This window comes from Microbacterium sp. GCS4, from assembly GCF_001262495.1.
Classification (GTDB): Bacteria; Actinomycetota; Actinomycetes; order Actinomycetales; family Microbacteriaceae; genus Microbacterium.
Genome location: NZ_LGYE01000006.1, coordinates 56773 through 114443 on the forward strand (window position 1 = coordinate 56773; position 57671 = coordinate 114443).

Consider the following 57671-nt stretch of genomic DNA (forward strand, 5'->3'; position numbering starts at 1 on the left):
TGCGGTCGCACGAGATCGGATCGGACGAGGTGATCCTCTTGCCGTAAGACGTAGCGGCGGCCGGTGCGGGAGCGGCCACCGACCCTCCGACGATCAAGCCGAGGGCCAGCACGGCGACCGCGCCGACGCGGGCTGCTGCATTCTTCATGAGCTTCTCCTCCTCCAGCGCGGGCGTCCGTCGCCGCGATTGACCTCGACGATATCCAGAGATGGCGGCGCAGCCGATGGGGAGAAATCCCCGGTCCGTCACCGCAGGCAGCGGACCAGGAAGGCGAGTGCGCGCCCGAGGCGGCGAGCCCAGCTCTCGTGGCTGTCGGCGCGCAGGTCGGGATCGATGTGCCGGGCCGGGTCGTCCGCGCCGTCGGCCGCGGTGATCATGACGCGACGTCCGAGTCCACGGCGATCCGCTCGCGCGCGATCGTGCGGCCGACCTCGCGCAGCAGCGGCACGGCGTTCGCCATGCTGCGCTCCTTCTCGGGCTCGAGCGCGCTCAGCGCGTACACCGCCGAGAAGCCCGCGCCCGCCGCCTCGTCGGCGGAGAGCGCCGAGTGCCCGCACACGGCGATCACCGGGATGCCGGTCTCCCCCGCGAGCGTCGCGACTCCCACCGGCGTCTTGCCCCCGAGGCTCTGACCGTCGAGGCTGCCCTCGCCCGTGATCACGAGGTCGGCCCCGGCGATCCGCGCGGCCAGTCCCGTGAGCCGCAGCACGACCTCGACGCCGCGCTCCCGCCGCGCACGCAAGACCGCGAGTGCCGCGTAACCGACTCCCCCGGCGGCGCCCGCCCCCGGCACCTCGATCGACGAGGTGACGCCGGCCGAGCGCTCCAGCAGATCGGCGAAGCGCGTGAGCCCCTGCTCGAGCACGATCACGTCGTCGTCGGACGCGCCCTTCTGCGGCGCGAACACGGCGGCGGCGCCGCGCTCCCCCAGCAGCGGGTTGTCGACGTCGCTCGCCAACACGAACGAGGTCTCCTCGAGTCGCGGGTCGAGCCCTGCGAGATCGACCGAGGCGAGACCGGCGAGGGCGGCACCCCCCGAAGTCGCCTCGCCGGTCTCCGTCTGCAGGGAGGCACCGAGTGCGTGCAGCATCCCGGCCCCTCCGTCGGTGCAGGCGCTGCCGCCGACGCCGAGCACGATGTCCCGGCATCCGCGATCCAGCGCCGCGAGGATCAGCTCACCCGTGCCGCGGCTCGTCGCCGTAAGCGCGGCCTTCTCGCCGCGCGGCAGCACATCGAGTCCGCTCGCGGCGGCCATCTCGACGATCGCCTCGGCACCGCGCACCGCGAACCGCGCGACCACCGGCTCACCCGTCGGTCCGGTGACCGTCGCGTCGACGGGAGAGAAACCGGCGGCGAGGGCAGCATCGATGGTGCCCTCACCGCCATCCGCCACCGGCACGGCCTCGACGACCGCATCCGGGAGGACGTCGTGGATGCCGTCGGCGAGCGCCGCGGCCACCTCCGGCCCCGTGGCGGAGCCCTTGAACTTGTCGGAGGCGATCACGATGCGCACGGCCGGACTCAATCCAGCAGCGCGTACACGGCCTCGGGGGCGTCGGCGGGCGACGTCGCGAGGTCCTCGAACTCGTTCATGGTGTCGAGGTCGGCGCCCATCGCGATGTTCGTGACCCGCTCGAGGATCACCTCGACGACGACCGGCACCTGGAACTCGGCCTTCAGGCGCTCCGCCTCCGCGAAGCCCGCGGCGAGGTCCTCCGGACGCTCGACCCGGATCGCCTTGCAGCCGAGACCCTCGGCGACCTTGACGTGGTCGACGCCGTAGCCGGTCGCCACGCTCGAGGAGTCCTCCGGGGTGTTCACGTTGTCGAACGCGAGCGACACCTCGAAATCCATCTCGAACGCCCGCTGCGACTGGCGGATGAGGCCGAGGTAGCTGTTGTTGACGACGACGTGGATGTACGGCAGCTTGTGCTGCGCACCGACCGCGAGCTCCTCGATCATGAACTGGAAGTCGTAGTCGCCGCTGAGCGCCACGACCTGCTCGTCGGGCTTGCCGCGCACCACACCGAGAGCTGCCGGGAGGGTCCAGCCGAGGGGGCCGGCCTGGCCCGCGTTGATCCACTGGCGGGGTCCGTACACGTGCAGCAGCTGCGCACCGGCGATCTGCGAGAGGCCGATCGTGGTGACGTAGGTGGTGTCGTGGCCGAAGGCCGACAGCATCTCCTGGTACACGCGGTGCGGCTTCATCGGCACCTGGTCGAAGTTCGTCTTGCGGTGCAGGCGCGCCTTGCGGTCGCGGCACTCCTGCGCCCAGCCGTTGTAGTCGGGCAGCTCGGCGACGCGGTCGCGGGCGGCGTCGAGCAGGGCGTCGATGAACGCCCCGGCATCCGACACCACGCCGTAGTCGGGCGCGAACACGCGGCCGATCTGCGTGGGCTCGATGTCGACGTGCACGAACGTGCGCCCCTTGCGGTAGGTGTCGAGACCGCCGGTGTGGCGGTTCGCCCACCGGTTGCCGATGCCGAGCACGAAGTCGCTCTCGAGGAAGCTCGCGTTGCCGTAGCGCTGCGAGGTCTGGATGCCGACGAGTCCGGCCGCGAGCGGGTGGTCGTCGCCGATCGCGCCCCAGCCCATCAGGGTCGGGAACACGGGCACGCCGAGCGTCTCGGCGAGCTCGACGAGCTTCGCGGATGCTCCGGAGTTCACGATCCCGCCGCCGGCGATGATCGCCGGGTGAGCTGCGGCCGTGAGCATGTCGAGCACCTTCTCGGCCTGCGCGCGGGTCGCTGCGGGCTTCGCGACGGGCAGCGGCTCGTACGTGTCGATGTCGAACTCGATCTCGGTGACCTGCACGTCGAACGGCAGGTCGATGAGGGCCGGTCCGGGGCGACCGGAGCGCATGATCTGGAACGCGGTCTGGAAGGCGCCGGGGATCTGACCGGCCTCCAGCACGGTCTTGGCGAACTTCGCGACCGGCTTCGCGATCGACGCGATGTCGACGGCCTGGAAGTCCTCCTTGTCGAGCTTGGCGACCGGCGCCTGCCCGGTGATGCAGAGCATCGGGATGCTGTCGGCGATCGCCGCGTACAGCCCGGTGATCATGTCGGTGCCGGCGGGGCCGGACGTGCCGATGCAGATGCCGATGCGGCCGTCGCCGGTGCGGCTGTAGCCGTCGGCCATGTGCGAGGCGCCTTCGACGTGGCGGGCGAGGGTGTGGCGGATGCCGCCGTGCTGGCGCATCGCGGAGTACAGCGGGTTGATGGCGGCCCCGGGAAGGCCGAACGCCTCGGTGGCGCCCTCCTTCTCCAGGATCAGGACGATGGCGTCCACTGCGCGCATGCGTGTCATGGGAGTGTCCTTAGGTCTGTGAGTCGGTGTGTGAAGCGGTGTGAGCCGCGTTTCGTCTCGTCGCTCCGCTCCTCGCTCAACGACCGGGAGAAGGTCGTTGAGCGAGCGGAGCGAGACGAAACGCGGTGCCGACCGGGATCAGCGGCCGGAGAGTTCGGTGGTGAGCGTGAAGAGGCCCGAGTGGTCGAGGCCGCCGTCGCCGCGGGCGACGAGGGCGTTCACGAGCTGGGCGACGGCCGCGCCGAGGGGGACGGTGACCCCCACGGATCGCGCGGCCGCGGTGACGATGCCCAGGTCCTTGTTGTGGAGGGCGAGACGGAATCCGGGCGCGAAGTCGCGGTCGAGCATCTTCTGCCCCTTCTGGTCGAGCACCTTGGAGCCGGCGAGACCGCCGCCGAGAACCTTCAGCGCCGCGTCGGTGTCGACGCCGAAGGCCTCGAGGAACGTGACGGCCTCGGCCAGCGCCTGGATGTTGACGGCGACGATGAGCTGGTTCGCGGCCTTGACGGTCTGGCCGGCACCCGCGGGGCCGACGTGCACGATGGTCTTGCCGATTGCGTTCAGCACAGGCTCGGCGGCGGCGAAGTGCTCCTCGGAGCCGCCGACCATGATCGACAGCACGCCGTCGATCGCCCCCTGCTCGCCGCCCGAGACCGGGGCGTCGACCGCGCCGAGGCCGGCCGCGACGGCCTCCTCCGCGAGCGACTTCGCGACGTCCGGACGGATGGACGAGTTGTCGATCCAGAGCGCGCCCTTCTTCGCGTTCGCGAAGACACCGCCCTCGCCGCGCACGACGTCTTCGACGTCCGGGGAGTCGGGCACCATCGTGAGGATGACGTCTGCATCCTTCACGGCGTCGGCGATGCTCTCGGCTCCGGTGCCGCCCGCTGCGACGAGCTTCTCGATCGGCTCGGGGCTGCGGTTGAACCCGGTGACCTCGTACCCCGCCGAGACGAGGTTGGTGGCCATGGGGAGGCCCATGATGCCGAGTCCGATGATGGCGATGCTGGTCATGTCATGCTCCTTCGCGGAAATGCTGTGCAGTGTCGGGGGTGCCGGGCGGCTCAGCGGCCGAGCCAGGCGAACGCCTCGGCCTGGGGCGTCTTGTACTCGAGGCCGACGGGCCCGGCGTAGCCGCCGGTGCGGGCCGCGTCGATCCAGGACGTGAGCGGCAGCTCGCCGCTGCCCGGCTCTCCGCGCCCGGGGGCGTCGGCGATCTGCACGTGCCCGAACTCGGCGGCGTGCTCGGCGATCACCGCGGCGACGTCGTCGCCGTTGACGGCCAGGTGGTAGAAGTCGGCGAGCAGGCGCACGTTGTCCACGCCGTGCTCGTCACGGACCCGGCGGATGATCGCGAGCGCGTCCTCCGCGGTCTTCAGCGGATAGGCGTCCATGCCCGAGACCGGCTCGAGCAGCACGATGCCGCCGATCTTCGCGACGGCCGCACCGGCGTACGCGAGGTTCTGCACGGCGAGGTCGTCCTGCACCTGCGGGTCGACGCCGTCGATGCGGTTGCCGTACAGGGCGTTGAAGGCCTTCGTGCCCAGGCGCTCGCCGATCGAGACGACGACGTCGACGTTGGCGCGGAACTCGTCCTCGCGGCCCACCCAGGAGACGAGGCCGCGGTCGCCGGCGGGCATGTCGCCCGCGAAGAAGTTGAGGCCGGTGAGCTGCACGCCGGCGTCCTGGATCGCGGCGACGAAGGCATCGACGTCCTCCGTCGCGGGCACGGCCTCGGAGAAGGGCCACCAGAACTCGACGCCGTCGAAGCCGGCATCCGCGACGGCCGCCGGGCGCTCCAGCAGGGGCAGCTCGGTGAGAAGGATCGAGGCGTTGACGGTGTAGCTCATGAGATCATCCTTGATTTCGAATCGTGGAAGAAGAATTCCTTGTAATGAAAAGAATAGGAGCGGGCTGACGACCTGTCAAGGACGCAGAATGGACTCATGGAGTGGTGGACGATCGTCATCGCCGTGGTCGGCGGCGTGCTGCTGCTGTGGATCGCCCTCGTGGTCGCGCTCCTGTTCGCCGCCCGGCGGACCGGCGACCGGACTCGCCTCGTCGACCTGCTGCGTCTCCTCCCCGACGTCGTGCGCCTTCTCCGGAGGCTCGTCTCCGACCGGTCCGTGCCGCGGAGCGTGCGCGTCACGCTCGTCGTCCTCCTGGCCTACCTTCTGCTGCCGATCGATCTCGTCCCGGACTTCATCCCGGTGCTGGGCTACCTCGACGATGCGATCGTCGTCGCGATCGCCCTCCGATTCGTGACCGGACGCGCCGGCGCCGATGCGCTCGATCGCCACTGGCCCGGTACGCCCGAAGGATTGCGCGCCCTCCGTTCGATCGTCGGCGTCCCCCGCACGTAGCGCACGCCGACAGACGCTCCCATCGAACGCGAAGAGGCGCCACCCACCGGGGGTGACGCCTCCTCGACCGGTCGGGACCGCTCAGGTGAGACGGATCTGCCGGTTCATGTCCTTGTACAGCAGATAGCGGAAGGGCTCGGGACCGCCGGCGTAGCAGGCCTGCGGGCAGAACGCGCGCAGCAGCATGTAGTCGCCCGCCTCGACCTCGACCCAGTCGTCGTTCAGGCGGTACACGCCCTTGCCCTGCAGCACGAACAGGCCGTGCTCCATGACGTGCGTCTCAGCGAACGGGATCGACCCGCCGGGCTGGAACGTGACGATGTTGACCTGCATGTCGTGCGCCAGGTCGCTCGCGTCCGAGAAGCGCGTGGTCGCCCACACGTCGTCGGTGTCGGGCATCGAGACGGGCTCCACCTCCTGGTCGCTCGTCACGAAGGAGGCCGGGGCGTCGACGCCCTCGAGCCACTCGTACGCCTTGCGGATCCAGTGGAAGCTCGTGACCTCGTCGCCCTCGTTCGCGAGAGACCAGACGGCGCCCGGCGCGAGGAACGCGTAGCCGCCTTCCTCCAGCACGTGCGTCTCACCCTCCAGCGTGAGGGTGAGGCGCCCGGTCGTGACGAAGACCACGCCCTCCACTCCGGCCTCCACCTCCGGCCGTGCCGCACCGCCGCCGGGGGCGATCTCGACGATCAGCTGCGAGAACGTCGTCGCCGAGCTCGGCGTCGGCCGGGCGATGATCCACGCGCGGGTGTCGGTGAACCCGGGCAGGCTGCTCGTGACGATGTCGCGCAGCACCCCCTTCGGGATGAACGTGTACGCGAGCTTCACGACCGCGCGGTCGGTCAGCAGGTCGGTCTGCGGGGGCAGTCCGCCTCTCGGGGTGTAGTACGACATCAGGCCTCCTGGGTCTGGAGTTTCGGGTGGGCGAGGCGCAGGAGGTCGCGGGGCGTCGCGCCGACGGCATCCGTCACCTCCGCCTCGGTGAGGGCGCCGCATTCGAGTCCGCGCACGACGAACCGGGCGAGCGCCCTGGCGGTCGCGGGCTCGTCCATGATCGCGGCATCCGCGCCGTGCAGATAGGCGTCCAGCCGGCGCGCGGCGGCGGCGAAGCCCTCGCGGTAGAACGCGTACGTCGCCAGGTACCGGGTCGGCAGCTGCGACGCGTGCAGATCCCAGCCCTGGTAGTAGCCCCGCTCGAGCGAACGACGCACGAGCCGGGCATGCAGCCGCCAGGCGTCGAGGGAGTGAGCGGGATCGCCGACCGGGATGACGTTGGTCGAGCCGTCGGACAGGCGCACGCCCGTCTCGGCGACCGCGACCTGCATGACCTGCTTGGCATGATCGGCCGCGGGATGCTCCATCGACTGGTACGCGGCGGAGATCTGCAGCGAGGCGCTGTAGTCGTAGGTGCCGTAGTGCAGCGCCGAGATCCGACCGGGTGCACGGTGCAGCAGCGTCGCGACGGGCACCGAGCCGTCGGCGGCGACGATCAGCTGCGGCGTCTCCATCTGCACCTCGAACCGCAGTCGGCCGGGAGCCAGCCCGAGGCGCTGCTCGAAGGTCTCGCACAGCGCCACCATGGCGTCGACCTGCGCGACCGTCGTCACCTTGGGCAGCGTCAGCACGAGCCCGTCCGGCAGCTCGCCGTGCGCCGCGAGCGTGGTCAGGAACAGGTCCAGGGTGCGGATGCCGCGACGCCGGGTCGGCGCCTCGAAGCACTTGAACCGGATGCCGATGAACGGAGGCGCCGTGCCGGTGGCGACGGCTTCGGCGACGCGCTGCGCCGCGAGCACGGCATCCGCATCCTCCTCCTCGTCGGGCCGTGCGCCGTAGCCGTCCTCGAAGTCGAGGCGCAGATCCTCGACCGGCTCAGCCGCGAGCTTCGCCTCGACGAGGGGTGCGAGGTCGGCGGCGAGATCCCCGAGCCCGACCGCCTCGGCGAGCGCGGCGACGCCACCGGCGCCGGCCGCGGCAGCCGCGGCGTCCGCACCCAGCCGGGCGGCGAGATCCGGGGTGAACCGGTCGGCCGGCACGTACAGCGTGTGCACCGGCTGGCGGCTGCCGTCGTCGCCCGGGTACGCGGTCGCGAGCAGTTCGTCGGTCGCGGCCAGGCGCTCGTCGATGTCGGCGAGGTCGCTCTCGTTCAGCGTGTTCTCGGCCGGCATCAGTCGACCAGCTCGTACGCGGGCGTGGTGAGGAAGTCGACGTACTCGTCGTCCAGGCACAGGTCGCGCACCAGGCGCGCCGCGGGCTCGTAGAACTTCGCGAACGATCCGGGGGCGACCTCGCCGCGGAGGCGTTCGACCTCCTCGGCGAGCACCGACTCGACGAGTTCCGGCGTCACCGTGCGGCCGGTGTCCGACAGCACGGTGCGGTTGCGCACCTGCTGCCACACCTGCGAGCGCGAGATCTCGGCCGTCGCGGCATCCTCCATGAGGTTGTGGATCGCCACAGCGCCGTTGCCGGACAGCCAGACCGCGGTGTACGCGATCGCGACGTAGAGGTTGGTGCGGAGCCCCGCCTCGGTCGCCGACCCCTCGGCGGAGAGGATGTCGAGCAGCTGGTCGGCCGTGACCGAGACGTCGTCGCGCAGCCGGTCGAGCTGGTTCGGCTTGTCGCCGAGGACTGCGTCGAAGACCTCCTGGCACACCGGCACGAGGTCGGGGTGCGCGACCCACGAGCCGTCGAAGCCGTCGTCGGCCTCGCGGGTCTTGTCGGCGCGCACCTTGGCGATCGCGGCCTCCGTGACCTCGGGGTCGTTGCGGTTCGGGATGAAGGCGGCCATGCCGCCCATCGCGAACGCTCCGCGCCGGTGACACGTGCTCACGAGCAGCTCGGTGTACGCGCGCATGAACGGCGCGGTCATGGCGACGCTCGCACGGTCGGGAAGGACGAAGTCCTCCCCCGCGTCGCGGAAGTACTTGATGATGCTGAACAGGTAGTCCCAGCGACCGGCGTTGAGACCGGAGGCGTGGTCGCGCAGCTCGTAGAGCATCTCGTCCATCTCGAAGGCCGCGGGGATCGTCTCGATGAGCATGGTCGCGCGGACGGTGCCGTGCGGGATGCCGAGCTCCTGCTGCGCGAACGTGAACACATCGTTCCACAGGCGGGCCTCGAGGTGGCTCTCCATCTTGGGCAGGTAGTAGAACGGGCCCTGTCCGGACTCCGCGAGCACGGCCGCGTTGTGGAAGAAGTGGAGGCCGAAGTCGACGAGCGCGCCGATCGCCGGCGCCCCGTCGATCTCGATGTGCCGCTCGGCCATGTGCCATCCGCGCGGACGCACCACGACGACCGCGAGCGGGGCGTCGTCGCGCAGACGGTACTCCTTGCCGCCGGAGGCGCTGAACGACAGCGTGCCGCGCGCCGCTCCGAACAGGTTTACCTGGGCGTCGATGACGTTGAACCAGTTCGGGGCCGCGGCGTCTTCGAGGTCGGCGAGCCAGACCTTCGCGCCGGAGTTGAGCGCGTTGATCGCCATCTTCGCCGGGGTGGCAGGACCGGTGATCTCGACGCGGCGGTCGCGAAGGGCCTCGGGCGCCTCGGCGACCTTCCAGTCGCCCGCGCGCACCTCGGCCGTGTCGGCACGGAAGTCGAGACGACCGGCAGCGGATGCCGCGGCGCGGTGCTCGACGCGGGCGGAGAGCAGCTCGTCGCGGGTGGAGCGGAAGCGCTCGTGCAGCTTCGCGAGGAAGTCGAGCGCCTCGGGCGTCAGGATATCCACGGCACGGGAGACGGTGGAGGGGGTGGTGACGATGGCGGACACGGTGGTCACTCCTTGCTGCTGGCGGTGGTCTCTGCGACGCGGACGATCGCCTCGGCGACCGCGCCGGCCACCAGAGGATCGAACACGCTGGGGATGATGAAGCTCGCGTTGAGCTCGTCCTCGCTCACCCGCGACGCGATGGCCTCGGCAGCTGCGACCAGCATAGGCGCGGTGATGTCGGAGACGCCCGCGTCGAGCAGTCCGCGGAACACACCGGGGAACGCGAGGACGTTGTTGATCTGGTTGGGGAAGTCGCTGCGCCCGGTCGCGACCACGGCCGCGTGCTGCGCCGCGACGATCGGGTCGACCTCGGGGGTCGGGTTCGCCATCGCGAAGACGATCGCCTGATCGGCCATGTTCGCGATGTCGCCGCCGTCGAGGATGTTCGGGGCGCTCACGCCGATGAAGACGTCGGCGCCGACCAGCACCTCCTTGAGCGTGCCGGTCACGCCGCGCGGGTTCGTGGTGGCGGCGAGCTCGCGGCGGTGGGCGTCGGTGTACTCGGCATCCGCGTGGATCGCGCCGTCGCGACCGCAGGCCACGATGTCGCGCGCACCCTCGGCGAGCAGGAGCTGCACGATCGCATTGCCCGCGGCGCCGACGCCCGAGACGACGATGCGGACGTCCTCGATGGTCTTGCCCACCACGCGCAGGGCGTTGTGGAGCGCGGCGAGCGTCACGATCGCGGTGCCGTGCTGGTCGTCGTGGAACACGGGGATGTCGAGCTCCTCGCGCAGCCGCGCCTCGATCTCGAAGCAGCGGGGCGCCGCGATGTCCTCGAGGTTGACGCCGCCGTAGACCGGGGCGATGGCCTTGACGATCGAGACGATCTCGTCGGTGTCGGTGGTGTCGAGGCACACGGGCCAGGCGTCGACGTCGGCGAACTGCTTGAACAGCGCGGCCTTGCCCTCCATGACCGGCAGCGCGGCCTCGGGGCCGATGTCGCCGAGGCCGAGCACGGCGGTGCCGTCGGTCACCACTGCGATCGTGTTGCGCTTGACGGTGAGCTTGCGCGCCTTGCTCTTGTCCTCGGCGATCGCGAGACACACGCGGGCCACTCCGGGGGTGTACGCGCGGGAGAGGTCGTCGCGGTTGCGGAGAGGCACGCGCGGCACGACCTCGAGCTTGCCGCCGAGATGCATCAGGAAGGTGCGGTCGCTCAGGGCGCGGACCTCGACGCCGTCCAGTGAGTCCACCGCGTCGCGGACGACGTCGGCGTGCTCGGCATCCGCGGTGTTGCAGGTGAGGTCGACGACGATCGAGGCCGGGTGCGACTCCACCACATCGAGCGCCGTGACCGCGGCGCCGGCGGCGGCGGCCGCAGCGGCCAGCTCGCTCGTGACGCGGTGGTTCGAGGGGGCGTCGATCCGCAGGGTGATCGAGTTGCCGGGTCCGGGGTTCGCCATTGTTCCTCCGTTATTTCGTATCGTGGAGTCTATTATCTACTTTATGGAAAGATAGCGCAAGCGTGCCGGACACGACGTCGCAGATTATCGACAGCGACCTCTCGCATGATGGAATGATCGCGACCGAGGAGGGTTCCCCATGGCCGAGAGCAAGACCCCGAAGAGCAGCGCCGGCGGCGTGCAGTCCGTGGAGCGGGTGTTCGAGCTCCTCGAACTCGTGACCGACGCGGGCGGCGATGTCACGCTGAGCGAGCTGGCCGCGTCGACCGACCTCCCGCTTCCCACGATCCACCGCCTGCTGCGCACTCTCGTCGCCCTCGGCTACGCGCGACAGCTGCCCAACCGCCGCTACGCCCTCGGTCCGCGGCTCATCCGCATCGGCGAAGGCGCGTCCCGGCAGTTCGGCGCCCTGGCGCGCCCCCAGCTCAAGCGCCTGGTCGACGAACTCGGCGAGAGCGCCAACATGGCCGTGCTCGACGGCGACATGGTCGTCTACGTCGCCCAGGTGCCCTCGCTGCACTCCATGCGGATGTTCACCGAGGTCGGCCGCCGCGCGCACCTTCACGACACCGGCGTCGGCAAGGCGATCCTCGCCCAGCTGCCCGACGAGACCGTGCGCGGCATCGTCAGCCGGGCAGGCATGCCGACGCCGACCGAGCACAGCATCGGCGACGTCGACGCCCTGCTCGCCGAGCTCGACGTGATCCGCGAGCGCGGCTACGCTATCGACGACCAGGAGCAGGAGATCGGCGTCCGCTGCTTCTCGATGGCGGTCCCCGGAGCCCCGACCCCGACCGCGGTGTCGGTCTCCGGTCCGGTGTCGCGTGTCGACGAGGCCTTCGGCACCCGCGCGGTGCCACTGCTGCGCACCGCGGCCGCGGCCATCCGCGACGAGCTCGACGCGTAGCCGCGGCCGCGCCGCGGCGGCATCCGTCGCCCCTCCGGCATCCCTGCTCTCTCTTGTTCTGAAGGAGATCTCACGTTCTGCAGGAGAAATCCTGAAGAACCCTCCTGCAGATCGTGAGATCTCCTGCAGACCGGATGCAGCAGATCGGATGCCGCTACTCGGCGTCCGACCCGCTCGCCCCGGCGTTCACGTCGTCGAGCCGATACTTCTCGGCGGCCTGGGCCGGGACGGACGCGTCGACCTCACCCCGCGCGGCCAGGAGCTGCAGCGCCCGAACCGTGATCGACGGTCCGTCGATCTTGAAGAAGCGCCGCGCAGCCGCACGCGTGTCCGAGAAGCCGAAGCCGTCGGCCCCGAGCGTCGCCCAGTCGTTCGGCACGAACTGCCGGATCTGATCGGGCAGGTCCTTGGCGTAGTCGCTCACCGCGACGATCGGCCCCGCGGCGTCCGCGAGCTGCGAGACCAGGAACGGCGTGCGCGTCCCGCGCCCGAGGAACTCGTCCTCCTCCGCGGCAACCGCGTCACGGCGCAACTCGGTCCAGGACGTGACCGACCACACGTCGGCGATCACACCCCAGTCGTCCCGCAGCAGCGCCTGCGCCTCCAGCGCCCACATGACCCCGATGCCCGAGGCGAGCAGATGGGTCTGCGGGGAGTCGACCGCGGCGATGCGGTGGATGCCGCCGAGGATGCCGTCGACGTCGACGCCCTCGGGCTCGGCGGGCTGCACGATCGGCTCGTTGTAGACCATGAGGTTGTAGATGTGGTCGCGGTCGGTGGAGTCCGGGCCGTACATCCGCTCGATGCCGGCGCGCACGATGTGCCCGATCTCGTAGCCGAATGCCGGGTCGTACGTCACGACCGCGGGGTTGGTCGCGGCGAGCAGGGGCGAGTGCCCGTCGGCGTGCTGCAGCCCCTCGCCCGTGAGCGTCGTGCGCCCCGCCGTGGCGGAGATGAGGAACCCGCGGGTCATCTGATCGGCCGCCGCCCAGAGGGAGTCGCCCGTGCGCTGGAAGCCGAACATCGAATAGAAGACGTACACCGGCACGAGCGGCACGCCGTGCGTGGCGTACGCGGTGCCCGCCGCCGTGAAGGCTGCGATGGACCCGGCCTCGTTGATGCCGACGTGCAGGATCTGCCCCGACTCGCTCTCCTTGTACGACAGCACGATGTCGCGGTCGACGGCCAGGTAGTTCTGCCCGTTCGGGTTGTAGATCTTCGCCGTGGGGAAGAACGCGTCCATGCCGAAGGTGCGTGCCTCGTCGGGGATGATCGGCACGATCCGCTTGCCGAACGCGGGATCGCGCATGAGGTCCTTGAGCACGCGCACGAACGCCATGGTCGTCGCCGCCTGCTGGGTGCCCGAGCCGCGCGCCGCGACCTCATAGGCCTTCGCGGCCGGCAGCTCGATCGCCTCGTGCGCGGGACGCCGCTCGGGCAGATAGCCGCCCAACGCCCGCCGGCGCTCCTGCAGGTAGCGGATCTCCTCCGAGTCCGCCCCCGGGTGGTAGTACGGCGGCAGGTACGGATCGGCCTCGAGCTGCTCGTCCGTCACGGGCACGCCGAGGTGATCGCGGAAGTCCTTGAGGTCCTGCAGCGTGAGCTTCTTCATCTGGTGGGTCGCGTTGCGCGCCTCGAAGCGCTGCCCGAGACCGTAGCCCTTGACCGTCTTCACGAGGATCACGGTGGGCTTGCCGTTGCGCGCGAGCGACTGCTGATACGCCGCGAACACCTTGCGGTAGTCGTGGCCGCCGCGCTTGAGGCCCCAGATCTCGTCGTCGGCGAGCCCGTCGACGAGCGCGCGCGTGCGCGGATCGCGGCCGAAGAAGTTCTCCCGGATGAACCCGCCGGACTCGGCCTTGTACGTCTGGAAGTCGCCGTCGACGGTCGTGTTCATGATGTCGACCAGCGCGCCGTCCTGATCCCGCTCGAGCAGGTCGTCCCACTCGCGCCCCCAGATCACCTTGATGACGTTCCATCCTGCTCCGCGGAAGAAGCCCTCGAGCTCCTGGATGATCTTGCCGTTGCCGCGCACCGGGCCGTCGAGGCGCTGCAGGTTGCAGTTGACGACGAAGGTGAGGTTGTCGAGGCCGTCGTTCGCCGCGAGCTGCAGCAGGCCGCGCGACTCGGGCTCGTCCATCTCGCCGTCGCCGAGGAAGGCCCACACGTGCTGGTCGGAGGTGTCCTTGAGCCCGCGGTCGTGCAGGTAGCGGTTGGACTGCGCCTGGTAGATCGCGTTCATGGGGCCGATGCCCATCGACACGGTCGGGAACTCCCAGAACTCCGGCATGAGACGCGGATGCGGGTACGACGACAGCGCGTGGCCCTCGCGCGACTTCTCCTGGCGGAACCCGTCGAGGTCCTCCTCGGACAGCCGCCCCTCGAGGAACGCCCGCGCGTACATGCCGGGTGAGGCGTGCCCCTGGAAGTAGATCTGGTCGCCGCCGCCCGGGTGGTCCTTGCCGCGGAAGAAGTGGTTGAAGCCGACCTCGTAGAGCGTCGCCGCTCCCGCGTACGTCGAGATGTGCCCGCCGACACCGATGCTCGGGCGCTGCGCACGGTGCACCATGACGGCCGCGTTCCACCGCATCCATGCGCGGTAGCGTCGCTCGAGCTTCTCGTCGCCCGGGTAGTCCGGTTCGTCGGCCGCGGCGATCGTGTTGACGTAGTCGGTGGTCGCGAGGGGCTCCTGACGGATGCCGGCGCGGTCGACCAGGGTGCGGACGATGTGCTCGCCGCGCTCGGACCCTCGATGCCCGATGAGGGCGTCGAGGGACTCCAGCCACTCGGACGTCTCCTCGGGGTCGAGGTCGACGGGCTGGTCGGCGAGCGAGGCTGTGGTCGCCGCGGTGGCGGCTGCACGATTGTCGATCACGGTTGTCTCTTTCTTGTTAGATGGAGGGCATCGCCGCCGACATTCGGGCGGCGACGACGAAGGGGCGGGAATGGGCGACGCGCGGATCGCTGTGGTGACGGGAGCAGGATCGGGAATCGGCCGGGCGGTGACGCGGGCACTGCTCGACGACGGATTCCTCGTCGCGCTGGCGGGGCGTCGCGAGGATGCGCTGCGGGAGGCCGCGTCCGAGCATCCGCACGCGCTCGTGGTGCCGACCGATGTGACCGTGCCCGCCGAGGTCGATGCGCTGTTCGACCGAGTCGTGGAGACGTGGGGTCGCGTGGACGTGCTGTTCAACAACGCGGGGGCCTTCGGCCCTGCGGCCTCTGCCGCGGACATCGACGTCGCGGACTGGGAGCGCACGATGGCGGTCAACGTCACGGGCGCGATGCTGTGCGCCGGCGCCGCGATGCGCGCGATGATCGCGCAGCGGCCGAGCGGCGGGCGGATCATCAACAACGGATCGATCTCGGCGCAGGTACCCCGCCCGAGCTCGGTCGCCTACGCCGTGAGCAAGCACGCCGTGACGGGCCTGACGCGCGCGATCGACCTCGACGGACGTCCCTACGGGATCACGTGCGGGCAGATCGACATCGGCAACGCCCGCACCGAGATCATGACCGACATCGGCGTCGGCTCGGGCGCACTGCAGGCGGACGGCACGCGACGGGTGGAGCCCACGTTCGACGTCGCGGATGCGGCTCAGGCCGTGCTGCTGATGGCGCGGCTGCCGGCGGAGGCGAACATCGCGAACCTCACGGTCACGGCATCGGGGATGCCGTACGGAGGGCGCGGCTGAGGGGGCGAGTCCACCGGGCATCGCAGACCTCCTCGTGACGGGCGCAGCATCGGGTGCACAGGGTTCGGGGCGGGCTCGGTGCGTCAGTGGACGAGCCCGCCCCACGGAACGGCAGGCTTCCGGGCCACCGCACCTTTAGTTCCGCATAACGGAAGAATACTTTCACTAGACGTAACCAGTCTGCGGAGCGGCGTGAGGCTTTGTCAAGCCTCACGCCGCATGCGCTACGCCTTCGTCGCCGGTTCGTCGACCACCGCGACGGCGTGCCCGTCGGCATCCACCAGTCGGCCCTGCTCGTAGCGGTCGCCCTCGCGGAGCACGCGGATCACATCCGTGCGCACGGCCCGAACCGGACTCGCCGCGAACACCGAGGGGTTCTCGGGCGTGCCCTTGCTGAAGTGGTTGAACACGAGGTTCAGGGTGATCGCCATGATCGCCGCTGAGCTGATGCCCGAGCCGAAGATGACCTGGAACCAGGTCGGGAAGGCCGAGTAGATGTCGTGGTTCACCTCGGGCAGCACACCGAACGACAGGGATGCCGCGACGATGATGAGGTTCATGTTGCCCTCGTACTTCACCTTGGCGAGAGTGCGGATGCCGGAGGCGGTCACCGTGCCGAACAGCACGAGTCCCGCACCGCCGAGCACCGCGGTCGGCACCGCCGCCACGACGCGTCCCAGCACCGGCAGCAGGCCGAGGATGATGAGGATGACGCCGCCCGCGGCCACCGCGTAGCGGCTCTTGATCTTCGTGACCGCCACCAGGCCGACGTTCTGCGCGAAGGCGCTCTGCGTGAAGGAGTTGAAGATCGGCGAGATCGCGCTCGAGACCATGTCGGCGCGCAGCCCGGCGGCGATCCGCTTGCGGTCGACCTTCGACCCCGTGATCTCGGCGACCGCGATGATGTCGGCCGTGGTCTCGGTGAGGATCACCAGCACGACGATCGTCATGGAGATGATGGCCGCGACGTCGAACACGGGCGGGCCGAAGGCGAACGGCGCGGGGAACGCGAACACCGGCCCCTCGAAGACCCGGGAGAAGTCCGCCCGGCCGATCAGGGCCGCGAACACCGTGCCGACCACCATCGCGATGAGGATCGAGAGGCGCGAGATCGTCGAGTTGCCGAGCTTGCTCAGCAGCATGATCACCAGGAGCGTGAAGCCCGCGATGCCGACGAACACCGGGTCGGCGTAGTCGGGCGCCTCCGGGTTGGACCCCGTGATCCAGCGCGCCGCCACCGGCACGAGCGAGAGTCCGATCATCGTGATCACGGTGCCGGTGACCACAGGGGGGAAGAACCGCACGATCTGCGCGAAGAACGGCGCGATCACCAGGCCGATGAGCGAGGCGACGATCACCGCGCCGAACACCGCGGGGAGGCCGCTGCCCTGATTGACGATCGCGAGCATGGTCGCGACGCCGGCGAAGGACACGCCCTGCACGAGCGGCAGCTGCGAGCCGAAGAACGGGATGCCGAGCGTCTGGAGGAGCGTCGCGAGTCCGCCCATGAACAGGCAGGCGGCGACGAGCACCCCCACCTCGGTCGGGGTGAGGCCGGCGGCTGCGCCGATGATGAGCGGCGGGGCGATGATGCCGCCGTACATCGTCAGGACGTGCTGGAGGCCGAACGTGAAGGCGGTGCCGAGGCCGAGACGTTCGTCCTCGGGCCTGGTCGACGCGGCCGTGCTCCGGGCCTTGCGGGTGGTCTTGGTGCGTGCAGCGGACATCTGGTGGACCTCCTCGTCCGGGGTCGCCGACGGCGGTCGCCGACGACGCAGTGCTGTGCGTGCAGAGATGTTGGGAGGGATGGGGAAGGTGCGGGGCGGGCACGATGGGGGCCGAGCCCGCCCCGCGGTCTGGGGCCGGTCAGCAGAAGCCGGCGATGCCGTTCCACGCCGGGTTCTCGGCATCCGCTCCCTCGCGGAGGAACGACGCCTCGATCAGCCCGTACGGCCGGTCGGCGGCGTAGAACACCTCGTTCGGGTTCTCCAGTCCGAACGGCGACAGGTCGACGACGAAGTGGTGCTTGTTCGGCGTCGAGAAGCGGATCTCATCGATCTCGGGATGCGCATCGAGCACGGCCTGCGCCATGTCGTGCAGCGTGTTCTGCAGCGCGTGCGAGTAGTTCGCGGTGAACGCCTCCAGCAGGAGGCGGCGGACGTCGGCGAACACGGCGGTGAAGTCGATGTCGGTGCGGTTGTACAGCCAGCGCGCCGTGACCGAGGTCGCGAGGATGCGGTCGGTGGTCTCGGCGAGCGTCGTGTACTTGTCCTTCGGGTAGCCGACGAAGCCGCTCTCGGTGGACTTCAGCACCACGAGGTCCTGCAGCCCCGCGATCACGGTGGTGGCGTCGCCGTCGATCGTGACGACCGCCGTGCGCGTCTCCGTGCCTCCGCGCACGAAGGAGTGGTCGTGTCCTCGGCCGTCGGCTGCGATGCGCTCCCAGCTGTACTGCTCGGCCTCCCAGCGTCCGCCGGTGACCCAGTCGAACTCGGACGTGAAGTGCGCTCCCAGTCGCAGCAGGAACTCCTCGGGGCTTCCGATGCCGTCCTTCGCGAACGCGAACACGGTGTTCTTCTGGGTGTCGGTCGCGACGACGTTGCCGTTGTCGCCCTCGACGTGCGCGGCGGTGAAGTCGCCGGTGAGCTGCGAGGTGACGTTGAGGTCCTCGATCTCGTGTCGGGCCGTGTCGCGGGTGACGCGCACCACGCGGACCTCGGCCTTGCCGTACTGGTTCTTTCCCAGGACGATGTTGCTCATTTCAGTACTCAGCTTCCTCGGTAAGTGGAATAGGCGAACGGACTGAGCAGGAGGGGCACGTGGTAGTGCTCCTGCCCGGCGTCGACCAGGAAGGTCAGCACCACCTCCGGGAAGAAGGAGTCCGTGTCGATGCCGGCGAAGTAGGCCGCCGTGTCGAACCGGAGGCGGTACGCACCGCTCTCCAGCCGCACGGGGCCGAGCTCTTTCACCCGCCCGTCAGCATCGGTGAGGCCCGAACCGATCCCGACCCATCCGTCGCCGACTCGGGCCTCGAGTTCGACGGCGACGCCGGGCGCCGGGCGCCCGATCGATGTGTCCAGGATGTGGGTGGTCACGTGGGAGACGCTCATGCGCGTGCTCCTTCCTTGTCTTCGTGCTCGATGGCGCCCTCGAGGCGCAGCGCGGCGATCTCGCGCAGCTGCTGGTCGACGACCGCGAGCTCCTCGTCGAGGTCGTTGCCGAGGCGCTGGTGCAGCAGGGCGAGGATGGCGTCGGCCGTGCGACCGGCGGCACGCACGAGGAAGACGCGGTCGAACCGGCGCTCATAGGCGCGGTTTCCCTCGGCGAGGGCGTCGGCGGCCGAGGCGTCGACGCCGGACTGCTCCCGACGGGCGAGCGCGGCTGACGCGTCGTCGCCCGTCGGGCGTTCGCCGATGCGCGGATGATGCGCGAGAGCGGCGTCGATCTCGGCCTCGGTCAGCGGCTGCGCGGCTGAGAGCACGGCTGCGCGCAGCGCGTCCACCGAGGGATAGGGTCTGGCGTCGACGATCTCATCGGACCAGCGGGGGACATCCAGTGCAGTTCTCACGACGTCGACAGCGACCTCGCGAGTGCAGGAGTTGAACTCCTCGAGCAACATCTTCGATCCTTGAAGACATGCTGGCATCCGGCGCGTAAGGCTATACGGATCCTCGCACTGCGAGGCACTGACTTCCGTATGCCGGAACTGTTATTTCAGCATGCGTAAGAAGTCTGCGCGATGCGTCCGGTGGTTGTCAAGCGTAATTCACCGATCGATTCCGAGCGACTCCCGAAGACGGGCGACGTGGCCCTGTGGGACGACGTCGTACTCGGCGTCGCGGACGCGTCCCTCGCCGTCGATCACGAACGTCGAGCGACGCACGCCCTCGATCCGCACACCGCCGACATCTTTGAGGCCCCACGCGCCGTACGCACGGGCGACCTCGCCGTCGGCATCCGACAGCAGAGGGAAGGTGAGCCCCTCCGCCTCAGCGAACGCCTGCAGCGCCTCCACGGGGTCGGGTGAGACACCCAGCACGTCGAAGCCGGCGCCCGCGAGCGACGACAGGCTGTCGCGGAAGTCGCAGGCCTCGGTCGTGCAGCCGGGAGTGGACGCTCGCGGGTAGAAGTACACGACGACCCCGCGGCCGCGGCGATCGGCGAGGGAGACGCGGCGCCCGGCGGCGTCGGGGAGGTCGATGGCGGGCGCGAGGTCGCCCGGGGTCAGATGTGCGTTCACGGAGTTCTCCTGTAGGTCGGTCATGCGGAAGGGATTCGGGTCAGCGGGCCGTGACCGCGACCTGGAAGGCCTCGGCGAGGTGCATGATCTTGCGGGCGCGACCGAGGCGCGGCAGGTCGCTGCCGTCGCGCACGATGCGGCCGCGGGCGTCGAAGTCGGCGAGGAAGGAGTGCGCCCAATCGACATCCGTTCGCGTCGGGCTGATCACCTCGTTGACGACGGGAGCCTGATCGGCCGACAAGCACAGCTTGCCCGTCATGCCCATCGACACCGTGATCGCGGACTGCTCCCGCAGCACCGGATGGCTCGTGCCCACGGTCGGTCCGTCGATCGGGCCAGGCAGGTCGCCGCATCGACTGGAGACGACCAGGCGCGCGCGGGGATACGCCATCGCCTCGCGGTCGGCCGACATCCCGGTGTCCCGTCGGAAGTCCCCGCTTCCGAAGGCGAGGCGGAAGGCTCCTTCCGCGCGCGCGATCTCGGTCGCGCTCTCGATGCCGACCGCGGACTCGACCAGGGCGACCACGGGAACGCGTCCGCCCAGGCGGTGGAACGTGTCGGTGACCTGCGCGCCCGCCTCCGTCTTGGCGAGCATGACCCCGCGCAGACCGGGCGCTGCGCGCAGCACCTCGAGGTCGGCGCTCCAGTGCTCGCTCGTGACGTCGTTCACGCGCACCCAGGACTCTCCTCCGGAGTGCAGCCAGCGTGCGACGTCCTCACGCGCCTCGTCCTTGCGGCTCGCGTCCACCGCGTCCTCGATGTCGAGCACGACGGCATCGGCCGAGGAGGATGCCGCCTCGTCGAAGGTGTCGGGGCGGGTGGCCGCGACCAGGAGCCAGGAGCGGGCCAGGTCGGGCGACACGGAGCGGACCGCGCTGAGCGTTGATGAAGTCATATGTTTTCCATTCTATGGAAGTCAGATTCTGTAGTTCGAAAAGTCTAAACCTGCGGCGCGAAAGCCCGCTACGGCGGAGAATCAGACCGGGCGCACCGAGATTCCGGTTGACACGCAATCTCCGACGTGCTGTGATCTCTACAGGTGAAATCCATATTTCACATCATGAAATCTTTTTGAGATGCTTCCCGACGGCGTCGTCGGGGAATGGGGTTCAGATGTCCACCGAAGAATTCGTCCATGTTCCGAGCCGCGCATCCGAGGGCCTCGAGGGCCCTGCACCCTCCGGGGTGTTCGCCGTGCAGAAGGGGCTGAGTCCGCGTCTGTACAACAGCGACCTCGCCCCCACGACGAGAGAGGGCCGGCACTGGAGCGCGTACAGCATCTTCGCCCTCTGGGCGAACGACGTGCACAGCCTCGGCAACTACGTCTGGGCGATCGGTCTCTTCTCGCTCGGCATGAGCGGCGGCGCCATCCTCGGCTCCCTCGCCTTCGGCGCCCTCTTCCTGTTCCTCCTGCTCACGCTCTCGGGCTTCATGGGCGAGAAGACGGGCGTGCCGTTCCCCGTCATGAGCCGCATCACCTTCGGCATCCACGGCGCCCAGATCCCCGCCCTGCTGCGTGGCGGCGTCGCGATCGCGTGGTTCGGCATCCAGACCTACCTCGCCTCGCAGGTGCTGCAGGTCGTCATCATCGCCCTCGCCCCCGGCGCGACCGCGCTGCAGCAGGGATCGTTCCTGGGCCTCTCGGCTCTCGGCTGGATCACCTTCCTCGCCCTGTGGGTCGTGCAGTCGGTCATCGTCAGCTACGGCATGGAGATGATTCGCAAGTACGAGGCGTTCGCCGGCCCGGTGATCCTCGCCACCTTCGTCTCCCTCGCCGTGTGGGTGCTCGTGCAGGCCGACTTCCAGATCTCCTGGACCAATGACACCCCGCTCGAGGGCGGCGAGCTGTGGCTGCACATGCTCGGAGGCGCCTCCGCCTGGGTCGCGATCTACGGCACCTTCGTGCTGAACTTCTGCGACTTCACCCGCGGTGCACGCTCGAAGAAGTCGATCGTGAAGGGCAACTTCTGGGGCATCCCGATCAACATGCTCTTCTTCGGCCTGGTCGTGGTCGTGCTCGCCGGCGGGTCCTTCACGATCAACGGCGTCGCGATCGGCTCGCCCGCCGACGTGGTCGCCGCCATCCCGAACACCCTCCTGCTCGTGCTCGCCTCCCTCGCACTCATCGTGCTCACGATCGCGGTGAACCTCATGGCGAACTTCGTCGCGCCGACCTACGCGCTCACCAACCTGTTCCCGAAGCACCTGAACTTCCGCAGGGCCGCGCTGATCTCGGCGGTGATCGGGCTCGTCATCCTGCCGTGGAACATGTACAACTCCCCCATCGTGATCGGCATCTTCCTGAACGGCCTCGGCGCACTGCTCGGTCCGCTGTTCGGCATCATCATGGTCGACTACTGGCTCGTGAAGAAGCAGCGCATCAACGTCCCCGATCTCTACTCCGAGCACCACAACGGCGAGTACCACTACACCCGCGGCTTCAACCCACGGGCCATCTTCGCCCTCGTCATCGCCGGAGCGATCGCCCTGCTGCTGACGTTCGTCCCCGCGTTCCAGGTGGTGAGCCAGTTCTCCTGGTTCCTCGCCGCGGGACTCGGAGCCCTGACGTACAGCCTGCTCGCCGACCGCAGCGGCCCCTTCCACGATGTCGACGGCGCAGAGATCGCCGTCACCCCCAGCCACTGATCGGAGGACAGGGATGCGCATCCTCGTCGCCAACGTCAACACCACCGAGAGCATGACCGAGGGGATCGCCGCGGCCGCACGTGCCGTCGCCTCCCCCGGCACCGAGATCGTCGGCATCACGCCCGCGTTCGGAGCCGAGTCGTGCGAGGGCAACTTCGAGAGCTACCTCGCCGCGATCGCCGTCATGGACGCGATCACCCGCTACGAGGGCGAGTACGACGCCGTGATCCAGGCGGGCTACGGCGAGCACGGGCGCGAAGGTCTTCAGGAGCTGCTCGACGTGCCCGTGGTCGACATCACCGAGGCCGCGGCCTCGACCGCGATGTACCTCGGGCGCTCGTATTCGGTCGTCACGACGCTCGACCGCACCGTGCCCCTCATCGAGGATCGGCTGATGCTCGGCGGGCTGCACGACCGGTGCGCCTCCGTCCGCTCCTCGGGGCTCGGCGTGCTCGAGCTCGAGTCCGACCCCGAGCGCGCGATCGAGGCGATCGTCGCCGAGGCGCAGATCGCCGTCGAGCAGGACCGGGCCGAGGTCGTCGTGCTCGGATGCGGCGGCATGGCCGAACTCAAGGACAGAGTGGTCGAGCGCTGCGGCGTCCCCGTGGTCGACGGCGTGCAGGCGGCCGTCGCGGTCGCCGAAGGCCTCGTGAACCTCGGACTGACCACGTCGAAAGTCCGCACCTACGCGCCGCCGCGCCCGAAACGCGTCACCGGCTTCCCCTCGCTCGCCCGCTGAGCGCAGAATCCATACAGAGAAAGACCGCCGGCTCCCGACCGGCAGAAGGGAGTGCGCCATGTCGCACGATTCCGTCGAGCACGAGGCCGGAACGGTGTCGCTCGATCCGACAGGCGAGCGCTACGACCTCGTCATCCGCGGCGAGCGAGTCCTGACCACGGCCGGCATCCGCCCCCGCGAGGTCGGCGTCCGCGACGGCGTGATCGTCGCCATGCAGCCGCTCGGCAACAACCTCGACGGCGACGAGGTGATCGACCTCGCCGCCGATGAGACGCTCATCCCCGGTCTCGTCGACACGCACGTGCACGTCAACGAGCCCGGCCGCACCGAGTGGGAGGGCTTCGCCTCGGCGACCCGCGCCGCCGCTGCCGGAGGCGTCACGACGATCGTCGATATGCCGCTCAACAGCATCCCGCCCACGATCAGCGTCGAGGCGCTGAACATCAAGCGCGAGGCCGCGCAGGGGCAGACCCACGTCGACGTCGGCTTCTGGGGCGGTGCGGTGCCGGGCAACACGGCCGACCTGCGTCCGCTGCACGACGCGGGCGTGTTCGGCTTCAAGTGCTTCCTGCTGCACTCGGGCGTCGACGAGTTCCCGCCCCTCGACGCCGACGAGATGGAGGTCGACATGCGCGAGCTGACGACCTTCGACTCCGTCATGATCGTGCACGCCGAGGACTCCCGTGCGATCGACCGGGCGCCTCAGCCCGACGGCGACGACTACGGCAAGTTCCTCGCCTCCCGTCCGCGCGGCGCCGAGAACCTCGCGATCGCCGAGGTGATCGAGCGTGCCCGGTGGACGGGGTCGCGGGCGCACATCCTGCACCTGTCGTCGTCGGACGCGCTGCCCATGCTCCGCTCCGCCAAGCAGGACGGCCTGAAGCTCACGGTCGAGACGTGCCCGCACTACCTGACCCTCACGGCCGAGGAGATCCCGCTGGGCGCGACGCAGTTCAAGTGCTGCCCGCCGATCCGCGAGGCCGGCAACCGGGAGCTCCTGTGGGAGGGACTGGAAGACGGCACGATCGACTTCATCGTGTCGGACCACTCCCCTTCGACGCTCGACCTCAAGGACCTCGAGAACGGCGACTTCGCCGTGGCCTGGGGCGGTGTGGCGTCGCTGCAGCTCGGCCTCTCGCTCATCTGGACCGAGGCGCGGCAGCGCGGTCTCGCCCTCGAGACCGTCGTGTCGTGGATGAGCGACCGTCCGGCGCAGTTCGCCGGCCTCACCGGCAAGGGCCGCATCGCGCCCGGCTACGACGCCGACTTCTCGGTGTTCGCCGCCGACGACGCCTACGTCGTCGACGTGAACAAGCTGCACCACAAGAACCCGCTCACGCCGTATCACGGCAAGGCGCTCGCCGGCGTGGTGCGCCGCACGTACCTGCACGGCGAGGTCATCGACAGCGAGACCCCGCGTGGCCGTCTGCTGCGCCGCGGCATGACCGACTGACAGTCGGGTTCGGAGACCCCGCGTTCTGGCCCTGTCGGGTCGGGCGCGGGGTTTCGTGTCTCCGCGTCTCCATCCGGAATACTGATCACATCCGATCGCCGATCGGCTCCGAACACGTGTCGAGGGCGAGTTTCGCGCGCCCTCGGTTGACACCGCTCTCATGACCGACAAGGAGCCGCGATGATCGAGACGACGACCCCGCCGCTGGCCGCGCTCGACGGCTACGGCAACGTCACCGACCTGTTGATCGCGCGCGAGAGCGCCGCCCCCGACCACGTCGCCTTCGAGGTGGAGGATGCCGGAACCTGGCGTCCCGTCACGACCCGTGCCTTCGCCGACGAGGTGCGCGCACTCGCCAAAGGCTTCATCGCCGGCGGCGTGCAGGTCGGCGACCCGATCGCGATCATGGCGCCGACGCGTTACGAGTGGGCTGTCGCCGACCTCGCCGCGTGGTTCGCCGGAGCCGTCGTCGTGCCGATCTACGAGACGTCGTCGCCGTCGCAGGTCGACGCGATCGTGGCGGACGCGGGAGTTCGTCTCGCGATCGGGGGCACCGCCGAACACGCCGCTCTCCTCCGGGACGCCTTCGCGCACGCCCCCGGCGACGCGCTGGGCGCGTGGACCATGGATGCAGCGGCATCCGACTCTCTCGCCGACCTGGTCGCACACGGCACCGAGGTCTCGGACGACGAGCTCGAGGCCCGCAGGGCATCTGCCACCCAGGACGACCCCGCGACCATCGTCTACACCTCCGGCACGACCGGCGAACCGAAGGGCGTGGTGCTCACGCACCGCAACTTCCTCGGCCAGGTGCTGAACATCGCCGCCGCCTACCGCGACATCGTGCGGGAGGACGGCAACACCGTGATCTTCCTGCCGCTCGCGCACGTGCTGGCGCGCGGGCTGCAGCTGATCTGCCTCGCGAGCGGCATGCGGATCGCGCACCTGGCGGACCCGTCGACCGTCGTCGCGACCCTCGACACCCTGCGTCCGACCTTCCTCGTCGTGGTGCCTCGGGTACTGCAGAAGATCCAGACGGCAGCCGCCGAGAAGGCCGCGGACAAGGGGCTCACCCGGGTGTGGGAACACGCCGTGTCGACCGCGATCGCCTGGGGACACCGGGCGGAGCGGATCGAGCGTGACGGCCGTGCCCCGAAGGACCTCGGCCTGGCCCTGCGCCACCGTCTGTTCGAGGCGCTCTTCTACCGGCGCCTGCGCGCGGTCATGGGCGGACGCGTCGGATACATCCTGTCGGGCGGTGCAGCGCTCGACGCCGATGTGTCCCTGTTCTTCCGCGGCATGGGCGTCCCCGTGATCGAGGGCTACGGGCTCACCGAGACGACGGCACCCCTCACCGGCAACCTGCCCGGCCGCATCACCTCCGGCACGGTCGGCCCTCCCCTGCCCGGACTCACGGTCCGCATCGGCGAGGGCGGCGAGGTGCTCGCGCGCGGCGTCGGCGTGTTCCGCGGCTACCGCGACCCCTCGCACGACGCGGCCGCGTTCGTGGACGGGTTCTTCCGCACGGGCGACCTCGGACGCCTCGACGACCGCGGCAACCTGATCCTCGAGGGCCGGGTCAAAGACGTCATCGTGACGTCGAACGGCAAGACGATCGTGCCCACGCGGTGGGAGAGCGCGGTCGAGGCCGATCCGCTCGTCTCGCACGCCGTGATGGTGGGCGAGGGAAAGCCGTACCTCTCGGCTCTTCTCGTGCTGGATCCCGAGCAGGCGGCCTCGGTGTCGGGCGCGAGCTCGTCGTCCGACGGAGGAACCGACATCCACGAGGTCGACGACCCCGCGCTCCGGGAGCACCTTCAGCGCACGGTCGATGCCGCGAACGCGCTCGTCGCCCGCAGCGAGCAGGTGCGGCGCTTCACCGTGATCCTCGCCGACCTCGAGGACCGGGGCCTCGTGACCCCGACCATGAAGCTGAAGCGGAGCGTGGTGCTGGACCGCGCCTCCGATGCCGTCGCCGCACTGTACGCCTGACCCCCGAACGCCTGAGAAGCGCGTCTCCCGAGAATCGAGAAGAGCACCATGTCGTCTCCCGCCCCCACGAAGCCTCGTTCGTCGCGCACCACGGTCGTCGCGATCGTGGTCGCCCTCGTCATCGGCGCGCTCGTCGCGCTCGCGGGCAGTCAGGGCGGCGCGACGCTCGGCGGCATCCCGCTGTTCGCGCTCGCCGTCGCCGCCGCCTTCGCGATCCAGGTGCTCGCCTTCATCCCCGCGGCGATCTTCCGCACCGAGCGGTTCTTCGACCTCACCGGCAGTCTCACGTTCATCGTGATCTCCGTGGCGCTCGTGCTCCTCGCCCCGCACGCCGACGCCCTCAGCTGGGTGCTGGCCACGATGGTGGTCGTGTGGGCCGCCCGCCTCGGGACGTTCCTGGCGCGACGCGTGCACCGCGCGGGGTCCGACGGACGCTTCGACGAGATCAAGGGATCGCCGCTGCGCTTCCTGCAGACATGGGTGATCCAGGGCGCCTGGATATCGCTCACCGCGGCGGCGGCATGGATCGCGATCGGTGCGGATGCCGACGAGCGGGCGCCGCTCGGATGGCTGAGCGTCGTCGGCGTGGTCGTGTGGGCTGTGGGCCTGGTGATCGAGATCGTCGCCGACGCGCAGAAGTCACGGTTCCGCGCCGACCCCGCCAATAAGGACGAGTTCATCCGCACCGGGCTGTGGTCGCGTGCGCGGCATCCCAACTACTTCGGCGAGATCGTCGTCTGGGTCGGCGTCTTCGTCACGGCGGCCCCCGCGCTCGTCGGGTGGCAGTGGATCGCCGTGCTGTCGCCGCTGTTCGTGATCCTGCTGCTCACGCGCGTGAGCGGCATCCCACTGCTAGAGGCACGCGCCGAGAAGAAGTGGGGCGACCGTGCGGACTACGTCGCCTACCGCGACAGCACACCCGTGCTGATCCCGCGCCTCGCGGCGCCGGCGGCGAAGACGACCACGGCCTGACGGCCAGGCCTGCGATTCCCCTCCGCGTCGCAGACCCCACGACATGCCGACTAGGCCACCAGGTCGTTCAGGCTCCGCAGCACCGGGTGGGTACCGAGGGCTGCGGCGTCGAGCGGCGCCGCGGACTCCACGGTCAGCACGGTCGTGCGCCCGGGGATGACGTCGACATCCGCGTCGTCCGCCCAGGCCTCCGGGTCGAGGCGATCGGGGAACAGGCACACGCCCCGCATGAACGTATCGGCGGTGAGTTCCACGACCTGACGGCCGTCGGACCAGGGACCGATCACGACGCCGAGGTCGGTCGCGCGCAGCGCGAGATCCTTGTCCTCCGCGAACACGTGCGTGCTCGCGCGCGATCCGTCGATCTCGACGCTCACGAGCTCCGCCGCCGCATCTCCGGGATGGGCGACTTCTGCGGCGAGCGCGACCGTGACCCGGTCGAGCGCCGGCACGGTGACGGACACGGCCTGCTCGGCGAGCATCCCGCCGTCGAAGCCGAGCCGGCGCAGCGCCCCCTCGGCCGTCCACGGCTCACGCGAGTCGTTCACGAGCACGAGCGCGAGACCGTCGTCAGCGGGCTGCACGGTCGCGAGACACTCGGCGTTCGCGCGGCGCAGTCCGTGCCACAGCGGCTTGCGGCGTCCGTCGCCGTCGACCGCGGCCCATGACGTCACGGGCCAGCAGTCGTTGATCTGCCACACGATCGTGCCCATGCAGTGCCCGCGCTGCGAGCGGTACCACTCGGTGCCGAACACGATCGCCCGCGTCTGGTTCAGCTGCGTGAGGTAGTGCCAGTCCTCCATCGTCTGCGGCTCGGGCAGGTGCGGGGCCATGCCGCGTCCGAGCTTGCCGTTGCCGTCCTCGGCCTTCTGGTGCAGCAGCATCCCGGGAGAGTCCGGGGTGAGCGGCACGTCGTGGATCGACCGGGCCAGCGTCGACCACGTCGGCGGGCCCTGGAAGCCGAACTCCGACACGAAACGCGGCCGGTAGTCGCCGTAGACCGTGTAGTCGACGCGGTTCCAGACATCCCAGATGTGCATGTTGCCGCGCGAGGGCTCGTTCGCGTGGACGTCCATCGACCCCGAGAAGGGGCTCCCCGGCCAGTACGGGGTGGTCGGGTCGAGTTCGGCGACGATCTCGGGCAGTACCTCGGTGTAATAGCCGAGGCCCCAGGTTCGCCCCTCCAGCTGGGACTGCCAGTTCCAGTCGAACCAGCCCCAGATGTTCTCGTTGCAGCCGTTCCACAGCACGAGGCTCGCGTGCGTCGACAGGCGCAGCACGTTGTCGCGCGCCTCGGCGATGACCTCGGAGCGGATCGGCTCCTCCTCGGGGTACGCGGCGCATGCGAACAGGAAGTCCTGCCAGGTGAGCACGCCCAATTCGTCGCAGATGTCGTAGAACTCGTCGCGCTCGTAGATGCCGCCGCCCCAGACGCGCAGCAGGTTCAGGTTCGCGCCGATCGTCTGCTCGATGCGGTCGCGATAGCGTTCCGGGGTGATCCGCGAGGGGAAGCAGTCGTCGGGGATCCAGTTCGCACCGCGGATGAACAGCGGGATGCCGTTGATGACGAACGTGAACGCAGACCCCTCGGCATCCTCCCTCGTGTCGAGCTCCACCGTGCGGAAGCCGATCCGGCGGGTCCACTCATCGCGCACCTCGGCGCCGTCGCGCAGCTCCACGCTCAGGTCGTGCAGCGGCTGCGCGCCCATCCCCCGCGGCCACCACACCGCGACGTCGGGTACGCGCACCTCGGCCGCGACGGGGCCGTCGCCCGTCACGGGGATCTCGACGCGCTGCCCCGCGACGTCCACGACGAGCGTGCGGTCGGCCGCGGCATCCGTCCCCGTCGTATCGAGCAGCGTCGTGACGCGGGCGACCCCGGTGTCGCCGTCGAGAGTGACGGCGGTGCGCACCTCGGCGAGCCTGGCGCCCGACCAGGACTCCAGGCGCGCCTCCTTCCAGATACCGGCCGTGACGAGTTGCGGGCCCCAGTCCCAGCCGAAGTTCGCGGCCATCTTGCGGATGAAGCCGAACGGCGTCGGATACGCGTTGGGGAGATCGCCGAGCTCGGCCCTGACGCCCTCGGCGTACTCCCAGGCCGAGGCGAAGCGCACCTCCAGCGCGTTCTCGCCCGTCTTCAGCACAGATGCCACGTCGAAGCGGTACGTGCGGTGCTGGTTGAACGTCCGACCGATCTCGACGCCGTTCAGCGTGATGGTCGCGACCGTGTCGAGGCCGTCGAACACGAGGTCGGTGCGCTCCTCGGCGCTGCCCTGCCAGTCGATCGTCGTGCGGTACGCCCACTCGGTGCGGCCGATCCACTCGTCCCCCAGCTCGTTGAGGTCGAGATAGGGGTCGTCGATGAGCCCTGCCGCGAGGAGATCGGTGTGCACGGTGCCGGGCACGGTCGCGGGGATGGACGCCGGCAGCGCGGCGGCGGGAGATCCGGCGGCGGGGTCGACGGCGTGGAGGGTCCAGCCGGTGGCGAGGGGGAGGGAGATCGTCATCGGTCCTGCTTCCTGCGTGGTGGGGGATCCCTCCATGCTGTCAGACGACGACCGGCTCTGACTACGCTGTCATGCCGGCCAGCAGAGCTCTCGGACTCACCACGACACCCGTGTGTGACCCCATCGGGTGACGACCGTGTCAGGGTGGTGGCATGATCAGCTGGCTCCAGCCATACACACCCGTCGAGCAGATCGACGACCTTCGCCGCCGAATCGCTGCCACGCGCTGGCCGGACGACGCGGGCGATGACTGGTCCCGCGGTACGCGACCTTCCGCGCTTCGGGACCTGCTCATCGCATGGTCTGACTTCGACTGGGCAGCAGTCGAAGCGCGTCTTCGCGCAGAGACACACGTGCTGGTGGGTGCCCCCGGTAGTCGCGTTCACCTGTGGCGTACCGGAACGCCCACGGCTCCCTCCGTCGTCCTCATACATGGCTGGCCAGACAGCTTCATGAGATTTCGGGACGTCGCCGCGCAGCTTTCCGATCTCGACGTGATCGTCCCCAGCATTCCGGGCTTCGCGTTCAGCGATCCGGCACCGTCGGATGCGGGCGGCCCACGGTGGAACGCGGAACGCATCTTGACGGCGCTCGACGGCGTCGGCGTGAGTCGGTTCATCGTGCACGGCGGTGATCTCGGCACCGCGATCGCCGAACAGATCGCGATTCTCGCGCCGGAGAAGGTCGTGGGCCTGCACCTGTCCGACGTACCGCTGTGGCGCGCCGCGCACGACGAGGCCCTCACTATCGAAGAACGTGCTTGGGTGGACGGTGCCGCGGCCTGGGCGGAGGAGGAGGGCGCCTACGCTGCGCTACAACGCACCAAGCCACAGACGCTCGCGGCCGCTCTGACCGACTCGCCCGCAGCGATCGCCAGTTGGTATCTCGAGAAGTTTCAGGCCTGGGGTGCGGGCGATGTCTTCTCGAGAATCCCCATCGACCGCCTCTTGGAGAACCTGTCGCTTCATTGGTTCACCCGCACCGCGGGCAGCGCGGCGCGGGTCTACTTCGACCGACGCCGCTTCCCGCCGACCGGCGGCCGCGTCACGGTGCCGACGTCCTTCGGCCTTTTCCCCCACGACATCGACCACGGCGTCGAATCATTCGCACGCCGGTGGTACCCGACTGTCAACTTCACGCGTCTCTCGTCCGGCGGTCACTTCGGGGCGCTCGAGCATCCGGCGCTTCTGGCGAACGACCTAAGACGCCTGGTCGCCGGGCCCTAGGAGGCGACGGTCGTGTGAAGTCGGTCGCTCGTGAGACAGGCGGTCAGTACCCGCCCCGCTGCAGCCTCGCGCGCAGCCGGTCCAGTCGCACTGCGGCCTGCAGGCGGAAGCGGTACTCGGCGTCGGCGTGATCGCCGTCGAGCAGCGTCCAGATGCGGTCGAGACGCTGCTGCACGGTGTTGGTGTGCACGTGCAGGGCGGCGGCTGCGGCCTGCCGGCTCTCCCCCGCGTCGAAGTAGGCACCCAGTGTCTCGAGGAGAGCCGTACCCCGTCGCGCATCCCAGTCGCGCACCGGGCCGAGCACGGCCTCCACGAAGCGTGGTGCGGCATCGGGATCCGTCGAGGTGAGCGCGTGATACGGCGCGAAGTCGTCGGAGCGCAGCGTCGTACCCGAGACGCCGAGCGGCGCGAGGAAGCGCAGGTCGCGGGCGGCGCGGTCCACCGCCGCGCGCAGAGCGGACGCATCATCCACCCGCGGGGTCACGACCGCCGTGAGCTCGGGCGCGCCGAACCGCTCCGCGAGGACGCGGCGCACGCGCTCGGTCGCCGCCCCCGGGTCACCCGACGTCCAGGCGACGACGAGGTGCGCGTCGCGCGCCGCCACGAGACCGTCCTCCCCCACGGCGTCGGCCGCGGCGGTGAGGGCGCCGTCCCGCCCGCGGAGGTCGATCACCGCGGCGGCGATCGGCGCAGCCGCGGTCTCCGACACGAGAGCGGACTCGTCGAGACCGCCGTCGAGGACGCCGGCGAGCAGGCGGGAGCGGCGCTCGGCGCGGATCGCCGACACGGCGTCGCGCTTGAATGAGACGAGGGCCGCGACGTGCGCCGCGCGCTCCAGCGTCGGCCGGGCGATGTCGTCGGCCTGCTCGTCGCCGGTCCCGTCGGCGGCGACCATGGCACCCAGCACCCGGTCCGCCCCGAGGATCGCGACCACGAGCCAGCGCTCCGCCCCCTCGACCACCGGCTCGGCGTGCCCGCTCGACCGGCTCGCCCTGATCGCGTCGGCGAGCACCCGTCGGCGCGGCAGCCGCCCGGCATCAGGGCCGTCGGCGAGCGGCCGGCCCTGCTCGTCGACCGCCTGCACCGTGCGGCCGAGCCGTGCCGACAACGTCGCCACGATGTCGAGGAGAGTCGCACCCGACATCACGGCGTCGGTGAGCTCTTCGTGGATGCCGCTCACGACCTGGGTCGCCGCGACGTGCCGCTCGAGCTCGCGGTAGGCGGCTTCCGCGCGTGCCCGTGCCGAGGCGTTCTCGGCCAGCACTCGGGCGCTGTGCAGCACCGCCGCCGCATGATCGGCGAAAGCCGAGAGCAGCAGGACCTGTTCGGGGGTGAAGTCGTGCGCGAACCTGTTGCAGGCGAACAGCGCGCCCAGCACCTCGTCTCCGACGGCGAGCGGGACTCCCAGGAACGACACGAGGCCCTCCCGTTCGACGGCGGCGTCGATGGCGGGATCGTGGGGCGCCTCGGCCATGCTCGGGTACCGGCTGACCCACGCCGGCTCACGCGTCTGGGTCACGAGGCTCGCGAGCCCGTATCCCGCGGGTACGAGCAGGTCGCGGAACTCCGGAGTGACCGTGCCCGCCGAGTACCGCACGCGCAGGTCTCCGTGAGCGTTGTCGACCTCCGAGAGGTAGGTGACATCGGTCCCCATGAGCTCATGGGCGCGTTCGACGAGACGCCGCAGCACGTCGGTCACGTCCTGCAGGCGCACGAGTTCGCGTGCGGTGGAGAAGAGCGCCTCGAGCTCGGCAGCGCGCCGCCGCAGCCGAGCGGTCAGCTGCTGTGACTCCTGCACCGCACCCAGCAGCTCGTCGACCTCGACCGCGGCCACGTCGGCATCGGCGAGCAGCCGGCTCAGTGCCGCCGTGCGCTCACCCGGACGGGCGCGGGTCGCGGCGACGACCTCGCGCACGAGGGCCGACGGGTCGGCTCCGTTGTCAGCCACTGCGTCTCCTCGGGGCACACGACGATCGGGACTGCCTGAAGTCTACGAGCAGGCGTCTGCAGACCGACGCCTACGATCCGATGCTCGCACCGGGCCGGGCCCGCGAGGGGAAGACCGGCGGCCGACGCTCGGCGAAGGCGGCGAGGCCCTCACGGGCGTCCGCGCTGGCGAACGCCTGCTGTCCGAGCACCGCCTCGAGACGGAAGGCCTCGTCCTCGGGCAGATCGGCGAGCGCCCGCGCGGCGCGCTTCACGGTCGCGATGGCGGTCGCGCTCTTCGTCAGCAGCTGCTCGGCGACCCCCAGCGCCTCCTCGCGGAGAACGGATGCCGGCACGACGCGGTTCACGAGCCCGTAGCGCAGCGCCGTCGGGGCGTCGATGCGGTCGCCGCGCAGCATGAGGTCCATCGCGAACGCGTACGGGATCTGACGCACCAGCCGCACGAGCGTCCCCCCGGCCGGAACGACGCCGACGCCCGTCTCGGGCAGCGCGAACTGCGCGTCCTCGGCAGCGAGGCGGATGTCGGTCGACAGCATGATCTCGAAGCCGCCGCCCAGGCACAGCCCGTTGATTGCGGCGACCACGGGCTTCTCGAGCGTGGAGTGCTTCTGGTGCGCGGCATCCCACTCGCTGATGTCGAAGCGCTCGGCCGTGAGGGCGGGGATGGACTCGCCGAGGTCTGCGCCGACGCAGAACGCGCGGTCGCCGGCGCCCGTGAGCACCGCCACACCGATGCGCGGGTCGTCGCGCACCTGCGCGAACGCCTCGCCCAGCTCGTCGTACATCGCGAGCGTGAGCGCGTTGAGCTTGTCGGGGCGGTCGATGGTGATGACGCCGATGCCGCCGTCGACGTCGAGACGCACCGACATCAGATCGTCCTCGTGGCGCGCAGGTCGGCGAGCTCGTCGGGGGCGAACCCGAGCAGATCGGCGAGCACCCGGTCGGTGTGCGCACCCGTGGCCGGAGCGACGCCGGCGGTCTGCGGCGGTGTGCGGTCGAGCTTCACCGGCGATCCGAAGGTGCGCAGCGCGCCGTGGCCCGGGTACTCGGTCTCGACGATCATGCCGCGCGCGGCGATCTGCGGGTCGCCGACCACCTCGCCGATGTCCTTCACGGCGCTCAGCGGCACGAGGTCGCCCGCGAGCTCCTCCAGCTCCGCCTTGGTGCGGTCGGCGAACCAGCGCTCGACCATCGGCCGCACCTCGGCGCGGTACCGGTCGGAGTCGAAGCGCGCGGCCATGGTGTGCAGCTCGGGGTTATCGTCCCAGTCGGCCGGGCTGCCGAACGTCTCGCACGACAGGCGCCAGAACTTGTCGGTGTAGCCGCCGAAGAACACGAAGCCGTCGCGGCACGGGAACAGCTCGTACGGCCGCACGAAGGGATGCTCGTTGCCGAGCGGCTCCGGAACGACGCCCTCGGCCGTGTACGACACGACGGCGTTCTCGGTGAGGGTGAGCACCGAGTCCTGCTGCGAGATGTCGACGAACTGGCCCTCGCCCGTGCGCTCGGCGTGCCGCAGCGCGGCGAGCACCCCGATCACGCCGTACAGGCTCGCGGCCAGGTCGCCGATGATCGTGCCGACGCGCGTGGGCGGACGCCCCGCCTCGCCGTTCATCGACCAGAGCCCCCCGGTGGCCTGGGCGCTGTTGTCGTAGGCCGGCCGCAGCCGGTACGGGCCCGTCTGCCCGTACCCGCTGAGCGCGGCGTAGATGAGGCGCGGGTTGACCTCGCGCAGCCGCTCGTAGCCGTGCCCGAGGCGCTCCATCGTGCCCGGCCGGAAGTTCTCGACGAGCACGTCGGCGCGGCGCACGAGGCGGTCGAGCACCTCGGTGGACCCCGGGCTCTTGAGGTTCAGCGTCACGCCGAGCTTGTTGCGGTTGAACTGCGCGAAGAACCCGCTGAGCGGCTCCTCGCCGTCGCCTTCGAGCAGCGGCGGGAACGTGCGGGTGTAGTCGGGGTCGTCGGGGTTCTCGACCTTGATCACAGTGGCGCCGAGGTCGGCGAGGATCATCGAGCAGTACGGGCCGGCGACCACGCGGGTGACGTCGACGACGACCACACCGGCGAGCGATCCGGGCGCGGCGTCCACACCGCCGAGTCCGGTGAGCAGGGCACGGGTGGCGTCGTCGATCATCGAGCGGTTCCTTCGGTCGGGGCGGATGCGGACGGGGTGGATGTCGCCGCGTCACGTGCGGCGGCGCGGCGGGTGATGCGGTGCAGGAGGGTGACCGAGACGAGCGTCACGAGTCCGGCGGCGACCATGTAGAGGGCGACGGCCCAGGACCCGCCGAAGACGTCGAGCAGCTCGAGGTAGATGATCGGCACGAAGGCCGATCCCGCGATGGTCCCGATGCCGAGCGCCAGGGACATGCCGGTGTAGCGGATGCGGACATCGAACGCCTGCGCGTAGAGCACGCCGAGGGTGCCGTAGGTCGCGCAGAAGCCGACGGTCGTCGCGATGTACGCGACGTACGCCGCGGCGAGGCTGCCGGTGTCGATGAGCAGGAAGGCGGGGAACGCGAGCACGATCGAGACGACGGTGCCGGTCGCGAAGACCCGGGTGACGCCGAAGCGGTCGGCGAGGCGCCCCGCGACGGGGAGGCCGACGAGGGCGAGGACCGAGCACACGGTGGCGATCGTGAGCATCTCGGGCTGGGTGTGTCCGACGAACTGCGTGCCGTAGGTGAGGCTGAAGGTGAAGAGCATGTAGAACACCGCGCCGATGACGGCGAAGCTCAGGGCGGCGAGGATCACCTGGGCCGGATGCGTCCGCAGCGTCTCCCACAGCGGCACGCGGGCCGCGCGGCCGGCCTCGCGCATGCGCTCGAACTCGGGCGTCTCGGTGATCTTCAGGCGGATGAAGAGGCCGACGAGCACGAGCACGGCGCTGATGAGGAACGGCACGCGCCAGCCCCACGTCGCGAAAGCGTCGCCCGGCAGCGCCACGAGCGGGAGGAAAACGAGGGTCGAGAGCGTCAGGCCAAGCGCGAGGCCCACCTGCGGGAAGCTCCCGAGGAAGGCGCGGCGTCGCGGCTCGGCGTGCTCGACGACGAGCAGGACCGCACCGCCCCACTCGCCGCCGAGGGCGAAGCCCTGCACGAACCGCAGCACCATGAGCAGGATGGGGGCGGCGACCCCGATCGCGGTGTACGTCGGCAGGAGGCCGATGAGGAAGGTCGCGACGCCCATCACCACGAGCGAGAGCACGAGCATCCTCTTGCGTCCGATGCGGTCGCCGAAGTGTCCGAACACGATCGAGCCCAGCGGCCGGCCGAAGTAGCCCACGGCGATGCCGCCGAAGGCGAGGATCGTGCCGACGAGCGGGTCGTAGTCGGGGAAGAACAGGGCGTTGAGGATCAGCGCTGCAGCCGTGGAGTAGGCGAAGAAGTCGAACCACTCGACGGTGGTGCCGACGACGCTCGAGGCGACGATGGTGCGGATCTGCGACGACGATGTCGTGGGGTTGTCGGGGGCCGCAGCCGGCTCGTGGGCGGCGGTGGATGCCGATGTCATGGTGTGTAGGTCCCTTCGCGGCCGTCCTCTCTGACAGCCGTGAGACCAGCGTGTCAGCGCGCCTGCCGGCGCGATATGTGAGTTATGGACACATCGGGCGCACAAGGGTGGCTGCGGAAGACACCAGGCTGCATGATCGTCGAGCCCGTCCCCGCGGAGCGAAGACGCCCGGTGTGCGCTGCGCCCAGGATCTCGTGCCGATCATGTGCTCCGTGCACATGAAGGCGTGACGACGGGTTTTCTAGCCTGGAGGTCGCCGCCGCGGACGACCGGCGTGCCCCGACACGAAGGAGTGCCATGGACATCGTCATCGCCGACGACATCGACCGCCCCGGTCTCGACCCGCGCGCACAGCGCCGACGGGCCGTGATCGGCAGCTCGGTCGGGACCGTCATCGAGTGGTACGACTTCACGCTGTACGGCCTGGCGTCGGCGCTCGTCTTCGCGCCGCTGTTCTTCCCGGGAGGCGGCGACTTCGCCGGTCTCCTCGGCGCGTTCGCGACCTTCGCCGTCGGCTTCGGTGCCCGCCCCATCGGCGGCCTCGTGTTCGCGCACTTCGGCGACCGCATCGGCCGCAAGGGCACGCTGCTCGCGACGCTGCTCATGATGGGCATCGCGACGACGCTCATCGGTCTGCTGCCGACCGCCGAGACCATCGGCATCTGGGCGCCGATCCTCCTCATCGTGCTGCGGCTCTTCCAGGGAGCCGGGGCCGGCGCCGAGTTCGCCGGCGCGATGACCATGGCGAGCGAGTCGTCGGACACGCGCAACCGTGCCTTCATCGCCGGGTTCCCCGGTGCGTCCGTCTACCTGGGCATGGCCCTCGCGACGGGGACGTTCGCGCTCATCAGCCTGCTGCCGAAGGACCAGTTCCAGGCCTGGGGCTGGCGCATCCCGTTCATCGCGAGCATCGTCATCGTCGCTTTCGCGCTGTACTTCCGTCTGCGCGTCAAGGAGACCGCGGCGTTCGAGGCGGCCGAGCGCGAGGGCACGGTGTCGCACGCCCCGCTCGCCCTCGCCGTGCAGTCGCACTGGCGCACCCTGCTCGCAGGCATGGCCTTCTTCGTCTTCGCCCTGCCGTGGGTCTACATCGTGCAGACCTTCTCGGTCTCGTACACGACCGGCACGCTCACGGTGAACCCCACGCACGCGCTCATCGGCCTCATCGTGGCCGAACTGCTGACGATCCCCGCGACGCTCGGCTTCGGGCGGCTCGCCGACCGCATCGGCCGCAAGCCCGTGCTGCTGGGCGCCGCGATCTTCGCCATCGTGTTCGCGTTCCCGCTGTTCCTCCTGTTCCAGACCGAGAACTCGTTCCTCGTGGCGCTCGGGCTCATCCTCGGCCTCGCGATCGTGCAGGGCGCGACGATCGGCGTCAGCGCGGCCATGCTCGCCGAGCTCTTCCCCACTCGGATGCGCTGGAGCGGCATCGCGATATCGCGCGAGATCCCCGCGGCTCTCGTCGGCGGCACCGCGCCCCTCGTCGCGACCGCACTCGTGGGTCTCACCGGGGGGACGCCGTGGCTCGTCGCGGCGTACCTTGTGGGCCTCAGCGTGATCGGCGTCATCGGCATCGCCGCGCTACCCGAGACGCTGACGCGCTCGGACGACACCGCGACGGATGCCGCCGACCGCCCCGCGACCGCGGGGACCGCGGCACGACGCTGACCGCCGGCGCCTCGCGCGGGGTTCAGGCCGACCGGCCGGTCAGGCCGACCGGCCGCTCAGGCCGACTGGCCGCCCCGCGCGAGGCGCCGCCATGCCAGCTCGGCGAGCACGCTCGCCTGCAACGGCAGCACCGCATCGTCGAACACCGCCCGCTCGGAGTGCAGGGGCATGGGCCCGGACGAGGGGGCCGCGCCGACGAACACGAGAGCGCCCGGCACCTCCTGCAGCACGTACGAGAAGTCCTCGGAGGCCATCGACGGCGCCGCGAGCCGGGTGACGCGGTCGATGCCGACGAGCTCGGCGAGCACGGCCAGCACCTCGCGCGTCTCGGCGGGATCGTTGTACGTGACGGGGTACGAGGCGATGAACTCGGTCTCGAGCCGGCATCCGTTCGCCTCCGCGATGCCCGCCAGCAGAGCCGGGAGCTGGTCGCGCACGGTGTCGAGCGTCGCCATCGACAGCGTGCGGATGTTCGCCTCGAGGTGCACCGCCGCGGCCAGCACGTTGCTCGCCTCGGAGTCGCTGCTGAGCCGCGTGATCGAGATGACGGCCTGGTCGGTCGCCGGCAGGCGCCGCGCCGCGAACGTCTGCACCGCGAGGATCAACTGCGCCGCGACGGGGACGGGGTCGATCCCCAGCTGCGGGAACGCGGCGTGACCGCCCGTGCCGTGCAGGGTCATGCGCAGCGCATTCGCACTCGCCATCATGGGGCCCTCGCGCGTCACGAGCTGCCCCTGCGGGGTGGCGCTGTCGACGTGGATCGCGTACGCCGCGACAGGCCTCTCGCCCGCGGCGTCGAGCACGCCCTCCTCGATCATGACGCGGCCGCCGGCCTGCCCCTCCTCGCCCGGCTGGAACATGAAGACGACGGTGCCCGGCAGCTCGTCGCGGCGCGCGGCGAGCAGCCGCACGGCGCCGAGCACGCCCGCCATGTGCAGGTCGTGCCCGCACGCGTGCATGGCGCCCGAGGTCGCGGCGAACGGCAGCCCCGTCGCCTCGGCGATCGGCAGTCCGTCCATGTCGCCGCGCAGCAGCACCACGGGCCCTGGGCGTCCACCGCGCAGCACGGCGGTGACGGATGACAGTGACGCGCCGCGGGTGATCTCGAGCCCCAGACCGTCGAGCTCGCGCAGCAGGATCTCCTGCGTGCGCGGCAGGTCGAGACCGATCTCGACCGCGGCGTGCAGCTCGCGGCGCACCGCCACCAGGTCTGCCCGCAGGGCCTCGGCCTCGGTCGCGAACGCGCCGACCGCGGCCTCCGCGGTCGGCGTCGTCGGGGTCGTCGGGGCGTCGCTGTGCGATGTCATCCGAAGTGCATCCTCTCTCCGAGTACCGGGACCGCGTCCAGCAGGTCCCGCGTGTAGGGGTCGGCGGGGTGCGCGAGGAGTTCCTCGGTGGGTCCGCTCTCGACCAGCGTGCCATGGCGCATCACGCACACCTCGTCGCTGATGTAGCGCACCACCGCGAGATTGTGCGAGATGAAGAGCATCGACAGGCCCAGGTCCTGCTGCACTTCGCGCAGCAGGTTCAGGATCGCACCCTGCACCGACACGTCGAGCGCGCTCGTGACCTCGTCGGCGATGAGCACCGAGGGCTCGCCCGCCAGAGCACGGGCGATCGTGATGCGCTGACGCTGCCCGCCCGAGAACGCCCCCGGGCGCTCGCCCGCACGGTCGGGGTCGAGGTGCACCTGCGCCAAGAGCTCTCGCACGCGGGCGATGCGCTCTGCGCGGGTCCATCGGCGCCCGGTCGCCCGCAGCGCCTCGGCGATCGAGTCGCCGATCGGCATGAGCGGGTCCAGCGCCGAGAACGGGTCCTGGAAGACGAGCTGCATGCGCCGGCGGGCTCGACGTGCCGCCGCCCCGCCACCCGTCGCCTCGATGCCGTCCACGCGGATGGACCCGGATTCGGGACGCACGAGGCCCACGGCGGCGGCCGCGATCGTGCTCTTGCCCGATCCGGACTCGCCCACGAGCCCGACGGTGCGGCCCTTCGGCACGGCGAGGCTCACCCCGTCGACGACGCGGGTCCGGCCGTAGCGGACGCTGAGCCCGTCGATCTCGAGCGCGTTCACACCGGCACCTCCTGGTCGTGGGCGTCCGCCACCGGCGTCGGCTCCGGCTCGTCGAGCGCCTCGGGCCGCAGCTCGGGCGGGATCACGGGCAGCGGCTGCGTGCGGTCGCTGGTCATGTCGGGCAGGCACGCGATGAGGGCCCGCGTGTACGGATGCTGCGCGTCCTCGCGGATGCGGTCGGCGGCGAGGGTCTCGACCATCCGTCCGTCCTTCATCACGATGACGCGGTCGCAGAACGCCGAGACCAGGGCGATGTCGTGCGAGATGAAGACGATCGCCGCCCCCGTCTCCTCCTGCGCCCGGTGCAGCACGCCCATGACCTGGCGCTGCACCGTCACGTCGAGCGCGGTCGTCGGCTCGTCGGCGATGATGAGGCGCGGACGCCCCGTGAGCGCCATGCCGATCATCGCCCGCTGGCGCATGCCGCCCGAGAACTCGTGCGGGTACTGCGAGAGCCGCGAGGCCGGGTTCGGGATGCCGACGGCGCCGAGGGCGTCGGCTGCACGCGCACGTGCCTCCTTCGACCGCATCCCCATGTGCACCTCCGGCACCTCGGTGAGCTGGCGCCCGATCGTCAGCGCGGGGTTGAGCGAGGTGAGCGGGTCCTGGAAGATCATGCCCAGCTCGACGCCCAGCCGCGCCCGGTCGGCGGCGGTGGGCGTGCGGGTCATGTCGAGGTCGTCGAAGCGGTGCGACGAGGTCGAGATGATCGCGTCATCGCCGAGCAGTCCGGCGAGCGCCATCGCCGTGAGCGACTTGCCCGATCCGGACTCCCCCACGATGCCGACGATCTCGCCGCGGGCGACGCGCAGATCGACGCCGCGCACGCGCTCGACCGTGCCGCCGTCGGCGGTGCCGAACGCGATGCGCAGGTCGCGGATCTCGGCCACGATCTCGCCCGCGGGCTCTGCGGTGACGACGGTGCGACCGGTGCGCCGCGCCGAGAGCGTGACGGCACCGGCAGCTCGCGCCGCGACGGCCCTGAATCCCGCGCCCCGGCTCGCGGCGACCGCCTCGCTCAGCAGCGTGAAGACGAGACCGGCGAGCACGATCGCGATGCCGGGGCCGATCGCGGCGAGCGGGTTGACGTAGATGCGCAGGATGCCCTCCTGCAGCATGCGACCCCAGTCGTAGGCGGGGGCCTGCACGCCGAGCCCGAGGAACGACAGGCCCGCGAACGACAGCAGCGTCACGCTCGCCGTGGCGGCGGCGTTGACGAAGAAGGGGTTGGCGATGTTCGGCAGCACGTGCCGCAGCAGGATGCCGACGGGGCCGACGCCGACCACCCGGGCGGCGCGCACGTAGTCGCGGCCCGACACCGAGGAAGCGAGGTTGTAGACGAGTCGGGCGAAGGAGGGGATGCCGGCGAATCCGATCGCGAGCATCGCGCCCGTGGCCGTCGCTCCCCAGATCACGGTGAAGAACAGCACCATGAGCAGCCAGGGGAACGCGAGCAGGATGTCGAGCAGTCCGGTGAGCAGGCGGCGCGGGTGGCGCGGCAGGATGCTGGCGACGAGGCCGAACACGATGCCGCCGGCGAGCGCGATCGCCGTCGCGCCGAGCGTGAGCAGGAGCGTGAGGCGCGTCGCCGAGAGCACCCGGGCGAGGATGTCGCGGCCCAGCTCGTCGGTGCCGAACGGGTGGGCGGCGCTCGCGCCGAGCAGTCGCGACGAGACGTCGGTCGTGTCGGCCGCCGACCCCCACAGCAGAGGACCGGCCACGGCGAGGAAGACGAGCAGTGCCGTGCCGACGAGGGCGAACACCCCGGTCGGGGTGAGGAAGCGGGATCGCATGGCCATGTCTCAGCCCTCCGTGATCGACGATCGGGGATCGATGGTGGCGAGGATCACGTCGACGACGAGGTTCACCCCGAGCACGATGAGGGCGTAGACGATGACCACGCCCTGCACCATGGGGTAGTCCTTCGCGCCGACCGACGACACCATGATGGTGCCGAGCCCGGGGATCGCGAAGACGGTCTCGATGAGCACGGTCGCCGCGGTGAGTCCCGCGAGGATCAGGCCGCCGACGGTCAGGGTCGACGTGACGATGTTCGGCAGCGAATGCCGCAGGTACAGCAGCCGCCGGGGAAGCCGCTTGGCGCGAGCCGTGGTCATGTACGTCGTGTCGAGCACGGCGAGCATCTCGACCTGCACGATGCGCACGAGGTAGGCCATGGGGCCGATGGCGAGCGCGATGACCGGCAGCACCGCGTCGGCGGGCTTGCCCCAACCCGCGGCGGGGAGCCAGCCCAGCTCGACCGCGAAGAGCGCGATGAGTGCGACCGACACGAGGAAGCTCGGCACGGCGATGAGGATGCCGAGCACCGCCGAGACGGCGATCGACAGGCCGCGACGGCGACCGGAGCGGGCGAGGACGGCCGCTCCGATGCCCGCGGGGAGCGCTCCGACGATCGCGATGACGAACGCGAGCACGGCGAGCAGCAGTGTCGTCGGGAACCGCTGCGCGATGACGTCGATCACGGGCCGCTGCAGCCGCACCGAGGTGCCGAGGTCGCCGGTGACGAGCCCGCCGACGAAGCGGAGGAACTGCTCGCCCATCGGCCGGTCGAGTCCCAGCTGCGCGCGGGTGGCCTCGACGAGCTGCGGGGTCGCGCTCTGCCCGAGAGCCGCGCGCACCGGGTCGCCGGGCACGAGGTACATGAGGAGGAACGAGGCGACGACCACGACCGCCAGGGAGATGACGAGTCGGCCGAGGCGTCGCAGCAGGAACGCGGTGCGCGGGGAGAGCCCCCGACGCAGACGGCGCTCCTCCGCCCGCGCCGCCAGGGCGGCCGTGGTCGTGTCGACCACCTCGGCGGTCGCGGGAGGAGGAGTCGTCGTCATGTCAGCCCAGCATCCTGATCGAGGTCGGCTGGATGAAGTTCGGCTGCTCGAACACCGCGCCGGACTGGTAGGTCGGCAGGATGTTGTCGATCACCGGGAAGACGTCGAAGCGCTCGATGAGCTGCTTCTCGGCATCCTGGAAGATCGCGCAGCTGTCCTCGGGGGTCGCGCTCGATCCCTCGGCGACGAGCGCCGAGTACTCGGGGTTGTCGACCCACATGAAGTTCAGACCGCCCTGGTCGGGGGTCGCGCCGTCGAAGAAGGTCGAGAGCACGATCGGGCCGCCGGGAGCGACCTGCACCCAGCCCGTGTCCCAGTCGAACGTCGAGAACAGCTGCTCCGACCAGGCCGCCGCGTCGTTCGCGAGCAGCTCGGTCGTCACGCCCAGCTCGTCCCAGGTCTGCTTGACCAGCTCGGCCGCGGCCGCGTGTGTCGAGGTCGGGGCGTTGTAGACGAACTTGATCGTGAGCGGCTGGCCGTCCTTCTCGCGCAGGCCGTCGGAGCCCAGCGTCCAGCCGGCCTCGTCGAGCAGTTCGCCCGCCTTGTCGAGGTCGGTGTCGGGCAGGGTCCACTCCGGCTTGTCGGCGACGCACAGCAGCGGGTTCTTCGTGACGAGAGAGATCGACTCGAGTCCCTCGCCGTCGGCGATCACGGTGCCGACCTCGTCGCGGTCGATCGCGGTCGACAGCGCCTCGCGCACGAGCGGGTCGGCGAACGGACGCCCTTCCTTCTCGTTGAAGAGCATCATGCCGACGGGGTTGCGCACACCCGTGTGGGTGAGGCCCGCGCCGTCGAGGCGCGAGCGGTCGGCGCCCGAGATCGTCGCGGCGTTGAGCTCGCCCGACAGCAGCAGGTTCGCGGCGGTGCTCTCGTCGGTCACGACCCGCGCCTCGATGGCGTCGGGCAGACCCGCGGTCTCGCTCGTGACGTCGTCGGGACCCCACGTGTAGTCGTCGCGCTTGGCGAAGGTGTACGTGTCGCCGGGCTTGATCTCGCTGAGCGCGTAGAGCCCTGTGCCGTCGGTCGTGTCCGACAGCGAGGTCGTGTCGGCGAGACCGGCGTCGCACACGAGCATGATCGTGCCCACGTTGACGGCGAGGAACGGGTTGTTCGCGGTGCTCGTGACGGTGACCGTGTTGCCGTCGGCCGTGGCCGAGATGCTCTCGTCGATGACCGAGCCGTACGAGAACGTGGCGTTCGCGGCATCCGCGTTGTAGTTGAGGTTGTCGGCGACGGTCTGGCCGGTGAACTCCGAGCCGTCGGAACAGGTGATGCCGTCCTTGAGGGTGAACACGACCTCGGTGCCGGTCTCGTCCCAGCTCTCGGCGAGCCAGGGCACGAGCTCGCCCTCGTCGGTCACGGCGATGAGCGACTCGTAGGCGATGCTCACGACCGCGAAGGTGTCGGGCGAGACGGCCTTGAGCGGGTTCAGGTCGCCCGGGTCGTCGCCCACGGCGGTGACGAACGTGCCGCCCGAGACGAAGTCGCCCTCGTCGGGACCGGCCTGATCGGAGGACCCCGCGCAGGACGTCAGCGTCAGGGCGAGGACGGAGAGAGCGGCGGCCACGGGTAGTGCGGTACTGCGTTTCATAGCGTTCTCCTGATTCGGGTGGGGTGGAGCGTCAGTGCAGGGAGGGACGACCGGAGGTCCGTCAGCGGACGGGCACCTCGGCCGAGAGCCGGGCGAGCGGGCCCGCCGCCTTGACCGTCACGTTCACGGTCGGCTGCGCGGTGTAGGGGACGTGCGTCTCGAGGACCTCGACGACCGAGACCTGCAACGGGTCGGCGCCGGCCTGGATGGCCTTCGCGACGGCCGCCTCGGAGGCCTGCTCGATCGCGGACTCCCGGTCGCCCATGGCCGCCATCTGGTCGGCCCGGCCGCCGGCGAGCGAGATCGCGGCGCCGACGGCGTTCGCGACGCCGCCGTGGTCGGGACGCAGGATGCTGCCGGCGCTGGCGAGACTGTCGGGGACGAGGAAGCCTCCGCCGCCGACCACGACCAGCGGGATGTCCATGCGGCCGAGCGACAGCCGCTCCACGGCCTCGTCGAGGCGGTCGGCGACGAGCGCGAGCGCGCGGTCCAGGGCCGACGACACGGTCGACGAGAGGGCGGGCAGTCGGCGGCCGGCGACCGGACTGCCGGCCAGGGCGGCGGCATCCGTCAGCGTCGGGGTGGATCCTCCGAACAGGAGTCCCTCGCGGTCGATGCGGTAGCCCACCGAGTCGGGGCCCACGCGGCCCGACGCGACGTCGACGATGGTGCCGCCGCCGATCCCCACGCTGAGCACGTCGGGCATGCGGAAGTTCGTGCGCACCCCGCCGATCTCGCGGGGCAGCGTCGACTCCCGCGGGAAGCCGCCGACGACCACGCCGAGGTCGGAGGTCGTGCCGCCCACGTCGATGACGATCGCGTCGTCGTGCCCCGACAGGTACGCGGCGCCGCGGATGGAGTTCGCGGGACCCGAGCCGATCGTCAGCACCGGGTACTGCGCCGCGTAGTCGAGCGACATCAGCGTGCCGTCGTTCTGCGCGAAGAAGGTCGTGGCGTCGAGCCCCTCCTCGGCGACGACCGTCACGAGGGCTTCGGTGACCGAGCGCGCCACGCTGTACAGCGCCGCATTGAGCAGGGTCGCGTTCTCGCGCTCGAGCAGACCCGTCGGGCCGATGTCCTGGCTGAGGAACACGCGGGTGTCCTGCCCGAGGTGGGCGCGCAGCATCTCGGCGACCTCGAGCTCCTGCTCCGGCGATGAGGGGCTGAAGATCCCGGCGACGGCGATCGCGTCGAATCCGTCGAGGCCGTCGACGAAGCGCAGGATGCCGTCGCGGTCGAGCGGCGAGATGGGCGTGCCGTCGACCATGTGGCCGCCCCCGAGCATGGCCGAGCCCGCGAGCACCATCTGCACGAGGTCGGTCGGCCACCCGGTGAGCGGCGGGTACTCGGTCGCCGCCGGCGCTCCGAGGCGGATCATCGCGACGCGGTCGAGCTGCCGGCGCTGCACGATCGCGTTGGTCGCGTGCGTGGTGCCGAGCATGACGCGCGAGACGCGCGAGCGGTCGTCGCCGATCGCGGCGAGCACGTCGCGGATGCCGGCGCGGATGCCGCCCGTGATGTCGTCGGTGGTGGCCCGCTTGGTCCACGCGAGCACCCGACCGTCGCCGTCGAGCACCACGGCGTCGGTGTTGGTTCCGCCGACGTCGACGCCGATGGACAGGTCGCGCGCGGTCATCGGGTCGCTCCTTCGAAGGGGACGTACGGGAGGTCGTAGCCGAACGCCGCTGGTCCGGCGAGCTCGAGCCCGCGCGGGGTGCGCCAGATCGGGTCGCATGCCCAGGCGAGCACCGAGACCCGCTGGCCGAAGCGCAGCATCTCGGTGGTGATCGCGTGCCCGGTCTCGGCGTCGATGATCGTGATGAGGTCGGGGACGCTCACCAGCACCTCTCCGTCTTCGAGCACGAGCAGGTTCTCGTTCTGCAGTTCGATGCGCTGCAGCCGCCCGCGGTCGGCGCCGGTTCCCGTGACCGTGACCGAGCCGCGCACGAACCCGCCGACCGTGCGGCGGTCGAGGTCGGTGATCTTGCCGGTCATCAGCACGCGTGCGTCGAGCTCGGCGGCGATCGCGGTCACCGGGTCGGAGGCCGACAGGAGGGCGTGGCCGACGCGGATCGCCGCGGTCACGGTGCCCTCGATGACCGCGCCCTTCACGGTGTCGGCGGTGAGGGGGTAGTGCGCGGCGATGCAGATCGAGCCGCTCGCGACCGTGAGCGCACGGGCATGGCGCTCGAGCCAGTGCAGGTCGATCGTCTTCATGACCGAGATGTTGCCGACGACGTCGCTCTGCACGGCCCACTCGCACGGCACTCCCGCGACGTTCATCGCGACCATCGCGGCGTCGGGGAACGCGCGGCCCATCCCGTCGGCGTCGAGCACCTTCAGGCCGAGTCGGGCCGCCCAGCCGATGGGGTGGATGCCGTTGCTGCCGCCGATCTCGGCGGCCATCAGGGTCGTGACGGGGCGTCCGAGCAGCCGCTCCGCCTCCGCCAGCAGAGCGTGGATCTGGCCCGATGCCGACAGCATCTCGATGCCGACCGTGGGGGCGCCGATGCCCGACATGAGGATCACGACGTCGTCAGGGCCGAGGTCGTCGACCTGCACGAGCCGCACGGCGCCGTGCGTGCGCAGCGCGTTCTCGACGGTGATCTGCGCGGTGTAGACGGCGCCGCCGCCGCCGGTGCCGAGGATCGCGGTTCCCACGCCGAGGGCGGCGATGTCGTCTGCCGTGATCTCGGTGATCGGCGCCGCGACGAGGTCGGCGGGAGGAGTCTGAGCCATGTGTTCACGGTACGGAGGCATCCGGCGGTGGGCAATGTTCCCTGCATCCAGTGTTTCCGTGCATACTGTGCGCATGGCACAGTACACCCTCGTCGACCTGCGCGACGACGCCGACCGGCTCGGCCTGCGACTCCACGCCGGCCCCGCCGACGATCGGCGCGTGGTGCGGGTCGACCTCGCCGCGATCGACCGTCTCGACGGGCTGTCCGAGGGCACGCTCGCGATCCTCACCGAGGAGGAGCAGCCGCCGCCGTTCCGCATCGACGTGGCCCTGCGGCAGGCGAGCGCGCGCGGCCTCGCCGGGCTCGTGTTCACCGCGCCGCTGACGCTCGCCGAGACGGCGCGGGTGCTCGCGGAACGCGGCGGTGTGCCGGTGTTCTCCGCCACCGGGGTGCCGGCGGCCGAGCTCGCGAAGACGATCGACCGCGCCATCTCCGGCGGGGCGTCCGAGGCGATGATGCGGGGCGCCCGGGCGATCGAGCTGGCCTCGGCATCCGCCGCGTCACCCGAGGGCTCGACCGAGAGCATCCTGTCGGCCGCGGGCGGCGCGCTCGGGGTCGAGCTGTCGATCGTCGCCGACCCCGCGGCATCCTGGACCGACTCCGACGCGGTGTTCATCGGCGAGGTGCCGATCGGACGCCTCGTCGCCGGGTCGTCGGACGGCGCGACGGCCGTGGCCCTTCCGGTGATCGCGTCACTGCTCTCGCGCGTCGCCCAGCGGCAGAGCCGCGACCGCTACGCCCCGACCCAGTCGCGCGCCGACCTGCTCGTCGAGCTCGTGCTGGCCGACCCCTCGCGCGCCGAGGGCTTCGTGGCGCAGGCGGCACGTCTCGGGCTGCCGCTCGCCCGCTCGCACGTCGTGGCGTGGCTCAGCCCTACTCATCGCGGCGACCCCGACGCGCGGGCGCCCCGCAGCGTGCAGCCGGCGCTCGAGCTCTTCGCGCTGCAGCTCGTCGAGTCACGCGACGAGATGTGGCACGTGGCCTTTCTGCAGGACGACCTCGTGCTCGTGTGCACCGAGGAGCACGGTGCGGGCGACCACCAGCGACGGGTGCGCGAGATCGCGACGCGGATCCAGCAGCGGGCGCAGGAGCTCGCGGGCGCCGACTGGGCCTACACCCTGGGCCTGGGCACCCCGCAGCTCGGCGCGCTGGGACTGCGGCAGTCCGCCGCCGAGGCCCGGATCGCGGCCGAGTCGGCGATCGCCGCCGGACGCCTCGGCGGCGTGGAGCTCACCGACGTCACGGGTCTGCGCCGCGTGCTGCTCGACGTGTACGCCTCGCCCATCAGTCGCGAGCTGCTCCACGACATCCTGCGTCCGCTCGACGAGCTCGACGCGGATCGGGCACGACAGTCGGTGCGCACCCTGCTCGTGTACCTCGCGCACGGGGGCTCGCTCGTGCACGCGGGGCGCGAGCTCATGCTGCATCCGAACGGGGTGGGATATCGGATGCGGCGCATCCGCGAACTGCTCGGCATCGACCTCGACGACCCCGACGCCCGCTTCGCGGTCGAGCTCGCCTGCCGGGTGCGCCTGCTCGGATCGGGGTGAGGTCAGCCCCGTCCGTCGCCGTCGGACCCTGCGACCTCGGCGCGCAGCGTCGGACCGTCGGCGTCGAGCATCGGGGCGCGGGCGAGGCGGGCCGTGCCGTTCGTGCCCAGCGGCGAGCGCGCGATCGCGACGCCGTCGTCGTGCTCGATGAGACCGAGGGCCTGAGCTTGCGCACCCTGCGCGGCCTCCTCGGGGCTGCGCACCCGCGCGACGAGCACGCGGGCGGCGCGCAGGCGCTCGACGACGGCATCCAGCGGCAGGTCGGCGATCCGCCGGGCGATGGCGCCGTCGACCTCGGTGCGCCCCTCCACCCGGGCCTGGTTGCGTGCCCACCGCTCGCCGCCGAGCTCGGCCCCGAGGTCGAGCGCGGAGACGAGCCGGGCGAACATCGGATCGTTCGTCGCACCGAGCACGACGTGGCCGTCAGCCACCGGGAACGCCCGGTACGGGACGATCGACGGATGCGCGCTGCCCCACGGCCGCGACGACGGACCGCCCGCCGACGACGCCGCGATGACCGTGCCGAGCGAGCTCAGCGCCGTCGCGAACAGCGAGAACTCGAGCGTCCTCCCCCGGCCCGTGCGCTCGCGTTCGAGCAGGGCCGCCAGCACCCCGTTGATCATCGACATGCCGGTGGCGATGTCGACCATCGCGACCCCCGAGCGCACCGGGTCGCCGCCCTCGTAACCGGTCACGTGCATGAGTCCCGACTCCGCCTCGACGGTCACCGCCGTGCCGGGCTCTGCCGACAGCGGACCCTGCTGTGCGAAGCCGCTGATCGACGCGTACACGAGCCGCGGGAAGCGCTCGCGCATCGCCGCGGCGCCGATGCCGAGCCTCTCGGCGACGCCGGGTCGGAAGCTCTCGACCACGATGTCGGCCGTGCCGATGAGCGCATGCGCGACCGCGCGGTCGTCGGGGTCGGTCAGGTCGAGCGCGATGCTGCGCTTGCCGCGGTTGATGGCGTGGAAGTACGCGCTCGCGCCGTGCACGAACGGCGGCCCCCAGTGCCGGGTCTCGTCGCCGAGTCCCGGCTGCTCGACCTTGACCACCTCGGCGCCGAGCTCGGCGAGGGTCATGGTCGCCGAAGGCCCGGCGAGCAGCCTCGTGAAGTCGATCACCCGCACGCCGTCGAGCGGTCGGAACGGCGCCTCGGTCATGGGCGGTCCCGGACGAAGACCCGCTCGCCCCGGATCCATGTCTCGGCGACCCGCACGGTCGAGATCTCCTCGTCGGGCACCGCGAACACGTCGCGGTCGAGCACCGCGAAGCTGCCGTCGAATCCGGGGGCGATCCTTCCCACGCCGGTGAGCGGTGAGAGCGAGGCGGCCCGCGAGGTGTACAGCAGCAGGGCCTGGGGCACCGTGATCGCGGCCTCGGCGCCGAACTCGATGTCGTTGTACGTGCGCCGGCGCACGGCCGCCTCGACCGACAGCATCACGTCGTCGGCGCCGCTCCACGCGGTGGCCGGGCGGTCGGACGACAGGGCGAGCGGCTCGAGGCCGTCGTAGAGACGGGCGATCGGGTAGGCGTCGGGCACCTGCTCGACGCGCAGCGCCTTCTCGTACCCGTCGTACTCGGCGAAGAAGAACACCGTGTGCGTGGCGATTCCGAACCGCATCCGTGCCGCGCGCAGACGCGTGAGATACGCATCGCTCACGATCGTGGCGTGCTCGATGCGCACCGACGGGATGCCGTCGAGCCAGGGCTCCTGCCCCTCGAAGAGCTCCACGACGCGGTCGAGGGCCCGGTCGCCCATCGCGTGCACGGCGAGCTGCACGCCGTTGCGGCGCGCCCACTCCCCCGCGGCGAGCACGTCGTCGTCGTCGACGAGACGCAGACCGTGGTCGCACGACCCCGGATACGCCTCGTGCACCCAGGCGGTGCGGTTCGAGTACGCGCCGTCGAGCACGACCTTGACGCCGCCGACGCGCACCTCGCCCTCGCGGTCGTCGGGGTCGAGATCGGCGAGAGGAGCTGCGGGGTCCCATCCCGGGTAGAGCGCGACCCGGGCATGGAGCCCGCGCTGCGCGGCAGCGCGGAAGGTCTGGAGCGGGCGGTCGATGCGCGACGACAGCAGGTCGCAGACCGCGACGATGCCGCGCGAGGCGAGCTCCTCGCCGATCGTCACGAGCGCGTCGATCTGCTCGTCGGCGGTCGGGGCGGGGATCCACGCGGCGACGGCGTTCACCGCGGCGATCTCGGTGAGCACGCCGTTCGGGGCGCCGTCGGCACCACGCTCGAACCGGGCGCCGTCGGGGTCGGGCGTCTCGGCGGTGATGCCGGCCAGCTCGAGCGCCCGCGTGTTGCAGACGGCGGAGTGCGCGTCGCAGCGCCACACCAGCACGGGCCGGTCGGTGCTCACCCGGTCGAGGTCGGCGGCCGTCGGCATCCGTCCGTCGGGGAACTTCGTGTCGTCGAAACCGCGGCCGAGCACCCACGCGCCGGGATCGGCGACCGTGTCGGCGTTGCCCCGCAGCACGGCGACGAGATCGTCGACGCTGCGCACGGCCGGCGGGAAGCACTCGACCGCGGCCGCGGTGCCGGCGAGCAGAGCGGGGTGGGTGTGGCTGTCGATGAGGCCCGGCAGCACCGTGCGCCCGCCGAGGTCGACGGCGTCGGCGTCGGCCACATCGGCGGCATCGCCCACCCAGTCGACGCGTCCGTCGACGATGCGGAACGCCGACGCGAACGCGGTCTCGGACTCACCGGTGAAGACCCGGCCGTTCGTGAAGGTCAGTGTGCTCATCTCACAGCTCCCGGTGGGTGAATCGGCCGCCGAGCAGCGTCGCGGCGACAGGCATGCCGCGCAGCTCGTCGCGGTCGCTGGCGTACGGGTCGCGGTCGGTGACCACGAGATCGGCGGGTTCCCCCACGGCGAGCGCGGTGCGCACGGATGCCGCGAGCGCGACGTCGAGCGGCAGCCGCTGCTCCGGATGCCACGCCGCACGGTCGCCACGGCTGCGGGCCGTCGCGGCCGAGAGCGAGATCCACGGGTCGAGCGGCGCGACGGGAGCATCCGACCCCAGCCGCAGTGCGGCACCGGAGCGGTGCAGCGACCCGAACGCGAAGGCGCGGCCGGTGCGACCCGCCCAGTGATGGTCGGCGACGTCGCGGTCGTCCATCGCGTGCTCGGGCTGCACGCTCGCGATGAGACCGAGATCGGCGAACCGGGCGAAGTCGTCGTCGCGCACGAGCTGCGCGTGCTCGATCACGCCCCGCATGCCGAGCTCCGCGAACGTGTCGAGGACCTCGGTGTTGGCGCGATCGCCGATCGCGTGCACGGCCGCCTCGATGCCCGCGCCGCGCGCACGGTGCAGCAGCCGGCGCAGCTCGGCGATCGGCACGCTCTCGAGCCCGCACGCGTGCGGGTGGCCGGGATCCATCCCCGGGTACGGGTCCCAGCACCAGGCGGTGCGGGTGTTGAGCGACCCGTCGACGACGACCTTGAGTCGCCCGAAGGTCACCAGTCCCGCGTCGTCGACGAGATCGCCCGTGCGGTACCCCGCCGCGATCACGGACTCGAGCCGGTCGGGCCACACGGCGATGTCGGAGCGCAGACTGCGCAGCCCCGCGCTCGTGCGCTCCGACCACTCGGACACGTTGTCGGTGTTCTCGTACTCGACGATGCCGACCACGCCGCGGGCGGCCGCGGCGTCCGCGGCATCGGCGTAGGCGTCGGCGGGCAGGTGCGCGGCCTCGTCGAAGGAGTGCAGCAGGCTGATCCACGGCCCCTCGCGCAGCAGACCGGTCGCGTCGAGTTCGACGCCGAAGCGGGCGGCCGCGGCCCGGTTCATCCAGCCGCAGTGCAGATCGCCGCTCACGAGCACGACCGGCACGTCGGCGACGGTCGCGTCGAGCGCATCGAGGGTGGCGGGCACGGGCCAGAGTCCGTCGCGGAAGCCGTAGCCCATCAGCATCCCGTCGGTGAGCGGCGCCTGATCGGCGCGCGCCCGGCGCACGATCGTGAGCACGTCGTCGGCACTGCGGGTCTCGGTGAGGTCGAGCCGGCGGCGGCGGATGACGTGCTGCGTGAAGTGCACGTGCGCGTCCCAGAACCCCGGGCCGATCCAGCGGCCGGCGACGTCGACGACCTCGCCGACGGCATTCATCGTCCCCGCGGGCGTGATCGCCGCGATGAGGCCGTCGCGCACCACGACGTCGATCGGCTCGCCGCCGTCGTACGGTCGCGCGCCCCGGAGGGTGAGGGTCTCGGACATCGTGCTCCTCTCGGCGCCCCGGGGCGCAGGGTCGGGTTTCTCGCGGCGTCAGGCGACGGGGACGGGGGAGGTCGCGAAGCCGAACAGGTCCTTGGGGTCGTCGGGGGCCGCGACGAGGTCGATCTCGGTGTCGAGACCGCTGCCCGCGAGGTCGGCCCGCAGGTGGCGCAGGGCCGAGAAGTCCTCGAGCGCGAAGCCCACCGAGTCGAAGATCGTCACCTGCTCCGTGCTCGTGCGGCCCGGCGCCGTGCCGTCGAGCACCCGCCAGAACTCCGTGACGGGGAAGTCGGAGGCGACGTTCTGGATCTCGCCCTCCACCCGCGTCTGCGGCGTGAACTCCACGAACACCGGACCCCGGTCGAGGATGCGCGGGTCGAGCTCCGTCTTGCCGGGGCAGTCGCCGCCGATCGTGTTGATGTGCATGCCCGGGGCGACATCGGCGTCGGTCAGCACCTGCGCGACCGCCTTGTCGGCCGTGCACGTCGTCACGACATCGGCGCCGGCCGCGGCCTCGGACGCCGAGGAGCACACCGTGATGTCGAAGCCGCGCGACTCGAGGTTGCGCACGAACTTCGCCGAGGCCGCCGGGTCGACGTCGAAGACGCGCAGGCGCGAGATTCCGAGCACACCGCGGAACGCGAGCGCCTGGAACTCGGCCTGGCTGCCCGCGCCGATCATCGCCATGGTCGTGGAGTCGGGGCGCGCGAGACGACGGGCGACCATCGCCGAGGTCGCCGCCGTGCGCAGGGCCGTGAGCATCGTCATCTCGGCGAGAAACACCGGGTAGCCGTTGTGCACGTCGGCCAGCACCCCGAACGCCGTCACTGTCTGGTACCCGCGTCCCGGGTTGAACGGGTGCCCGTTGACGTACTTGAAGGCGTACGTGTCGGGGTCGCTGATCGGCATGAGCTCGATCACCCCGAACGGGGTGTGGTTCGCGACCCGCTCGCTCTTGTCGAACGACTCCCACCGACGGAAGTCGGCCTCGATCGTGTCGGCCATCTCGGTCATGATGGTCTCCGCGCCGCGGCGCGTGATCCACTCGACCATGTCCTGCACTCCGACGAACGCGGTCATGCTGTCTCCTCCTGTGCCTGCAGCACCTCATGGTTGACCGCCGCGATGCGGTCGGCGAGCTTCGGGTTCTCGTAGGGGCCGGGGCGGCGCAGCGCCTCGACGACGCGCGCGATGACGGCCGCCGGCTTGTCCTGGCTCATCTTGTCCTTGGCCTCGATGCGCTCGACCCGCAGCCGGAAGCCCACCGTGCCGTGCACGATCCGCTCGGCGTACGCGGTGTTCTCCAGCGTGCGGTGCATGAGGAACGGGTCGGGCAGCGGGCTCTCGAACCAGGCGACGAGCCGGTCGAGCACCGCGAGGTTCTCCTCGTCGGACAGCAACTCCGGGGTGCCGTGCAGATGTGCGACGGCGAAGTCCCACGTGGGGACCGCCGGCGAGGACTCGTACCATCCCGGCGAGACGTAGCCCTGCGGGCCGTAGACGATCACCATGGTCTCGTGCTGTCCGAGCTCGTGCAGGCGCTCGTCGGGGCGGCCGACGTGGCTCACGAGCACGATGCCGTCGGCATCCTCCTCGAGCAGCACCGGGTAGTGCGAGGCGACGAGCCCCGCACCGGGCACGTGGCTGACGATCGTCGCCCACGGGTTCTCGCGCACGAGCGCGCGCACGGCGTCGACGTCGTCGAGCGCGTAGTCGGGGTTGTGCCTCATGGCGTCTCCAGGTCGGTGGCTGTCGAGTCGGGCTGTCGAGTGAATTTTCGAATCGCTTGAATTGCGGGAATGGTCGGCCCGAAGTCGTACATCAAGCGATTCGAAAGGCGAGGGGCGACGGCGTCATCCGCCATATTCACGCTACGGAGGCACGGCACCGGCGGCAATGTTCTGTAACGACAGTGCTTGCCCGCGAACTGTGCTGTGCGCACAGCGATACGCCCCAGAGGGTCAGTGGTGGAACGCGATGTCGGCGGTGGCGAGCACGACGTCGTCGGCGTCGAGGGCCGTCACGCGCAGGCCGTCGCCCGTCGCGCCGCCCCCCACGAGCCGCAGCGGCCGGTCGACGAGGATGGGCGCGATCGCCCGCACGTCGAGACGGGCGGGCACACGTCCGTGGGCGTGGCGCCGGGCCGCGTCCATGAGCAGGATGCGCGTGAGCGGTCCGTGCACGAGGAGGTCGGGCAGGCCCTCGACGTCGCGCGCCCAGGCCCGGTCGTAGTGGATGAGGTGCGTGTTGAAGGTGAGCGCCGAGAAGCGGAACAGCTGCCGCGCGTCGAGCGCGATCTCCTCGACCCAGTCGGCCTCGGCCGCGACCTGCGGCTGCGGCTGCGGGGCGCGCTGCGGCGCATCGGGGTCGGCCGCCTCGAGGAACACGTCGTGCCAGACGCTGCGCACCGCGACCTCCCCGTCGACCGCGTACTCACGGTCGATGTCGACGAAGGTCAGCCGACCGCGCGAGCCCGACTTCTCGACGACGCCGCCGAGCGTCGTGGTCTGCGTGACCTCGTCGCCGACGCGGATCGGCCGCAGGAACTCCGTCGTCTCGCCCGCGTACATCCGCCGGGGCAGGTCGATCTCGGGCACGACGCCGTCCCGCGCGGGCGTGCCGTCCGGGCGCAGGTCGGCGAGCGGCACGGCGAACGGGAAGAACACGCCCTCCCACCCCGCGGGCAGCACGTCGCCCGCGTCGAGCACGGGATCGGATGCCGCGAACGTGCCGCGGTACGCCCCGACCGTGCCCGTCGTGATCGGCTCGGTGCGCACGACGCGCGCTGCCGCGGACGTCACGGCAGCGCGCCCGCGGCGCGGAGCTCGGCGATGCGCGCGGCGTCGTAGCCGGCGTAGGTGGCGAGCACCTCGTCAGCGTGCTCCGCGAAGCGGTTGGCCGTGCGGGCGGGTGTCGCGGGCGTCTCGGAGAGCTTGATCGGCTGGCCGAACATGCGCAGCGTGCCGAGGTCGCCGTAGTCGGCCTCGACGATCATGTCGCGCTCGGCCGTGCCCGGGTCGTCGACGACCTCGCCGATCGTCTTGATCGCGGTGAGCGGCACCACGTCGCCCGCGAGGTCCTCGAGCTCCTGCTTCGTGCGGGTCGCGAGCCATCCGGCGACGATCGGCTTGACGCGGCGCTCGTACACGTCGTCGTCGAACCGCTTGCGCATGGTGTCGATCTCCTGGTCGTCCTTGAGCTCGGGCGTGCCGAACAGGTCGCAGCTCGCGTTCCACAGCTTGTCGGTGTACGCGCCGAAGAACACCTGGCCGTCGGCGCAGTCGAAGAGCTCGTACGGCCGCACCCAGGCGTGCGCGTTGCCCTGCGGCGACGCGACGGTGCCCGTGACCGTGTAGTCGACCACGGCGGTCTCGGTGAGCGCGACGATGCTGTCGACCTGCGCGACGTCGACGACCTGGCCGACGCCCGTGGCCTCGGCGTGACGCAGGGCAGCGAGCGTGCCGATCACGGCGAAGAGGGTCGCGGAGAGGTCGCCGATCGTGACGCCGACGCGCACCGGCGGCTGGTCGGCATAGCCGTTCATCGACCAGATGCCGCCCGCGGCCTGCGCCGTGTTGTCGAACGCGGGGCGCCGGCTGCGCGAGCCCGTGCGGCCGTACCCCGAGATGGCGGTGTACACGAGTCGCGGGTTGACCTCGCGCAGCACCTCGTAGCCGACGCCGAGCTTCTCCATCGTGCCCGGGCGGAAGTTCTCGACGAGGATGTCGGCGCCCCGCACGAGGTCCTTCAGGACCTCCTTGCCCTCGGGCGTCGCGAGGTCGAGGCCGACGCCGAGCTTGCCGCGGTTGTACTGGGCGTAGTACGCGCTGAACTCCTCGTCGCCGTTCGCGAGGTAGGGCGGGAAGCCGCGCGAGACGTCGGGATCGCGCGGGTTCTCGACCTTGATGACGGTCGCGCCGAGGTCGGCGAGGGTCTGCGAGGCGTAGGGCCCGGCGAGCACGCGCGAGAGGTCGATCACGGTGACGCCGGCGAGCGCGCCGGGGGCCGGGAGCGTGGTGTCGATCATGCGGGGGTGACCTCCTGGGCGTAGTCGGGGGCGTCGAGCCCCGCGGCCTGGAACGCACGGGCGACGTTCGATGCGGGGCGGACGGAGCGGATGCGGGAGAGCCAGAGCGTGGTGGCGGCCAGGGCGCGGAGATCGAGACCCGTCTCGATGCCCAGCCCGTGCAGCATCCACACGAGGTCCTCCGTCGCGAGGTTACCGGTCGCGCCCTTCGCGTAGGGACAGCGGCCGAGGCCCCCGACGGAGGAGTCGAACTCCGCGACGCCCAGGCGCAGTGCGGC

General features: G+C 70.8%; 48 protein-coding genes (2 of these 48 only partly in view). 11 read left to right on the plus strand and 37 right to left on the minus strand.

The window, feature by feature from the left end; genetic code table 11:
* The 6 genes from AKH00_RS16770 to AKH00_RS16790 all read right to left on the minus strand — a co-directional run.
* Positions 1-148, minus strand: the 5' portion of a protein-coding gene (locus AKH00_RS16770; RefSeq protein WP_050723918.1) for a hypothetical protein. 119 nt of this gene lie to the left of the window's left edge; 148 of the gene's 267 nt are visible here — the first part of the coding sequence; its start codon is at positions 146-148; the stop codon falls past the left edge of the window.
* Between the two features lie 98 nt (positions 149-246).
* On the minus strand, positions 247-378 hold the full coding sequence (locus AKH00_RS18430; protein ID WP_268768119.1) for a hypothetical protein: 132 nt from the start codon (positions 376-378) through the stop codon (positions 247-249).
* Positions 375-1514 carry a glycerate kinase gene (locus AKH00_RS16775; RefSeq protein ID WP_050723919.1) on the minus strand — a complete coding sequence of 380 codons (1140 nt, stop codon included), beginning with the start codon at positions 1512-1514 and terminating at the stop codon, positions 375-377. The genes AKH00_RS18430 and AKH00_RS16775 overlap by 4 nt, the downstream gene beginning before the upstream one ends.
* An 8-nt stretch (positions 1515-1522) precedes the next feature.
* Positions 1523-3310 (minus strand): glyoxylate carboligase, encoded by a 1788-nt coding sequence (gene gcl / locus AKH00_RS16780; RefSeq protein WP_050723920.1) that lies wholly within the window; start codon positions 3308-3310, stop codon positions 1523-1525.
* A gap of 138 nt (positions 3311-3448) precedes the next feature.
* Complete coding sequence (locus AKH00_RS16785) at positions 3449-4345, minus strand: 2-hydroxy-3-oxopropionate reductase (protein WP_268768123.1); 897 nt, start codon at positions 4343-4345, stop codon at positions 3449-3451.
* A 29-nt stretch (positions 4346-4374) separates the two neighbouring features.
* Positions 4375-5160 (minus strand): hydroxypyruvate isomerase family protein, encoded by a 786-nt coding sequence (locus tag AKH00_RS16790; RefSeq protein ID WP_050723922.1) that lies wholly within the window; start codon positions 5158-5160, stop codon positions 4375-4377.
* Positions 5161-5256: 96 nt separating this feature from the next.
* Here AKH00_RS16790 and AKH00_RS16795 point away from each other — a divergent pair, with 96 nt between their 5' ends.
* Positions 5257-5673, plus strand: coding sequence for a YkvA family protein (locus AKH00_RS16795; RefSeq protein ID WP_050723923.1), 417 nt, complete (start codon positions 5257-5259; stop codon positions 5671-5673).
* 81 nt (positions 5674-5754) lie between these two features.
* Here AKH00_RS16795 and AKH00_RS16800 read toward each other — a convergent pair whose 3' ends face one another.
* Genes AKH00_RS16800 through AKH00_RS16815 form a run of 4 tightly spaced genes read right to left on the minus strand, consistent with a single transcriptional unit; the run spans position 5755 to position 10842 of the window.
* Positions 5755-6570, minus strand: coding sequence for a bifunctional allantoicase/(S)-ureidoglycine aminohydrolase (locus tag AKH00_RS16800; RefSeq protein WP_152926246.1), 816 nt, complete (start codon positions 6568-6570; stop codon positions 5755-5757).
* Positions 6567-7838 (minus strand): DUF6986 family protein, encoded by a 1272-nt coding sequence (locus AKH00_RS16805; RefSeq protein ID WP_050723925.1) that lies wholly within the window; start codon positions 7836-7838, stop codon positions 6567-6569. Before AKH00_RS16805 ends, AKH00_RS16800 begins: the two co-directional genes overlap by 4 nt.
* Positions 7838-9436 carry a malate synthase A gene (gene aceB / locus AKH00_RS16810; protein WP_050723926.1) on the minus strand — a complete coding sequence of 533 codons (1599 nt, stop codon included), beginning with the start codon at positions 9434-9436 and terminating at the stop codon, positions 7838-7840. Before aceB ends, AKH00_RS16805 begins: the two co-directional genes overlap by 1 nt.
* A gap of 5 nt (positions 9437-9441) precedes the next feature.
* Complete coding sequence (locus AKH00_RS16815) at positions 9442-10842, minus strand: NAD-dependent malic enzyme (protein ID WP_050723927.1); 1401 nt, start codon at positions 10840-10842, stop codon at positions 9442-9444.
* A 139-nt stretch (positions 10843-10981) separates the two neighbouring features.
* Between AKH00_RS16815 and AKH00_RS16820 the strand changes: the two genes are divergently transcribed.
* Complete coding sequence (locus tag AKH00_RS16820) at positions 10982-11749, plus strand: IclR family transcriptional regulator (protein ID WP_050723928.1); 768 nt, start codon at positions 10982-10984, stop codon at positions 11747-11749.
* A 154-nt stretch (positions 11750-11903) separates the two neighbouring features.
* Here the strand turns inward: AKH00_RS16820 and aceE are convergent, their stop codons facing one another.
* On the minus strand, positions 11904-14621 hold the full coding sequence (gene aceE, locus AKH00_RS16825; RefSeq protein ID WP_050724050.1) for a pyruvate dehydrogenase (acetyl-transferring), homodimeric type: 2718 nt from the start codon (positions 14619-14621) through the stop codon (positions 11904-11906).
* 73 nt (positions 14622-14694) lie between these two features.
* Between aceE and AKH00_RS16830 the strand changes: the two genes are divergently transcribed.
* Complete coding sequence (locus AKH00_RS16830) at positions 14695-15444, plus strand: SDR family oxidoreductase (protein ID WP_050723929.1); 750 nt, start codon at positions 14695-14697, stop codon at positions 15442-15444.
* A gap of 224 nt (positions 15445-15668) precedes the next feature.
* Here the strand turns inward: AKH00_RS16830 and AKH00_RS16835 are convergent, their stop codons facing one another.
* From AKH00_RS16835 to AKH00_RS16860, 6 genes are all read right to left on the minus strand, one after another.
* Positions 15669-17171 carry a nucleobase:cation symporter-2 family protein gene (locus AKH00_RS16835; protein ID WP_050723930.1) on the minus strand — a complete coding sequence of 501 codons (1503 nt, stop codon included), beginning with the start codon at positions 17169-17171 and terminating at the stop codon, positions 15669-15671.
* A gap of 139 nt (positions 17172-17310) precedes the next feature.
* Complete coding sequence (gene pucL / locus AKH00_RS16840; protein WP_050723931.1) at positions 17311-18204, minus strand: factor-independent urate hydroxylase; 894 nt, start codon at positions 18202-18204, stop codon at positions 17311-17313.
* 8 nt (positions 18205-18212) lie between these two features.
* Positions 18213-18554: a hydroxyisourate hydrolase gene (gene uraH, locus AKH00_RS16845; RefSeq protein ID WP_050723932.1), complete on the minus strand. Its 342-nt coding sequence runs from the start codon at positions 18552-18554 to the stop codon at positions 18213-18215.
* The gene (gene uraD / locus AKH00_RS16850; protein WP_050723933.1) at positions 18551-19063 is read right to left on the minus strand and encodes a 2-oxo-4-hydroxy-4-carboxy-5-ureidoimidazoline decarboxylase; all 513 of its coding nucleotides are present in this window, start codon (positions 19061-19063) and stop codon (positions 18551-18553) included. Before uraD ends, uraH begins: the two co-directional genes overlap by 4 nt.
* Before the next feature lie 147 nt (positions 19064-19210).
* A complete protein-coding gene (locus AKH00_RS16855) occupies positions 19211-19708 on the minus strand; it encodes a peroxiredoxin (RefSeq protein WP_050723934.1) in 498 nt (165 codons plus the stop codon).
* A gap of 16 nt (positions 19709-19724) precedes the next feature.
* Positions 19725-20579, minus strand: coding sequence for an HpcH/HpaI aldolase/citrate lyase family protein (locus AKH00_RS16860; RefSeq protein ID WP_050723935.1), 855 nt, complete (start codon positions 20577-20579; stop codon positions 19725-19727).
* A gap of 218 nt (positions 20580-20797) precedes the next feature.
* Here AKH00_RS16860 and AKH00_RS16865 point away from each other — a divergent pair, with 218 nt between their 5' ends.
* The 5 genes from AKH00_RS16865 to AKH00_RS16885 all read left to right on the plus strand — a co-directional run bounded on the left by AKH00_RS16865 (position 20798) and on the right by AKH00_RS16885 (position 27486).
* Complete coding sequence (locus AKH00_RS16865) at positions 20798-22330, plus strand: NCS1 family nucleobase:cation symporter-1 (RefSeq protein ID WP_082297705.1); 1533 nt, start codon at positions 20798-20800, stop codon at positions 22328-22330.
* A gap of 13 nt (positions 22331-22343) precedes the next feature.
* Complete coding sequence (locus AKH00_RS16870) at positions 22344-23069, plus strand: aspartate/glutamate racemase family protein (protein WP_050723936.1); 726 nt, start codon at positions 22344-22346, stop codon at positions 23067-23069.
* Positions 23070-23127: 58 nt separating this feature from the next.
* A complete protein-coding gene (gene allB / locus AKH00_RS16875; protein WP_050723937.1) occupies positions 23128-24522 on the plus strand; it encodes an allantoinase AllB in 1395 nt (464 codons plus the stop codon).
* Between the two features lie 180 nt (positions 24523-24702).
* Positions 24703-26514, plus strand: a complete 1812-nt coding sequence (locus AKH00_RS16880) for an AMP-dependent synthetase/ligase (protein WP_050723938.1) — start codon at positions 24703-24705, stop codon at positions 26512-26514.
* A 48-nt stretch (positions 26515-26562) separates the two neighbouring features.
* Positions 26563-27486, plus strand: a complete 924-nt coding sequence (locus AKH00_RS16885; protein WP_050723939.1) for a DUF1295 domain-containing protein — start codon at positions 26563-26565, stop codon at positions 27484-27486.
* A 50-nt stretch (positions 27487-27536) separates the two neighbouring features.
* Here AKH00_RS16885 and AKH00_RS16890 read toward each other — a convergent pair whose 3' ends face one another.
* Positions 27537-29993 carry a glycoside hydrolase family 2 protein gene (locus AKH00_RS16890; RefSeq protein ID WP_050723940.1) on the minus strand — a complete coding sequence of 819 codons (2457 nt, stop codon included), beginning with the start codon at positions 29991-29993 and terminating at the stop codon, positions 27537-27539.
* A 152-nt stretch (positions 29994-30145) separates the two neighbouring features.
* Here AKH00_RS16890 and AKH00_RS16895 point away from each other — a divergent pair, with 152 nt between their 5' ends.
* Positions 30146-31219 (plus strand): epoxide hydrolase family protein, encoded by a 1074-nt coding sequence (locus AKH00_RS16895; protein ID WP_082297706.1) that lies wholly within the window; start codon positions 30146-30148, stop codon positions 31217-31219.
* Positions 31220-31262: 43 nt separating this feature from the next.
* Here AKH00_RS16895 and AKH00_RS16900 read toward each other — a convergent pair whose 3' ends face one another.
* The 4 genes from AKH00_RS16900 to AKH00_RS16915 form a co-directional block, all read right to left on the minus strand.
* On the minus strand, positions 31263-33167 hold the full coding sequence (locus AKH00_RS16900) for a helix-turn-helix domain-containing protein (protein ID WP_050723942.1): 1905 nt from the start codon (positions 33165-33167) through the stop codon (positions 31263-31265).
* Positions 33168-33237: 70 nt separating this feature from the next.
* Positions 33238-34035, minus strand: a complete 798-nt coding sequence (locus AKH00_RS16905; RefSeq protein WP_050723943.1) for an enoyl-CoA hydratase/isomerase family protein — start codon at positions 34033-34035, stop codon at positions 33238-33240.
* Positions 34035-35300 (minus strand): CaiB/BaiF CoA transferase family protein, encoded by a 1266-nt coding sequence (locus AKH00_RS16910; RefSeq protein WP_050723944.1) that lies wholly within the window; start codon positions 35298-35300, stop codon positions 34035-34037. The genes AKH00_RS16905 and AKH00_RS16910 overlap by 1 nt, the downstream gene beginning before the upstream one ends.
* Positions 35297-36679, minus strand: a complete 1383-nt coding sequence (locus tag AKH00_RS16915; RefSeq protein WP_050723945.1) for an MFS transporter — start codon at positions 36677-36679, stop codon at positions 35297-35299. Before AKH00_RS16915 ends, AKH00_RS16910 begins: the two co-directional genes overlap by 4 nt.
* A 297-nt stretch (positions 36680-36976) precedes the next feature.
* On the opposite strand from AKH00_RS16915, the gene AKH00_RS16920 reads away from it, so the two are divergent.
* Entirely contained in the window at positions 36977-38347 is a 1371-nt protein-coding gene (locus tag AKH00_RS16920) for an MFS transporter (protein WP_050723946.1), read from the plus strand.
* Positions 38348-38403: 56 nt separating this feature from the next.
* On the opposite strand, the gene AKH00_RS16925 is transcribed toward AKH00_RS16920, so the two are convergent.
* The 7 genes from AKH00_RS16925 to AKH00_RS16955 all read right to left on the minus strand — a co-directional run bounded on the left by AKH00_RS16925 (position 38404) and on the right by AKH00_RS16955 (position 47597).
* Positions 38404-39654, minus strand: coding sequence for a M20 metallopeptidase family protein (locus AKH00_RS16925; protein WP_082297708.1), 1251 nt, complete (start codon positions 39652-39654; stop codon positions 38404-38406).
* A complete protein-coding gene (locus AKH00_RS16930) occupies positions 39651-40421 on the minus strand; it encodes an ABC transporter ATP-binding protein (RefSeq protein WP_050723947.1) in 771 nt (256 codons plus the stop codon). Before AKH00_RS16930 ends, AKH00_RS16925 begins: the two co-directional genes overlap by 4 nt.
* A complete protein-coding gene (locus tag AKH00_RS16935; protein ID WP_082297709.1) occupies positions 40418-42220 on the minus strand; it encodes a dipeptide/oligopeptide/nickel ABC transporter permease/ATP-binding protein in 1803 nt (600 codons plus the stop codon). The genes AKH00_RS16930 and AKH00_RS16935 overlap by 4 nt, the downstream gene beginning before the upstream one ends.
* 3 nt (positions 42221-42223) lie before the next feature.
* Entirely contained in the window at positions 42224-43267 is a 1044-nt protein-coding gene (locus tag AKH00_RS16940) for an ABC transporter permease (RefSeq protein WP_050723948.1), read from the minus strand.
* Position 43268: 1 nt separating this feature from the next.
* On the minus strand, positions 43269-44858 hold the full coding sequence (locus AKH00_RS16945; protein WP_050723949.1) for an ABC transporter substrate-binding protein: 1590 nt from the start codon (positions 44856-44858) through the stop codon (positions 43269-43271).
* Between the two features lie 61 nt (positions 44859-44919).
* Entirely contained in the window at positions 44920-46494 is a 1575-nt protein-coding gene (locus tag AKH00_RS16950; protein ID WP_050723950.1) for a hydantoinase/oxoprolinase N-terminal domain-containing protein, read from the minus strand.
* The gene (locus AKH00_RS16955) at positions 46491-47597 is read right to left on the minus strand and encodes a DUF917 domain-containing protein (RefSeq protein ID WP_050723951.1); all 1107 of its coding nucleotides are present in this window, start codon (positions 47595-47597) and stop codon (positions 46491-46493) included. Before AKH00_RS16955 ends, AKH00_RS16950 begins: the two co-directional genes overlap by 4 nt.
* Positions 47598-47670: 73 nt before the next feature.
* Between AKH00_RS16955 and AKH00_RS18360 the strand changes: the two genes are divergently transcribed.
* On the plus strand, positions 47671-49149 hold the full coding sequence (locus tag AKH00_RS18360) for a PucR family transcriptional regulator (RefSeq protein WP_050723952.1): 1479 nt from the start codon (positions 47671-47673) through the stop codon (positions 49147-49149).
* A gap of 2 nt (positions 49150-49151) precedes the next feature.
* Here the strand turns inward: AKH00_RS18360 and AKH00_RS16965 are convergent, their stop codons facing one another.
* The 8 genes from AKH00_RS16965 to AKH00_RS17000 all read right to left on the minus strand — a co-directional run.
* Positions 49152-50309, minus strand: coding sequence for a CaiB/BaiF CoA transferase family protein (locus AKH00_RS16965; protein WP_050723953.1), 1158 nt, complete (start codon positions 50307-50309; stop codon positions 49152-49154).
* The gene (locus AKH00_RS16970) at positions 50306-51898 is read right to left on the minus strand and encodes an amidohydrolase (protein WP_050723954.1); all 1593 of its coding nucleotides are present in this window, start codon (positions 51896-51898) and stop codon (positions 50306-50308) included. Before AKH00_RS16970 ends, AKH00_RS16965 begins: the two co-directional genes overlap by 4 nt.
* A gap of 1 nt (position 51899) precedes the next feature.
* Positions 51900-53369: an amidohydrolase gene (locus AKH00_RS16975; protein WP_050723955.1), complete on the minus strand. Its 1470-nt coding sequence runs from the start codon at positions 53367-53369 to the stop codon at positions 51900-51902.
* Positions 53370-53417: 48 nt separating this feature from the next.
* The gene (locus AKH00_RS16980) at positions 53418-54446 is read right to left on the minus strand and encodes an ornithine cyclodeaminase (RefSeq protein WP_050723956.1); all 1029 of its coding nucleotides are present in this window, start codon (positions 54444-54446) and stop codon (positions 53418-53420) included.
* Positions 54443-55096, minus strand: coding sequence for an FMN-binding negative transcriptional regulator (locus tag AKH00_RS16985; RefSeq protein ID WP_050723957.1), 654 nt, complete (start codon positions 55094-55096; stop codon positions 54443-54445). Before AKH00_RS16985 ends, AKH00_RS16980 begins: the two co-directional genes overlap by 4 nt.
* Before the next feature lie 231 nt (positions 55097-55327).
* The gene (locus AKH00_RS16990) at positions 55328-56167 is read right to left on the minus strand and encodes an FAS1-like dehydratase domain-containing protein (protein ID WP_050723958.1); all 840 of its coding nucleotides are present in this window, start codon (positions 56165-56167) and stop codon (positions 55328-55330) included.
* Complete coding sequence (locus AKH00_RS16995) at positions 56164-57393, minus strand: CaiB/BaiF CoA transferase family protein (protein ID WP_050723959.1); 1230 nt, start codon at positions 57391-57393, stop codon at positions 56164-56166. The genes AKH00_RS16990 and AKH00_RS16995 overlap by 4 nt, the downstream gene beginning before the upstream one ends.
* Positions 57390-57671: the end of a hydroxymethylglutaryl-CoA lyase gene (locus tag AKH00_RS17000; protein WP_050723960.1), read on the minus strand. Its footprint extends 702 nt past the window's final position; 282 of the gene's 984 nt are visible here — the last part of the coding sequence; its start codon lies beyond the right edge, outside the window — the gene reads right to left on this strand; it ends in the stop codon at positions 57390-57392. The genes AKH00_RS16995 and AKH00_RS17000 overlap by 4 nt, the downstream gene beginning before the upstream one ends.

What these genes read in the sequence shown, in the direction of transcription:
- AKH00_RS18430 (WP_268768119.1), bottom strand. Translation starts at nt 378, where the DNA reads ATGATCACCGCGGCCGACGGCGCGGACGACCCGGCCCGGCACATCGAT.
- gcl (WP_050723920.1), bottom strand. Translation starts at nt 3,310, where the DNA reads ATGACACGCATGCGCGCAGTGGACGCCATCGTCCTGATCCTGGAGAAG.
- AKH00_RS16790 (WP_050723922.1), bottom strand. Translation starts at nt 5,160, where the DNA reads ATGAGCTACACCGTCAACGCCTCGATCCTTCTCACCGAGCTGCCCCTG.
- AKH00_RS16795 (WP_050723923.1), top strand. Translation starts at nt 5,257, where the DNA reads ATGGAGTGGTGGACGATCGTCATCGCCGTGGTCGGCGGCGTGCTGCTG.
- AKH00_RS16805 (WP_050723925.1), bottom strand. Translation starts at nt 7,838, where the DNA reads ATGCCGGCCGAGAACACGCTGAACGAGAGCGACCTCGCCGACATCGAC.
- AKH00_RS16815 (WP_050723927.1), bottom strand. Translation starts at nt 10,842, where the DNA reads ATGGCGAACCCCGGACCCGGCAACTCGATCACCCTGCGGATCGACGCC.
- AKH00_RS16820 (WP_050723928.1), top strand. Translation starts at nt 10,982, where the DNA reads ATGGCCGAGAGCAAGACCCCGAAGAGCAGCGCCGGCGGCGTGCAGTCC.
- AKH00_RS16830 (WP_050723929.1), top strand. Translation starts at nt 14,695, where the DNA reads ATGGGCGACGCGCGGATCGCTGTGGTGACGGGAGCAGGATCGGGAATC.
- AKH00_RS16835 (WP_050723930.1), bottom strand. Translation starts at nt 17,171, where the DNA reads ATGTCCGCTGCACGCACCAAGACCACCCGCAAGGCCCGGAGCACGGCC.
- pucL (WP_050723931.1), bottom strand. Translation starts at nt 18,204, where the DNA reads ATGAGCAACATCGTCCTGGGAAAGAACCAGTACGGCAAGGCCGAGGTC.
- uraH (WP_050723932.1), bottom strand. Translation starts at nt 18,554, where the DNA reads ATGAGCGTCTCCCACGTGACCACCCACATCCTGGACACATCGATCGGG.
- uraD (WP_050723933.1), bottom strand. Translation starts at nt 19,063, where the DNA reads ATGTTGCTCGAGGAGTTCAACTCCTGCACTCGCGAGGTCGCTGTCGAC.
- AKH00_RS16855 (WP_050723934.1), bottom strand. Translation starts at nt 19,708, where the DNA reads ATGACCGACCTACAGGAGAACTCCGTGAACGCACATCTGACCCCGGGC.
- AKH00_RS16860 (WP_050723935.1), bottom strand. Translation starts at nt 20,579, where the DNA reads ATGACTTCATCAACGCTCAGCGCGGTCCGCTCCGTGTCGCCCGACCTG.
- AKH00_RS16865 (WP_082297705.1), top strand. Translation starts at nt 20,798, where the DNA reads ATGTCCACCGAAGAATTCGTCCATGTTCCGAGCCGCGCATCCGAGGGC.
- AKH00_RS16870 (WP_050723936.1), top strand. Translation starts at nt 22,344, where the DNA reads ATGCGCATCCTCGTCGCCAACGTCAACACCACCGAGAGCATGACCGAG.
- allB (WP_050723937.1), top strand. Translation starts at nt 23,128, where the DNA reads ATGTCGCACGATTCCGTCGAGCACGAGGCCGGAACGGTGTCGCTCGAT.
- AKH00_RS16880 (WP_050723938.1), top strand. Translation starts at nt 24,703, where the DNA reads ATGATCGAGACGACGACCCCGCCGCTGGCCGCGCTCGACGGCTACGGC.
- AKH00_RS16885 (WP_050723939.1), top strand. Translation starts at nt 26,563, where the DNA reads ATGTCGTCTCCCGCCCCCACGAAGCCTCGTTCGTCGCGCACCACGGTC.
- AKH00_RS16890 (WP_050723940.1), bottom strand. Translation starts at nt 29,993, where the DNA reads ATGACGATCTCCCTCCCCCTCGCCACCGGCTGGACCCTCCACGCCGTC.
- AKH00_RS16895 (WP_082297706.1), top strand. Translation starts at nt 30,146, where the DNA reads ATGATCAGCTGGCTCCAGCCATACACACCCGTCGAGCAGATCGACGAC.
- AKH00_RS16905 (WP_050723943.1), bottom strand. Translation starts at nt 34,035, where the DNA reads ATGTCGGTGCGTCTCGACGTCGACGGCGGCATCGGCGTCATCACCATC.
- AKH00_RS16910 (WP_050723944.1), bottom strand. Translation starts at nt 35,300, where the DNA reads ATGATCGACGACGCCACCCGTGCCCTGCTCACCGGACTCGGCGGTGTG.
- AKH00_RS16915 (WP_050723945.1), bottom strand. Translation starts at nt 36,679, where the DNA reads ATGACATCGGCATCCACCGCCGCCCACGAGCCGGCTGCGGCCCCCGAC.
- AKH00_RS16920 (WP_050723946.1), top strand. Translation starts at nt 36,977, where the DNA reads ATGGACATCGTCATCGCCGACGACATCGACCGCCCCGGTCTCGACCCG.
- AKH00_RS16925 (WP_082297708.1), bottom strand. Translation starts at nt 39,654, where the DNA reads ATGACATCGCACAGCGACGCCCCGACGACCCCGACGACGCCGACCGCG.
- AKH00_RS16935 (WP_082297709.1), bottom strand. Translation starts at nt 42,220, where the DNA reads ATGGCCATGCGATCCCGCTTCCTCACCCCGACCGGGGTGTTCGCCCTC.
- AKH00_RS16940 (WP_050723948.1), bottom strand. Translation starts at nt 43,267, where the DNA reads ATGACGACGACTCCTCCTCCCGCGACCGCCGAGGTGGTCGACACGACC.
- AKH00_RS16945 (WP_050723949.1), bottom strand. Translation starts at nt 44,858, where the DNA reads ATGAAACGCAGTACCGCACTACCCGTGGCCGCCGCTCTCTCCGTCCTC.
- AKH00_RS16950 (WP_050723950.1), bottom strand. Translation starts at nt 46,494, where the DNA reads ATGACCGCGCGCGACCTGTCCATCGGCGTCGACGTCGGCGGAACCAAC.
- AKH00_RS16955 (WP_050723951.1), bottom strand. Translation starts at nt 47,597, where the DNA reads ATGGCTCAGACTCCTCCCGCCGACCTCGTCGCGGCGCCGATCACCGAG.
- AKH00_RS18360 (WP_050723952.1), top strand. Translation starts at nt 47,671, where the DNA reads ATGGCACAGTACACCCTCGTCGACCTGCGCGACGACGCCGACCGGCTC.
- AKH00_RS16965 (WP_050723953.1), bottom strand. Translation starts at nt 50,309, where the DNA reads ATGACCGAGGCGCCGTTCCGACCGCTCGACGGCGTGCGGGTGATCGAC.
- AKH00_RS16970 (WP_050723954.1), bottom strand. Translation starts at nt 51,898, where the DNA reads ATGAGCACACTGACCTTCACGAACGGCCGGGTCTTCACCGGTGAGTCC.
- AKH00_RS16975 (WP_050723955.1), bottom strand. Translation starts at nt 53,369, where the DNA reads ATGTCCGAGACCCTCACCCTCCGGGGCGCGCGACCGTACGACGGCGGC.
- AKH00_RS16980 (WP_050723956.1), bottom strand. Translation starts at nt 54,446, where the DNA reads ATGACCGCGTTCGTCGGAGTGCAGGACATGGTCGAGTGGATCACGCGC.
- AKH00_RS16985 (WP_050723957.1), bottom strand. Translation starts at nt 55,096, where the DNA reads ATGAGGCACAACCCCGACTACGCGCTCGACGACGTCGACGCCGTGCGC.
- AKH00_RS16995 (WP_050723959.1), bottom strand. Translation starts at nt 57,393, where the DNA reads ATGATCGACACCACGCTCCCGGCCCCCGGCGCGCTCGCCGGCGTCACC.